Raw genomic sequence first — 44,252 nt, forward strand, 5'->3', positions numbered from 1 at the left:
ATGTACATTCGCAGCATGCGCTCCAGTCCAACTGGCGGACGGCCCCGCCCATCACCCTTCGGATAGTGCGGCAGCAGCGCGGCGACCAATGTCGCCCACGGCGTCACGGCCTCGATCTCGGCGAGAAAGCGGTCGCGTCGTGTCTGCTTCTTCTTCTGGGCGAACTCGGCGTCGGAAAAGGTCGATTGCTTCATCAGGTACATGCCAACATTGGATGCGCTATTGTGCCAGCTGAGCTCGCTGCCGTGGAGTGGCGCCGATTAAATCAGTGCTTCCTTAACAATGGTGAACAGGTATCTTCCATGGAAAAATGTCCCCGGCAATGCATCGGCAGAAAATTGCGTTGCTATTTTCAAGGATCTGGATGACGTCTTAGTGCGCTTGAATGTAGTTGGAAAAGAACTGAATCCGCTGCAGCGTCACCTGATCAACCGTTTTATTACCGCATGTAAGGTGTTCAGTCGCGAGCTCCTTGCTGTAGATGATGATGCGAATGTTAAGCACGCAGCGTTTAACCTATCGGTCGACGATAAGTTTCCTTTTAGAGTTAGTACACCAGAGGCCGGTCGAGCAATGATCGACGATATTTGCAAGAGCACTTTCAGCGACCTCGGGGCTATTGGTGACTCAGTTCAGAAGGAAATCATTGAAGGGGTAGCTGATGTGATAGAAAGTATCCGGGCAGAACAGGAAGACGGCTTGCCGCACTGTGATGGGTTAGACACGATTGCCTCGTCGGTGCGGTACCTGGCACAGCAAGTAGCAGTACTGTTCGAGGCACAGATTCATACGGTGAGGCGACTTCAGCTCGTCAATCAGGCTGAAAACGACGACGCAAGCGACAAGAAGAAAACTACCTGCCGGGTTACTGCGGAAGAATTTATGAAGAGCGTTAAACCTCCCGTCCGCCGACCTACCTTACGAGATCTTTTGGAACCGTACATTCCGCAGCTCATGCATCTCCGTGATTCCGGCTATACCTATGAACAGTGCGCGAAGTTCTTGTATGAGAACGGCGTTGATATTAAATTTGCGAGTATAAGTCCTATACTTTTTGACGCCCGAGCACGACTAACTGAGCGAGGTGAAGCCAGCCGTTTGGACGCTTGATTCAACTGCGTAGACATCCAGTTCAGGCCGATAATCATGCGATTATCGGCCTTTATCAATTCGATCAGCTATAGAACGTATATTCGGTGTCGTCAGGTTGGAGCTTTAGGAGGAGCGTCGTGTACTTCTCTTGAAGAACCAATGCGCAGAGCGATACTGTAAAAAATATTGCAGCAGTCAAGAGATACTCCATCGAAAAATCGTTGAAGAAGATCGCTATCAGTGTGATTGCCGAGAAGAGGGAAAAGACTCGGCACACGATCGATAAGACGGTCTTTGCTAAGGGATGAAGATACAATAACAAGTAGAAGGTGATGCTTTTCATTGGCCGTCTCCTTTTTTGTCATTTGTCTTCGATCGCTTGAGGCGTGAAAAAACGGCTCTGAAGAGCCGCCGAATAAAGCGGCCTACCGTCATGTACGGTTCAAGGAATAGACGGCTGTCTGCGATGGCAATTTTTTTGATATGATCGAGAAATTCTTTCATTTGGTATTTGCCTTGATGTTGTTGACGTGAATCGATGTTTTCAATGCGGGTGCCGCACTTTCGACGGTTCAGCACCTTGTGTCTGCCGTATTACATGCAAGTACTGCATTTAAACGGGCGTGTTCTCATCGCTTAAGGAAACCGCACGGCGGATCCCTGCTAATATCCCGTGGGAATGGATGACTGTTGCTACCTTCTTCACGTCAGCCCAATACTTTAGGTTCAACAGGGTCATTACATGATGCCGCGAATGGAAGCAATACATAATCATCGCCAGCGAAGCCTTAGGGCGAAGTAATTGGTGAGTCAGACGGTTGATGTGCCACCACAGCACGCGACCGTCACCATTGCCAGCTAGGTAGGCGTTTACAGAACGTCGATCGCCTTTTGCCCAGTTAATCGTAAAAATAGTTCGATTGGTGATCTCTTTAGTATTCATTGGAATAGCTCCTTTAGTCTTCGGCATTGAACGGTATGTGTAACCGTCACAAATCAATCTTAAGTCCCAACCGTCTTGGCGCAAGTTGAGTTCTGGTATAAGGGATTTTCGTCGCGTTAAGAATTAACAGGACTTGCTGTCGCTGGCGGAAGGCATAGCTGTAATTGTCATCAGGAAAAAATGGAGAGTTAAGCTGTCGGGTTTTCATAGCGCAATGCACGCATTTCGGGCAATTACGGTAACTGCGGCGCGCACTCAAGGCTTCGAGCGATACCTCCACATATGCTGAGTATCGAACTAGCAAAACCACACGACCTCTGCTGAGGCCGGCTGTCGCACGTGGGAAACGCTTGATGACCGCAGGCCGCGTTAGACAATTTTGAAAAAATGCCAAAGGGGGGCAATACAGAGGGATTGCGATTGGGACTAATGCCACGCCGTTCCAGGGAAATTACCGGTGCTGAAACATCTTATGAATTGCAGGCTAGGCACAGCGTTGCCTTAATGAGACCGAGCCATAACGCCCGCACCCGGCGTATCTGTCCATAGACTGCAAAAGCCGTTGTTGCAGGTCGGCGCTATCACACTCGACTGAAGCCGAACTGGGAGAATGTCGAGCTGTCTTTGCTGCTAATTGAAGATCGGTTTGGGTTAATTTCCAGCTGAAAGAGCAACGGCATGTCACATGGTGATCGCCAGCAGTAGGTACATCAGAAACGCCTCCGCGAATGCTTCCTGCGGTAGAGCATGCCGTGCGATGAAAGCTGAACTCAAGCGCGACAATAGGGCTTGTTCAGACAACAGTCAGGTTGCTTCGCAAAAATATTTCTTGACAAATAGAAATGTATGGTGGTATCGTAGCTTGTCGCTATGCGGCATTGTTTTAAAATTTCTCTGCGGCTCTTCAGACCGCAAACTAAAAGTCTACTTGCGTCCGGAATGGTTCCGACTCACTACGAGTCGCACTATCCATGATTTGGCGCTATCTCCATACCGCTCTCAGTAACCTTCAAGTCATGTTTGGGGTGCTCGCATCTGTTTTTGCGTGCGTCTTCTCGTCCGTCGCGTAGGCGCTTTTCCGTCCGACGCTTCGCTGCACCTTCCCATAAATCTCTTGCCCCGTTCGGATCATGCCGTGTACTGCTCCACGGCCAATTCCGCTTGTGCATGTGCAAGGTTTACCCGAGTACGATTTCGGGTGGAAGGGATGGCCGCCCTTCTAGTTTCACAGAGCTTATGTCACTTTTTAGTTAAGCCTGTACTACTTTGTCGAGAAGGAAAACATGTCTCTTACCCCAAGCGAATTAGCCAAGCTTGCAGTTACTTTCCCTGAGGAACACGCAGATCAGATCAATGCGAAATCGGCGAAATATGGTGAGCCGAAAGAAGATGTTAGCCAAGGAGTAAGCTGCATCATTCTAGAAAAAGGCGCAGAGTTCGATCCAACTAAGGGCACTTTCTGTCAGTTTATTTTTGGGCATTGGGAAAAACAAAAGCGAAGACAAAAAGGAGCTCACACTTTCGCGGTTTCGTTCGACCGTGACGACGTTGTTGGCGAGGAAGCACGCGCACGGATCGAGAATATGACGGTCTCTACATACGGCGGTGACAATGTGCTGTTCGTTTCGGATACTGTTGAAGCCGAAATTCTAGCTCTTGCATGCCTCCTCAGCGGAATGTCGACTGAGGAAATCGCTCAGCTTCTGAAAGTTACCCCACGTCGCGTGCGTCAAATGCTGCAACAGTTACGCGAGCAGCGAACATTTTCAGAACGGTTCAAGCTTCTCCTTAAGAAGGGTCGCTAATTATAGCTTTACCCGATGAGAAATTATGGCTGCGCAGCGAACGTATGTGGTCATAGCCGTAGGTTCCAAGTGGGCCAAAGTTCAGAGGCATGCGAGCGTGATCTGGTTTTTTCGGGAGGTACTGTGCTTGATGCTTTGTGAGAGCTTAAAAGACCTAGGCTTCAATTAGTAATGGTTTGCCAAAAAATTCACGTAATGTAACTTGCGTCTGCACGAGGCGCCGGCGCAATTCCTGCGTTTGGAACCCTCGCTCTAAAACGTCTTTGACTATGTTAAGAATACGGTCGTCCTAAACCTCAATTTGGGGCGACCGCCGACCTTCGGTGAGGTGCTAAATGAATCAGCAACAGCAATATGCCGGCGAGAATGACTGTGAAACGCATTCAAAGTTTCATCTAGACTTCGTCGCGCTTTCGTCTGAGCGGCGAACACATGTGAACACGGCGTGTGCGGCTTTTCACCTTGGACGAAAACCTCAAACGCTGCGAGTTTGGGCGTCGTACGAAACAGGGCCCCTGCGACCGGTTCGGGTCAACGGTCGACTAGCTTGGCCGGTGGCGGACATCCGTCGAGTTCTTCGAATGTAAGCGTCGGTTCGAACAAGATGCTGCGCACCGCTTCTGCAGGAAATGAAGATGTCCGCCACAACCGTTCTAAGCCATCGTAGCCTGCGGTAACCAATAGCCGGTCGCCGGTGATTGCCGTCGCCATCGAAGCTGCAGTGAACATTTACGGAACGTTACGACTGGCAGCTAAGAGGGGGTGCAGGGAAATTGCAACAGTGCATCCTGACGGAATTGCCAAGCTTGGATCTTTTCCTTGTGCTGCTGACGTTATTGCCCGCTTGGTCATGATCCCAATTGCTTCACCTTCTTTGTTGACAACTGGACCTCCGCTGGCGCCTGGGTTCATTCCATTGTCGACGAATATGACCTCGCACGAAATTGTCTTGCCAGAACCTGAGTCTCGAGCATATATGCCGCGAGAGTTGCCGATTACGCCACGCTTAATTAATGGCCCAGTCATATCAGCCAAGTAGCCCCTCGACATAGCTCTATAAAAATCTTCAGCGCCAGACACATCACTTCGCAGCAGCTTATCGACGCCAAACGGGATTTCGAGTTCTTCTGAGTAACCTGCCAAAAACACTTCTTCGCCGAGGCTAGGCGACAGCACCCTAGATTTTAGAAACGGTACGGGGGCCGGCAGTGCGTGCATTGGAACAAGCGCGGCGAAATCCACCCACACTGGTTTGCTGAACGCAGACACGCGAATTTCAAGGCCACAAATTGCAAGCTTGCACTCGTACTCGGATATCCCAGGAAGTTTCGCGATAATTTTTGTATCTCGATCTGCGTACTTTTTTAGGTCCACAGGCCATTGTCCAAGTGCGACATGTGCCGCAGTGAGAATTTGTCCGTCAGCGTTGATGGTAAAGCCTGTACCTTCGCTTACCACTTCGTCGTCTTCAATAACAGTGATCGCACAACAAGCTTTGGCGATATGGCTATACAGCTCTTGGTACATACTTTCCTTGGTAATAATAAATGACTGCTTCGGACCCCGATAGCGGACGTTGAATTGCTCAGCGTACGGTCTTGTTGCCGTCAAGCCAAGCAAGAGCTTTTGTTAGGCGCTCTTAAGCGACTCCAGAGTCTACTCAGCCTTACTTAATGGATAACGTCAGCGACATGACACTACTGCGGCCCTGCTTAATACCGGTAGCCGTGCAACGGCGGCCCCACAACAAAATGTAATCGTTACAAAGGCCCGGGGTAACCCCTCAAAGGCACATCGTCGGGTTCGAACCGGGCCGGGTACGGATCTCCTAAGGAGGATGCCGTTACGGGTTGTCGCAGAAATTCCTGCCAGCCGGGACGCGTCAAACTTACTGCCTTGTCGAAGCTGCCCTGAACGCATCGGTCGATTTTCTCTTCGACAGCGTGCTTGCGTTCAATGAATGAACCGACCTGGTCCTCGTCGAAGCTGTTCTGCAGGTAAGGGTAGTTGATATCGAGCGTTGACACCTCTGTGCCAGGCCCGTGTTCCTTGACCATCTGGTTCACCTTGCCGAACAGCCGGTCGACACGTCCGACCCGCTGTTCGTTGTCACCTGGCGTCCAGGCGATCCCGTAGTGATGGACCTTGCGGCACTGGAGGTGAAGGTTGATACCTTCCTGAAATACGGAGGTTGCCACTAGCGTGTTGGGATAGAAGGGGGTATTGAAACCCAATATTAGGTGCTGCCGGTGACTGGATTCTCCGCTCGCATACCATGCCGGGCTGGACAGTGTAGTGAGCGTCCGCCATCCTTTTTTCCAGTCGTCGACCTTGTGTTTAACGATCTTGGTGCAGAGTTGTTCAAAGCTGTCCAAGGCAGCGGCGAAATACTTCAGCAGCAATGAGTCCGCAATTCGCTCGCGGGCGTAGGCGACGAATTCCTGGTATCGCTGCTGTACGTTCGCATGCTGTTTCCTGACCGGCAGGGTGCGCTGAAACCGCGTGTGCCAACAGTAAAGCTCCACGACAACGGGACTGGCAAACAGGAGCCCAGCTTGGATATAGTTGCCAAAGTTCTCAGCGATCTTCGGTCCGTTGGTCGCCCAGCGACGGAGCGTCGCTCGCTGCTTATCGTTGAGGTGAGGGTAGACCAATGACCACAGCGTTTCGACTTCGACATCGTCGTCGTACCGGCGCATGGCCGCGTCAAGCGGCCGCATCCTTTCGCGCTCTTCTACTTCCAGTAGACCGTGCGCCGATAGGCGATGGATTCGTGCCGCTTTCGTGTAATCGGCACGCAGCTTCTCCCTTTGGCGAATCTCGTAATACTCAGTGTAGCCACCAGCCATGTAGTCGGATGCCGGCTCCATAAACATCGCGTGGATACTTGTCGATCTGCGAAGGGAGAGACTGAAGCGGGAACAATCCGTGGGCGGTGGTGGTACCTGCTTTTCCTTGGCCTTTTTCGTCACGAACAAATCGGCGATCTTGGAACCGAGATATGCGTCATTTGCACCTGCATCTCCAACGTCGCTGTCTCCCTCGCCATCGCTGGTCTCGTCCCCTTCGGGGCTGTCTGGGATGGCTAGATTGTACTTGACCAGTTCGTTAAATCCATCGCGCGACCAGTGTTGAGTACTGCCCCAGCGTAGTACTCGCGGATCGTTCGCATCCAGGTCCCACGCTTCGCAGATTTGCCGGGCTAGCACCCGGTCGTAATGCTCGTTGATCCGCTTAGTCAGCTCCCGCACGGATGGGATGCGCCGCACGAATACCAAATGCTTGTCCTCATGCAGCGGGCGATTCGTATTAGCCGCGAACAAGCCCTGCGGCGCGCATTGTTCCACGATCCCGCCATATTTTGGATGGTCGGGCGCTCGCCCGAAAATTGCGCGATACTCCCGGCTCATGTCATGCAATAGCTTAGTGTCGGGAGCGACAGAGAAGTCTTCCGCCCGGTCATGATCGGATGGTTCGCCATTGCCGCTCGTTTCCGCTTGCGTGTGTTCGTCTGGGCCTGAGGATTCGAATCCCTCAAGAAAACCGTAGAGCACACGACGGCCTTCGCTCAGTACCCCGAGCTCGTGAATGAGCCTGCGCTGGTATAGCGCGAAGAACGCCTCGGCTTCTGGGCGGTGCGCGAAATCGCAGGGCGTGGCGATTTCTCGCCGGTACTGATGCTTTGTGTACCCGGCATCGACGCCGGCCATGATGCGGAAGCGACGTAAGGCGAATTTGCACATCAATTTGTCGGCCGGTGGTCTGTGCTCCGGTGGCCCCAAATCAGTGAAATAGCCCAGGATGTTGGCGACGTCGCCCAGCTGGGTATGACTTGGTGTTGCCGTGAGTACCAGTGTGCGGAGGCCGATCCGGCTCTCGGGCTTACCGAAAAAAGCTTTCGCGGCGGCCGCGCGTTGCGAACCACCTTCTGTGTTACGGAAATAGTGCGCTTCATCGACGATGACAAGGTCAAAGCCTGTACCATCGAGCGCAGCGAGGATCCGCCGGTGGACATCCTCGGCGGCCCTGTTCGCGGCTCGCTGCTTGTCGCTCTCGTTTGCGTCGCCCACGAGTCCGCTGAGCGAATGTATCGTCGTCACATACAGTTGTGCGGGATGCTCCTGTTCCGAACGATTCTCTATGGCGTTGGTCAGGCTTTGCAGTTGGTAATGTACTTCTACTTGCGGTACCGGCTCTCCGTTTTCGCTGCGTTTGACGCGATCGTCAGTCTGACGATAGTGCCGGCTGACGAAGGTCTCGAACTCGATCAGCCAGTGGCTGCAAATATCGCGGTTTGGCGCCATGACGAGTATTCTTGCATCGGGCTTCATACGCCACAGCAGCGTAGCAACGCCAAGCGCTTGGAAGGTCTTGCCCATCCCGACTTCATCCGCAAGCAAGGCCACGCGGTGCGTCGACAACAGGTTCCACAAGTGCGCGACTCCTTCGGCCTGGCGCGAAGGCATGCTCGGCGCCGCATCGGCATCGTAGGTCCATCCAGCATCTTCCTCGTCGAAATTGATGACCTTCGATACCTGGGCCGGCTTTAGCCCTCCCCAATGCTTACTCATAACTGCACTGTTTCCTGACATGGGTTACATATTTTTCGTGCACGCCGCTGGGCGCTGCGGGCAGGTCGATGCACAGAGTGCGCCATCGCGACTTTGGGATTGGCGTGTAGCCTCCCTCACGCTCATTCGCGCCACGGATCAACGAGCGGCGCCGTGCTTGTGCGTGTTCGCACAGCGAGCGCGCCTCGTTCGCGAGGAACCAATTGAACACCTCTCGTCCAGGCTTCCTGACTTCGTCCCGCGTTTTGTCGAGCAGTTCCAGCAGACATCCGGGCCAGGAAAAGACATGGTTGTCCAGCTCTTCCAATTTTTCCAGCTTCGACAGCTTCTCGTGGTACACGTGCATGGCATGGAACAGTCGAAAATAGCTGATGCCGCCAAGGCCGGGCGTGACGCTACCTGACACGGCATCCACCTCGGCTGCCACGGTGGCGGGCACGGCCAAAGGGTCGTTGTCGAGCGGGGCACGAAATGGCAAATCGTGGAGCGAGCGTGGATCGTCGTTCTGCACGAATGCATCGATCAAAGCCTGCAGCGTTTCGAAGGCCTGCGCACGGCGTGATCGTACATTCATTTCCTGCACCAGCGCCGAATAGACTTCCTGGTCACCGCGATACACGATATAGACGCGGTCACGCAGCAGGGCGAGGTCGTCGATCACTAGCACACCGGGCTGCTTGGGATCGCATTGCGCGTTCCATTCGAGACGCACCCGCTCGTCCACGCCAGGCAGCCGCACCGAGTAGCCGTCCTGTGTGCCATCCCCTAGCCATCTGCCGTCGAAACTGTACCCGTGTTCACGCCAGTCGAAGCGCACGTGCAGGTCGAAAGGTGGTAGTGGATCGACCGTGAGACCCTCCTCGTCGAGCATCGTCGGCGAGGCGCAATCGCCGGCGTCGAGGACCAGCTGCTTGCCGCAGGCATCCTGCCAGTTGTGCCTATCCTCGATGATGAATCCGGCCTCGACATTGTTGTCGAGGCTCCAGTTGCCATCTTCGTCGCGAAGGCTGTTGGAGCCGGGACCCGTAAAATTCCAGGATCCGATGGCGAGTTTGCCTGGCAGCTTCCATATTTTGGCGTGACACAGATCAGTTTTCTGATGACGCGGAGCAGGGTTGTCGTAGGCCGTCAGGCGCCCATCCTCCAGCATCCGGGCTAGGTCTTCACTCCATTCAGTGCGCAGATACTTACCATTGACGCGGTCCGGCACCAGATGGATGTCGAGATTTTTGGCACTTGCAGCGGTATGCAGGTTGTCGATGAAGCCAGCAAGGTCGCGCGGCAAGTAAGGGGACCATACCGCCAAATCGGTATCGATCGCATCGCCGAGCAGCTGTTTTGGGAAGGTGTCATTCTGGTAGCTGTGTACGAAGCGCCAGTTTTCGGTCTTCCCCTTGAAGCCTGGGCGCTCCTGCAGCGTGCACGAAATACCGGCTGCATCACACAGTCGCGCGAAGAAATCTCGGATTTTGCGATAGTTCTTGTAGGTGGTGACGTCGTTAAACGTGAATACCTCGAGGTTGCGTCCCCACCCGGACACGGTGAGGTTCGCGCTGCCTGCGCCGATGACCCGCTTGCCGTTGACGTCTTCCAGGTAGACGACCTTCGGATGAAACAAGCTAGTGTCGGAAAAGTAGTCTGCCGTGCGCATCGGCCGTACCCCATGCACGGGGATACAGGTCCGCTTTACACGGTTTGTTTCGATGAAGCGTGGGTCGCAAAACACACGGAAGTCGATGGCATTGGTCGTCAGTTCCTGTTGCAGCTGTTCGTACTCGAGCCGATTGCGCGGCGGGTTTGCCCCTATCGTTGCAGGCAATATATAGGTTTCGACAAACTCAATGTCCGCGTTGAAGCTGGTGAACCAGGCGTGGCGCAGTTTGCCCATCCCGCTCACCTGTTTCTGCAGTTCGGCGAGAAGCTTCATGTCGCGTCTCCTTTCAGGCCGTTCACGAAGCTTCTAAATTGTGGCAGATAGTACCCGTTATACCAGGCGCCCGGCGGCCAGGCCTCCGGGTCGGGGCGCCGCAAGGTACGTGCCTTGACCTTGATCGTACCGTTGTCCTGGACCGACAGCCACGACACTTGGCCGCGCATCTGCATGACCCCTGCGTGGTAATCCGACAGCAGACGAATCTGCTGGTCGAGGCCCTTTGCGTTAGCCACGCACTGCAGCTGCGTCAGGCGCTGCGCAGCCGCGCTGCCTTTTACGGCCGGCAGGCCTGCATGGGTCTTTACACCTTCCGCGAGCTGGCCCAGGCGTGCGTCGTCACGTCCGAATCGATGCCAATGGTCAACAACGTCGGCAACGTTGTGCGTCCGTTCGGCAGCCATCAAGGTGAACAGGAGGGCACAGTCGGAAAGGAAAGGCTCGAGCTGCGATATTTCCCGCAGTTTGGCACGATCTGTGGGCGGCAGTGTCTCTTGCAGCGCCTGCTCCAGCATTTGCTGGGGATCTAGCTGATTGGCTAGCTCTGTTTCGAGCACACTCAGCAAGGCGCCAGCTGCCCCGCTGTTCAGCTCAGTTTGTGTCAGCCAGAAGCTGCGTGCGTAGCCGCCCACCACGGCCGGCGAGGCAAATGCGCCAGCATAGGCTTTCGATAGTGCGCCCGGCATTCCCTCCGAGAAACTCAGCTTGCCGCGGTGGCCCAGGGTGGCCACGCATTCCTTGAGGAAAGGATAGGCCTTGAGCGCGAGCTTGCTGAGCAGCTTGTTCTGGCGGTCAGTGATGAATTGCTCGGCGGCTATCCAGCGCGACTGAAAAGTGGGCTTGTTATAGTTGTAGGCGCTGTCGAAGAACCCGATGTCCATTAGCGGCGACTTGTAGCGGCCGCTCACGCCCAGGCCTAGTTGACGTACCAGAATCTGGCCGTCGGATTCATGTGTGAACTTGAGCGTCGGATCGCCATTGTCCTTTTCCCAGCTGCGGCGCGCCTTCGAGATGCCGAGGATACCGCCAGACGTCAATTCGTTCGCTTTTTCATGGCGGAGTATCGAGTATACGAACAGGTTTTCCAGAAAAATGAGACAGGCCTGCTTGAAATGCAGCGAGTCCTTGCCGTGGTATTTATTCTGCAATGATCTGCTCAGTACGGCCGAATCATCGTTCACCAGTTTCCTGATGAGGAAGTGGTGAAACAGATTCAAGGTGTAGTTTCGCACATCGTTCGAAATCGAATTGATCCGATTGCTGAATACCTGTCGACCAAAGGCGGACCAAATGATCAACGTGCCGATCGGATCGATATATGAATCGCCCGACAGGTCCTCGTCGAACTCTGTGAGATATCGGTCTAAAAATATACTCATAACGCTTGCTTATTCGGCCACTGCTGCATAAGCCTTATCTATCGATGGGCCTTCATGATCAGCCTGGTCATTTCCTTTCTCTAGTAATTGTCGACCTTGTTTGCCGGGATTTGCTTTATCCGTCTTCTACACCAGCTCGCGCGCTTCCGCATCGGTAACGGCTTTTGCTGCGCGTCTTTTCCTGCAGCTGGTGCATTCCTTCGCTTCGATACTGAAAGCGTTTGCGATGTCGGCACTACAGTCATCTAGTGATAAGGCAGCACCGCTGCCTTGTCGGTTTCTAGTCCGCGCCTTTTTGCAGCTGCTGGTATCCAACGCTAGGCAAGCACCGTAATGTAAGTCGGCCAATTTACCGAGTTACTGACTAGGGCACTTCGCATGCGCTCACGCATTGCCTCGATCTGTACCTCCGTTGTAGCGTTGAAATCGAAGTTCAGTTCGTCCCGGTATTGGGTTCGCGCGGTCCAGTAGCCCATCCCCTGGTCCAGAATGATTCGGCTTTGCCTGCCGGATGCCCAATGAATAGTGAGAACCCGTCCGTGCTGTACTTCGTGGTTCATCTGCCTGAGGTCGATCGCCAGCGATACATCTAGACGTTCGGACAACCACGAGCGAATCATGTTGGTGAGCGCTTGCCCTGTGGCCCAGTCGTGCTTGAGCTGCCATCGGGCTTTCGTGTTCGTGGGGTCGGGAGCGACCGTCTGGAGCTCCACCGTCCTAAGTTCTTCGTTGTCGAATACCGACAGCACACTGCTGAGCAGCATCAGTGACCACGGCGATTTAACGTAGCGGTCGGAGTAGCTGAGCGCAACGGCCTTATCCTGCCGCAGCAGCTCGGCCAACGGCGGTGCCTTCGCAGCAAATACATTACGCAGGCGCGCACTAAGTTCATCGACAGGTCCGTTCAGTTCGGAGGTCACTTCTAGGAGGACGGCGCCGCTCGGCATCTCGTTCCAGCCGTTCGTGGCTACCGGAGCGGCCTGAATCCACTCGATCCGTTCCGAAGTTGCCCACACCGTGGACTCATCTGTGGCCAGCCAACGCTCGCCGGGAACAAGAGGGCGCTCATCGTTGGCGAGCAACGTATGTATCTGGTCGGCGGCCATGATTTGCAAGGCGACCGGCAGGCCAGCCTGACTCCAGCTGTGGTCGAGCTGCACCACATGGATACCCATCGCGGCGTAGATCGCAAGGGCGCGGCAGGCAGGTTCAGTCAGCTCAGCCGGGGCATCAATGCCAAGGCTGACGTCAAGCTTGTCCACGACAGCCCAGGTCAGAATACGGTTGCGGAATTCGGGTAAGCTCAGGTCCCATTCGTCCGGGTTGCCGCGCAGCGCGATCCGGATCGCGCTGCCGCCGTAGTTGATCGCCTGGCGAATGAAGCGCTGCGGCTCGATCGAGCAGTAGCGCGCGCCCGGAATGGTGGCGAAGGCTAGCGGCAGCTCAAGGTGGCGGAGCAACTCGTTTTCCAGCAGCCAGGTCTTGGCGCCGTTGCGGTCGAGCTCGTCTGTTTCGGCGCGGCTATCCTGGCCGGAGAGGCAGGAAGAACACACGTTGTCGCAAGTGCAGGTCAGCTTCTTGTCCAGGTCTTTCAGCAACTGCACGATATCGTCGAGGGTTGCCAGCACAAAGCCGGCACCACCGCTGACTTGGTCGAACAGTTGGATCACTGAACGTCCCTTTCGCGTCACCAGATCCTTGTCGAGCCGAATGCTGTAGCCGATCTCGCTGGTGGCAATGCCCAGCTTGCTGGCCATGGTGTCGCGCAAAGCCAGCGCCATCGTGCGCGCGATGACTTGGTGGTGCGGCGAATCACTCAGCCACTGCTGGGTGACCGGGCTGCGCAGGAACAGTTCCAGCACGTCCGTGCGCGTCTGGAACCCAAGGTGAACATGCGCCTGCACACCGGTGCCGGGGCAGATTTTGTCTCGTTTGCTGCCGGTGATTCCGCCTACCGGACGGTGTGGCCGGTCGGCACGCAAGTCGGGTGGGACCCGACCGTCGGCGGTCATCGATTCAGCTCGCCCACAGCTCAGGCAAACCGCGTAGCCTGTCTCATGCTCGCCTGAGGAGTGATGGAAGACCGTTCCTTCATGTCCGAAGCGCAGGTAGCCGCAGCGCGCGTCGGGTAAGGCCAGGACTTCGCCGTCGAGGCTGATGCGTGGACGCGCCACCCGGATAAATTTCTGGTTGTCGATGTCGTTCGTGCTCGGCTCGTAGAAGTCGGTCACGAACCCAAGCGGGCGCAGGACCAATTTCTGTTCGCAGGGCGGTATCGCCGCGCCGCAATTATTGCAGTGAATCGAGGACCCGTTGACGTACGCGTTTTCGACCACGCCGGTGGCGCCGCAATCCGGGCAGCGCCACGCCTTGTCGAACTTTTGCGCCTCGCGCCGTTCGCCATCGGGCCGCCATGGCAACGCGATACCGGCCGAGCGATGCACGCGACCGTCGATGACGAGCTGGGAGCCGGGCGCGTATTCGCGGATCGCCACATCTAGCCCGCGGGTCGGATGCCCTTTCAGCGTGAAGATGTTGTCTTCGCGGTCCTTGGTTTCGCGCCGGCGCTGCTTGTCCATGAAATCCGCGATGTTGTAGGTGTTCAGGTTCACGATGCTGGTCGGGAAGCCGTACCCGGGCAGGAAGGCGCGCGCTGCCAGTTCATGTAGCAGGAAGGCCTCCTCGTGGCGCTCCAGCTCGTACTTCAATGCGCGCTTGTACGGCTCGTCGGTAGCGCCCTCGATCCGGTCGGTCAGCTTGGCATGCTCCGTGATCCAGTAGTCGGCGATCTGGCGCAGCGATGCTACCGCGTCGCCGGCGACCGATTCGAGCGATCGGCCGGCCAGCCCGGTCCCGCGAACGATCGTGCGCAGGCCCGGTTCGATGGAAGCAGGCAGGGCACCCAGCCATGCTGTGAATTGCTGGGCCGGCGCGCTGTCGCCGCCATCGAAGAACCACTTCACCTGCAGCTTGGTGCGGTCGCCATCCGTCCCCCGGTCCTGCTCCTGCAGGAACGCTGACAGCAGGAAGGAATTGACGTGGCGCTGCACAATCCGTTCCGAGCTGAGGGTTACCGACGGCGCCGGAATCGCCGTGATGAACGGCCACTTCGGCGTCTTGAATGCGCGCTGGTTGTGCGGGTCCGCCTTGCAGAGCGTGTAGGCGATCGCACGGGCTTCGCTGCGCCGTCCCGCGCGTCCGGCGCGCTGCAGGTAATTGGCCGGATGGGGCGGGACATTGTTCATGACCACGGCCGAAATGCCGCCGATGTCGACACCCATCTCCATCGTCGTCGAGCAGTTCAGTACGTTGATCTTGCCGGCCTTGAACAGGTCCTCGTACATCTGCAGCTTTTCGGCCGACTGCTGCGCCGAATGTTCCGCGGTGCGATAGTAGAAGCCACCCTCGACAGTGCGGTCGGACACGTCGCTCCACAGGTTCTCGCCACGCAGACGCGCGATATCGCCGTTCGCCGCCACCAGCGCACGGATCTGCGACAGCTTGGCGGCGTCGCTGCCATCGGTCCGCAGGGACGACAGTTTCGGCAGGTCGATCCTGCGGCAGCGGAACGATCCCGGCACCCTCTTGCCGGGCAGGTAAGGCGTGAGGCCGCGAAACGTCGTGTCGAACAGGCGGTTGGTCAGTGGGCAGATCCAGGCCTGCGCCGGCAACGAAAACTCCAGCCGCGCCAGGTTCAGTGCGTAAGTGCCGTTGGTTTCTTGCAAGATTTGGGCTGCAATCAGGTCTTTCCATGCGTATTCCAGCCACAGGTTGATGAGGTTGCGTTGCTCGGTGCTGTCGCTTGCATCGAAGCCTGTCGCGCGCTCGATCAGCTTGACGAGGCGCCCGCCGCCCGCACCCCGCCATTGCGGCCAGCGTTTGTGCCGGCTGCTGTCGGCCATGTCCACCGTCGGCGGGGCCAGCGTCTTGGCGCTGAACCGGCTTCCCATCCAAAACTGCATCGTCGGATCCAGTTGGATGAAAGTATTCTCGCGTACGAAAAAGTCGAGTGCAACCTTCATGAAGTCATTCCAGTCGCGCGCCGTCAGGCTCTCCCCAAACTCGCCGGCCTCGCCAGTCCACGCTGCGCGCGTCTCGAGCCAGTGCGGCGGCGCGTTAGTTTTCTGTTCCAGTCCTTGGTAACCGACCTTCACCAAGCCGAGCGTTTCGGTGCTGTTCTGGTTTTTCGGCCGGCGTGCGTACTCCCGTGCCAGAAGCAGCCGCGCGATCGTGTACTCGCCGCCGCCGGCTGTGAACAGGGCAGGGTTGGCGTAACGGTTGTAGTTGAGGATGGATTCCTTGATTTCCGACTGGGCCGAGAGCCGTTCGACGAGAGTTTGCCACGGCATCGCCGTAACCGCGGCCACGACGGCTGCTCCGCTGCGCATCTCCTCTGCCTGTTTCCGCAGCCCGGCCGCCGTTGACGCCATGCCCATTGCCTCGAGGTTGCGGGCCGACGCAATCAGTTCCTCGTAGGACGCGGTCGGCACATCCTTGGGACTCGCGTCATGCGCGGCCTGCTCGTTGCGCAGGATTTCGAAGACCAGTCCGCGCAACTTCGAGCGCTCCGCCTCCTGCTGCATGCGCACCGCCATCCGCGCCGTGCCCTGGCGGCTGTCGGTGAAGGTGATCAGCCTGCGGCCACGAGCCGGCAGTTCCTCGGCCGAGCGCCCTTTCAGGTCGTCCTTGTCGGGCTCCGGGCAGTACTCCAGCACGGTGGGCACGACGTTCGCGACATAGAATGGCGCGCCGAGATATGACTTGCGCATGTACACAGGCTGCTGCTGGCTGCTGCAGCAGGCACACTGACTGTCCTGCTCGTCAGCAATGAGTACCGTCGCGTGGCGCGCCGCCGTCAGGCCGCCGAGATCGGCACTGTCGAGGTCCAGCCCGACACTGACATAGGCATCGCATTGGGTATCGCCCATCGGCCGCACCAGCTTGCGCACGGCGCCGCGCCGCGAGCCGTGCGCCGCTTCGTCACCCGAGGCGGCGTCGTCGCCACCCGCTTCGTAATTGAGGGCAAATTCGTCGCCTGCGAACGGGCTGCATTGAATGAGTTTGCCGCCGGCGTCTTCGGCGAGCAGGTGGGGGGTACGGCACTCGTCGCAGAACGCGAGCTCGTAGACCGGGGCGCCGCAAGTGCAGCGCGCGCGCCGTCCGACATAGATGTTGCCGAAGTCCCAGCCTGCGAGCGATTCCGGTTTTGCGGTGCAGGCCGGGTCTACGCACGACCAGAGTCCGTGCAGCATGCGCTGGAACAGGTGGATGCGCAGCTTCAGGAATGGCGGCTCGTCCGCAGCGCGCGCCGTCCCCGTCATCAGGTCGAGCCAGGCGAGCACCTCGCGCTGACGGGCGGCGCGGCCGCCGGGCGGCAGCGCCTCTTCTACCTTGGACACAAGCTCGTTCAAGTCCACAGGCTTGTTACTGCTGACGATGTGGTGGCGCAACTGCCGGGCAATCGCGTTGTTGCGGAGGGCATCGAAGCGTGTGGCCGATACCGTTTCGCCGGCATCAATGGAGCGCGGGTCGATGGCCTGCTCTAGGCGCGGTGCGGCGGCCGGGGCTAGATCAGGCACCATACGGTTGCCGGTGATGACCACCACGTTTTCCGGCCGGATGCCCGCCAGGCTGGCAAGGTAGGCTTGCAGCCGCTCGCTCGCGTTGTCGTCCGCGATGGTTGCCGACGTGGCGACGAAGCGGATGTCTTCCGGCCGCTTGCCGAAGGCGTGCACGACGCGGCGCAGCAACAACGACAGCTCAGCCGCTTGCGAACCGACGTAGGTATGGGCCTCGTCCAGGACGATCCAGCGCAGTGACTGAGCCTTGCGGGAGATATCTAGGATCGGATTGTCGACTTGGCGCACCAGCATGTACTCGAGCATGGTAGCGTTGGTCAGCAGGATTGGTGGCGGTTCACGGCGCAGGACTTCGCGCGACAGCACCTGGTTTGCGCCATATTTCTTGGGTTCATCGCGCCGCAGGTGACGCACCTCGCTTTCTTTTTCCTTCGTCTTGCCGTTATAGAGGCAAAAGCGCAGCTTTTCGCCAAACTCTTCCGTCCAAGCGTTCAGGCGCTCCTGTTGGGAATTGATCAGGGCGTTGAGCGGGTAGAGGAACAGCGCGCGCACGCCGACGAGGGGCTGGTCAAGCTCGGTCTGCTCGCGGGCCAGGTCTTCCAGGATCGGGACCATGAAGCACTCGGTTTTGCCGGAGCCGGTGCCGGTAGTGATAACCGCCGAGGTTGGTTTTTTGTCCAATAAATGGCGCCAGGCCTTCAACTGGTGGGTGTACGGGTGGGCGCTCCGCTTGAAGCTGTAGGCTGGCGCTTGCGCCAGGTTGGCCACCATCGTCTCGGATAACAGTGGCGGCAGATCGCCGAAGGTCTCGGCAGCCTGCTCCCAGCCGAAGGTATGTTCGAACACCGGCGGCGCGAGGAAGCACCCGTCGGCGCCCAGTTCGTCGTTCATCTGCGCCTGCAGGTGGGCGCGCACGGCGGCGTCACGGATTCCGAGCACGCTCAGGCTGGCTTCGCGGTTGCGGTCGAGGCTCTGCTTAATCAGGTCACTAAAGTAGTTCATGTTTTTCTTTCGTAGGGCATTAGCCACGCGACAACAAATAGCTGACGAACAGTGCATACACGGGGTCGTACCACAGCGCCCTGTCGAAATCGGCAAGACGTTTCAGCGCGAACTTCTGCGCACCGCTGTCCTGTACCAGCTCGTCAAGGGTGGCTTTGCCGGCGGTCACGTGCGCCATGAAGATCGGCAGGTAGCAGACCGCATCGGAGAAGCTGGCGGTGGACAAGTGTGTGACGACGCTTGGCAACAGTTTCTGGCGCTGCCTCACCCAGGCGGCCAGATCCTCGCCCAATTGCATCGGCCAATCCCTGTTCGCGCAATGAGTTTGGCGCAAGGTCTGATACCAGCCGGGCAGGACAAAGTCGACCGGGGCCGGTGGCAGGCGCCGTGGGTTTCCTGAGTCGAGATAGGCGGTGAACTCGTCAAACTTCGGCGCAAGCGACCCGAATACTGCGCGCCGGTGCTCCAGTGCCAGGGCAACATAGTTTTCCGCCAGCCCGGCGCGCGCGAGCCAGGTGCGGAATCGTTCGTGGATACCGAGCCACAGGGGCAACGGAACGCATTCCCAGATGACAGCAAGCTCATCCCGGATCCGTTCGCAAAACGCACGATCCAGTTCTAGCCGGAACACGGCGGCCGCCAGGGCTTCATGGTTATTCGCCAGCGCAATCCAAGCGTGGAACGTTGACAATGGCAGGTGCGCGACATGTTCGCGAAGGTCGGCCAGATATTGCCAGTTCGAATGGCTGAAGTCGCGCGCCATTGCCGCGATCTGCGCGTCCATGACGTGTGGGGCGCGTGCCGGGTGGTAAAGCCGCGCTGCCTCATGCAGAGACTGCACTGGCTCGGCGGCCGGTTCCGCGTCGGCAGGCGCAGGCTCGAACACGCGGGGGCGGAACAGCACCGGGGACGTGCTGTCAGGGAAGAGCAGCCATGGACCGTCCTTCTGCATTTCGTCAGGTACCTCGAAGTGACCGGTACCGACGCCTTCGCTAAGGCGTTCCGATAGCATCACTTTGGGCTGGCTCGGCGCCGCCAGGAGCATCGCCGACATCTTAGCGGAGGCCAGCTCGCGTTGCGAGCCCTCTGGCACGACCACGAAGCTGCCATCCTCGGCCCTAGCCAGTCCGGCATCATAGCGGCAAATGTCCAGCACTAACAGGCGCTGCTTGCCCATCAGGGTCAGTCTGACATAAGCATCCTGGTCGCTGACGACAGCGAGCATCTCGGCAATGTCGTGCTGATAGTTGAACAAATTCAAGGTCAGCGGCGCTTCGCCGGCCTGCAAGCGATGGCAACGCCAGGGACGCTGCTGTAGACATGAGCTGAAGAGTTCGAGCTGGAGTTCAAACAATTGTCCGCCTTCCCGGCCCGAAAAAAGCACCACGCTTGCGCCCAACAGGTCGTCAAGCACAAGCGTGCCTGGGTCACCCGTATGACCGGCAGCGTCGATGAAGGTGGCTCCCTGGTAGGGATAGGGCAGTCGCAATTCGATTCCGCCCGCGTGGGCCGGGTGTTGCAACTCGAGCAGCAGGGTCTTTGGGGGCTGGCTGGCATCCGCTTCGAGGCTAAGTGTAATCGTGTCTGTCCCCCGCAACGCGCTTGCCTTCACTGCTGCATTCAACACTCTCGGTACGATCGGCCCGGGATTGAGCAGCACGACGCGCGCGCTCACGCCGGGACGCAGCGTAATTTCGAACTCGCCCGGAACCACGCCGAAGCGGCGGCGCAACAGGGTTTCGCCAGCCGGGCCCTTGACGCTGTAACGCACCGGCCCGAACCGCTCGTGCATCGGCACGGACGGTAGTGGGCGGCTATCGATGAATTCGCGTAGCTCTGCTCGGGCGATGGGGTAGTCGTGTGGCACCTCTAGGCGCGGCCAGCCGGCATACACGAGGCCGGGGACGGATTCATACGGCAGGCATCGGCCCTTCAAGGTCAGTTGAGGGCTGGCGGCCGCATCGCAATTAAGTCGAATGTCGAACACGTCGGTACCGCTTACGCAGCGCAAGCCGGTCCGGCTTTCGATCCAGTACGCGCCATCGGCCTCGTCTGCGATATGCCGCCCCGCCTCCCCGGGGGCGGTAGTGCCGTTCGGGACCCGCACGCGTACTTCCTGCGCCGCAAGGGAACACGATGCGGTGGCGACTAGTTGCCAGCCATCGTCCACCGGCGCGAAGACGAGAGGCAGCTCGTCGAACTCGACCACATCGCCCTCAAAAGTGAAACTGTGGACTGGCACACCTGCTTCCAGCAGGCAGAGGTTGAGCGGCGAAGCCGGATCGCGGCGCTCGACACTGAATCGCGTGCGTGGGAACCGAACGGCCCAGCCGCTCCCCTTGGGCTGCGCATAGACTGCCCCAGCCCTCGCCAATAGCCGCCCGCCTTCGAAAAAGGCCAGTTCGAGCCGGGTGTTGCGCAACGGTTCCCCACTGGGGTAGAACTCGGCGATTTCTGGCACAACCAGTTCGGTCGATAAGCCCCAATGTGGCGGGTCGCCACGCAGATAATGGGTGCAGCTAAATGCGAACGCCCGGGCGACTTCCTCCGCTCGCTCCTGGCGGCGCTGTTCGGCGTCCCTTAGCCAGTCGTTCAACAGGCGTCGGCCATTTGCCTCGTCGAGCGGGATCGGAAAATGCGAGCGCCAGCCTCGGTTTTTCTGGTCTAGAAATGACGAGGGATCGGTCTGGCCGTGCAGCGGAAAGTTTTCTGCCAAATACATCAGCTGCTGTACGATGCCGGCCAGGAGCTGGCGAGTTTCCAGATTCTGAAACACTTGCGGCAGGGCGTGCTCCGCGCCGCCCATCAGGTCGATAACGCTGCGCCGCTCGGCCGCAGCACGGTAGTAGTTGCGCAGGCCGGCTTGGATTGCTTTTCCAAAACCATGCGTCTCGTTTTGAAGCAGTAACCAGGGCAAACCCCCTTCTGCGAAGAGCGAGCCTAGCAGGTCGCGTCCATGTCCGCGGTGGCGGATCGGGCGTTCCCAAAAGCCCTCGAGGCCGAGTTCCGTGAGTTCGGCGTGCTGGGGAGCGTTAAATTCGACATGTGGTCCGATGCGCCTTTCGAAGGTCGCCCATGTCCAGCTGAAGGCGCGGGCATCGTATTCCCGACGGTAGCATTCGGCAACGAACAGGCAAAACACCGCCGCCCAAGACACTTTTCTACCCAAGGTCAGGGAATCGCGTCTGCACTCATTCAGGCAAATCAGCATTTGCTCATATTCTGACTGCGTGACTCGGTAGGCATGCAACGGCCGGCCGTCCGGCCTGGTGAGCCCACGGCTTGCTAAGAACCGAGCCAGCCAGGTTTTGATACTTGTGACTTCAGAACGTTGCATTTTTGTATTTCTGTCGTTTTTGAAATGACATTGGCCGTATCAAGTGCGTTTTTGCGCATCCCGATATAAATGACATCTGGTAACTATACAGCTATTACTCTGCTAATTGAATGAAGGAAATGGTCTGTTAGGGTGCAGGCAGCAACGCTATCCGGCGAACCAACAATTCGCGTGCCGCGAGGAGCTTGCAGGCATTTGTTTTTGGCGAAACGCGACCTGGTTGCTTCAACCCTAGGAAGCAGTGGATTCGCTCGATGTTGGCAGGCGACGGGTGAGGGAGGCTTGGCAGGATCCGTTCGCGCGCAAGCACCCCTTGCTCGGCGAGGAAATCGAGTGCTGCTGCCACTTTCGCGCCGAGCGGAAGAAATACCGCTTGGTCAAGGCAAGCGATTTCCGCCACAAAGTGGTCGTAAATGTGCTGCCGCAGGATCGGATTGCGCAGCATCGAAGGTGTGCCGTTATAATTCTTTCCTTTGCGAAACACTGCGTGACGCAACACGGAGGTCGTGTGCACAAGTTCATGCGAGCCCGCAAACAGCTCTGCGGCACTTGTAATGCGCAGCCAGCGTTGGATGCCCACGTCATCCAGCAATGCCACTAAATGCCGTCGCAAATCGCCACTGAACGCGCCAGTCTGTTTGGATGCGACAAGGGCCTGCTCAGCCGCCGCGCCCGATGCGAGCTGCGAGCGCGCGGCAGCCAGGCCGTTGATCAATTGCGTCTCGCCGGGAGTTATGCCAACCAGCACTAGCTTTGCCGACCTGTTGATGTGATCAAAAGGGGTGTACCACGCCTCCAAGTCGCCTTTTTTAAAAATGCATAGGCGTAGCGGCAACTGGTTGCGGGAAGACAGGCCGGCAGGCAACGTAGCAATGTCGGCAGCGAATTTCGAAAACAAGGTTCCGGAGCCAAGGTGCGGCAATGTAGCTGCCCGCACGGTGTGGGCTCGGCTAACGTCATTCGGCCACGTACGTGGGTATTCAGTGTTTGGCGCTGATGGCAAAAAATGCATAAGTCGTCCTTACGGTAGTTAGATAAGCTTTGTTAGAGCAACTTATGTGCCAACCTGCTTTTGTGAAGGACTCCAATTCAAATCCTTGAAATCCCTGGGATGGTCGAGCAATTTCCAGGAGCGACAGCGAATGGGTGATAAATATTTTTATGTTCACATAAAAATATTTGTGGGAGTGGCATCGGCGTCAGTCGTTGGCGCGACAGCCACTCAAGCTGCTAGCTTTGCTCGTTCCAAGCTCGGTCGTGTTGCGTAATGGCCGAAGCTATACGTAATTCGGATGTACCGTTTACGCAATAATTACCTGAAGTAGCTAAAAAGCACTGGGCGTTTTGTTTGCGCAAGCGTAAGATTGCTTAGAATAAAGCAATCATACACATATGAAAAAGTGGCTTATCTCATGGGTGGGGGAAACCGACCACCGCGCGGCCGAAGGACAGTTAGCACGGGGTGTTGGTCCCATTGCCGCAGCGCTCCAAAGTGAACATTTCGACGCTGTCCGCTTGCTGACGAACTACCCCCACGAACGCAGCAGTCAGTACTGTGCGTGGCTACGGAACTTGACCTCGCATCCGAATATCGAACTCACCGATATCACGCTTGCTAGTCCCATCGATCACGCAGCCATTTACCGCGAAGTCACCGCACAGTTAGCCCACGTCCAAGAACAGCACGGCCCCGTCCACCGAACCTTTCACCTGTCCCCCGGCACACCAGCCATGGCCACCATCTGGGTGCTGTTGGCAAAGAGCCGCTTCCCTGCGCGCCTGATCCAAACGCATACCGACGGCAGAGTGTTAGATGCAAACGTCGACTTCGACCTCGCCAGCGACTTTCTCCCCGAATATTTACAGCGCAGCGATGCGCGGGTAAACCGCGTTGTCGATCTACCGTATAGCGTCCCCAAAGAATTCGCCGGCATCGTCCATGAAAGCAAGGTGATGCAGACGCAGATCGCGCGGGCAAAGCGGATCGCCGTCCACAATTTACCTGTCTTGATCCTCGGTGAAACCGGTACCGGCAAAGAGTTGTTTGCTGAGGCAATCCACGAAGCCAGTGGCCGCAAAGGCAAATTCATCCCGGTCAACTGCGGTGCGGTGTCCAGTGAGCTGATCAATTCCGAACTGTTCGGCCACAAAGCCGGCGCTTTTACGGGCGCGAACAAAGACCGCAGAGGCCATTTCCGTGAAGCCGAGGGCGGCACCCTGTTCCTCGACGAGATCGGCGACCTGCCGCTCGACGCCCAAGTCGGCCTGTTACGCGCGCTCCAACAAAAGCAAATCGTTCCACTCGGCCAATCGACACCGCTGCCGGTCGACGTGCGCATCATCGCCGCGACCCACCGCGACCTACAAGCCGATGTCATCGACGGGACATTCCGCGAAGATCTGTTCCACCGCCTGGCTGTCGGCATCTTGCAGCTGCCACCACTACGTGAACGTGAGGGCGACGTGCAACTGCTCGCCGCCTACCTGATGGACCTGATCAACCGCGATAGTGCCTTGGCCCCCGAATGGCAGGAAAAATTTCTTTCTCCACACGCAAAAAAATTTCTGCAGTACTACCGCTGGCCCGGCAATATCCGCGAGCTGTATCACACCTTGACGCGCGCGGCGGTGTGGGGGCATCAAGCCGAGCTCTCGGTCGAAGACATCAAAGACAACCTCCTGGGACTCGGTAGCAGTCGCCCTGATCCGTCGCTCACACCGATTGCGCAAGGCATTGATTTGGATGCGTTTTTGCTCAACATCGAACGCCATTACCTACAAGAGGCTATGGAAACGGCGGGCGGGAAAAAGAAGAAAGCGGCGGCCCTGCTGGGGATCAGAAACTACCAAACGCTGGCGCATCGCCTAAAAAAACACGGGTTTACGGTGGAGGACGCTGACTGATGGGGCGGCTGGCACGCTTTTCGCAATACCTGTGTTACCTGCGCCCGCAACACAGCAGGAGCTGGTGCTCGATGCAGGCTCACCGTACTGGACGCAGATCTGAGCACGCTGACCACACCGATCGAGCACCTGACGAAACCTAACCCAAGGATCGCGCAATGGGCTTTGCCAAATATAACGAAGACATCGTCAGTCGTTACGTCAACGACACCAGAGATCGTGCGTCGCCAAGTGCGCCCAAAGAAATTCAACCTAATGCTGGCACCAAAGGAAAAAAACCAATGAGCGGACTCAAACAGTTCCAAATGAATACGGCACGCCCCCTACCCGTGGTCGTCTTGGCCGATGTGAGCGGCAGCATGGGCTCGGACGGAAAGATCGAGGCGCTCAATGCCGCGCTTAAGGAAATGGTCCAGTCGTTCGCCGAACAAAGCCGCCTGCGCGCCGAGATTCAGGTGACCCTGATTACCTTTGGCGAAGTCGCCCAGGAGCACCTACCCCTCACGCCCGCGAATCAAGTCGGCACTCTCACGCCGCTACGAGCCACGGGCCGGACCCCGATGGGGCAAGCGTTCGAACTTGCCACGGCCTTATTGGAAGACCGCGAGCGCATTCCATCGCGCGCCTATCGCCCGGTGTTGGTGCTGGTGTCGGACGGCCATCCGACCGACGATTGGCAAGAACCATTCGCACGCTTACAAAGCGCCGAGCGCGCCCAAAAGGCGGTGCGCTACGCGATGGCGATCGGCGCCGATGCCGACCAAGCGATGCTGGCGGGTTTCGCCAACGACCCCGAAGCGCCCCTCTTTAAAGCCCACAATGTGCGCGATATCCAGCGCTTCTTCCGCGCCGTCACCATGAGCGTCGCCGTCAAAACCCAAAGCCCGGTCCCGGACCAAGCGACCCCGTTCGTCATTCCAGACGCACCGGACGACGACCCACTGGACATCGAATTTTGATGCGTTTTGCCGTCGCCAGAAGCAGCGTGCGTGGCCCCGCCCACGTTGACCAGCAGCTGCCTAACCAAGATGCCGTGCTATTGCGCGGGCAGCGTGGCGGGTGGGTGGCTGCGGTCTGCGATGGACTGGGCTCCGCTAAGCAAAGCGATATCGGTTCAAAGACCGCCGCGCTGGCAGTCCGCCAGGTATTAAAAGGTGTCGACAAGGCTGATGCCAGCCTGATCAATGCGAACATCCACGCCCGCTGGCGTGACCAGACCGCCACTTATCGGGCCAGGGATGTTGCCACTACGTGCCTGTGGCTATCGGTCCAACCCGACGGCAACGCGGCCTTCGGACAACTGGGTGACGGACTGATCCTGTTTCGCCAAGGCGGACGCTTTTACCAGCTGACGCCACCACGTCAAGGCTACGGCAACCAAACCCAGGCTTTATATGACACGCATGCCCCCGCCCAGTGGCAGCAAGCGACTTGCACCCTCTCGCAGCCCGGGGACGGCGTCGTGCTAATGACGGACGGGATCTCCGACGACCTCGTGCCGGACGCGCTCGATGGCTTTTATCAAGCCATGTTCAACAATGTGCGAGCGCGAAGCCGGCGCAATGCCCAGCGCTGGCTAGATCGCGAGCTCGAGCAATGGTCGACCCCGATGCACGGGGACGACAAATCACTGGTCGCAATTTTTAAAACAAGCTAGATGAACAATGCCGATACCAACTTACGCCAGGTGACCGACAATTTGGGCCACACCTATCTCCTGACGAGTAAGCTCGGCCAAGGAGGGCAGGGCAGCGTCTGGCGCACCGACCAAGCGCAAGTGCTGATCAAACAGCTCACTGCGCAAGGGAGCGAACAGCATCAGCGTGCGATCGAACACCTGTCGTGGTTGATGCGCCAAGAGCTCGACAGCCTGCACATTGCTAAACCTCTGGCCCTACTGAAGGCGCCCGACGCCGGCTACGTGATGGAGTTGATGGAGGGCCTCACCGCGCTCACCGGATTGCTCGAGCAAGTCGCCGACGAAGGCGTCGAAGGTTTTTTACATAGCGGCGGGCTGGCCCGCCGCCTGGCCCTACTCAAGCAACTGGCGACCACGCTGGCGCTGTTGCACGCGCGCGGCATGATGTTCGGTGACATCTCTCCGGACAATATCTACGTCTCTTCGAAGGTCGAGCACGCCGAACTGTGGCTAATCGACTGCGATAACATCAGTTTCGAAGCGAGCCCCTGTCGCGCACTCTACACGCCCGACTACGGCGCCCCTGAACTGGTCGCGGGGCGCGCCGATTTTTCGACCCGCACCGATGTCTGGAGCTTTGCCGTTCTCGCCTTCCAACTCTTGACCGGGAACCACCCCTTTAAAGGCGATCTCGTCAACGATGGCGAGCCTGACCTCGAAGAGCAAGCGCTGGCCGGCGCACTACCTTGGATCGGCCATGCGCACGACACCCGCAACGCCAGTTCGCACGGGATGCCGCTCTCCATGAGCGCAACCGGCAAGCTGGCGCTGCTGTTCTCGCGCTGCTTCGAAGCCGGCTTGACCGATCCTCTCGCCCGTCCTTCGATGGCAGAGTGGCTCGAAGCTTTAGTGGAGGCCTCGGAGCGCTCGATTCACTGCACCGCCTGCACCAGCACTTACCTGCTGAACCCCACCAAAACCTGTCCGTTTTGTGACCACGTACTCGAGCCGGAGCACGTGCTGTTCAGCGAGTACCAATTTATCCCGCCCGAGCAACTGCCTGACTGGCATCCACGCAGCACCGCCGATAGTTGGCACAGGACCGGGCGCGTCGTGCTACTGCAAGCGGAGCAAGCGTTGACACTGCGACGCAGCATCCCCTCGATGTGGGCCAGCGAATCGTTGGCGCCACTGGCCCAGGTCACGCTGGCCGACGACAAGCTGACCTTCACGCCGCTGGACGTGCCGCTGACCTTGCAGCGCGCCGCTCAGGTCGTACACCTCGCTAAGCCGATCTCGCTCGAACGACAAGGGGGGCCCGACTATATCCTGCATGTCGGTAAGCTCGATGCGCCGCACATGGCTTGGCGTTTCCAATGGTGACGCGATGAACTTGCATGACTCTCCGCTGCTGGCGAGCGACATCGTCACCCTCGAGTGCCCGGAAGGCCAAGAGGGACTAGAGCCAAACCAAGAGGCTGGATTTTTCCTGGAGGGCGATCAATGGTTTATGCGCCAGAACACGGTCGTCAAACCGGTTCGACCTGGCAAAGATAAACACTTATTTGAGGGGCTCGCCAGGCGCAGGGAGACGCTTTGGCTGTTGACCCGCGCCACTGCCAAACAAGTTTTCATGGGCTTCCTGGCCCCGAGTGACCGACTGGACGCCGCCATCAAGATCGGTGTCGATGCATTCGTCGCAGAATTTTTATATGAAAAGCGAGAAATTGCGGAAGCGACCGTAGCCCAGGCCTGCGCGTGGCTCACCAACGAATTCCTGATCGAGACCACGCCGCGTAAACTGATCGTTGCGCGCTTTACCACCGGCGCGACGGCCGACTTCCAGGTGCTTGGCCGACTATGGCGTGCGGATGTGCAACCAGTCGACGGCAAGGGTTACCTGATCCGGCGCTTAGCGCCGCGCCCGGCGCAAGCCTCGCGCCTGACCTTACTGGAGGGGTACAGCGAATTCGTTGATGCCAGCGCAGCAGCCCAGCTCGAAGACCCGCAGCAAAAAGCAATGCTCGAGGCCGCCTTACAGAACAACACCGCCTACCTCGAGTTGTGGAAGCTGTATAACGACTTGTCTTGGAAGCGTGCACAGGAAGAGGCCAGCCGCCTAGGTGTGCTGTCCTACCAAGCCTGCGAAGGCCGGGAGTACAAGGGCGGGAACGCATGGCGCCTGATCCCGAAGAACTGCGAAAGCCTGCAAACATTTAAGGAACGCTGGGCGCAGTTGGAAATCGCCGATGCCACCCAGGTCGAAGTCACCGAAAGCGCGCCGGATTGGACCGTCGACTTGCCCGATGCGACAGCGCAAGCGCGTGCAGTGCGCGGGCGCCTCGTGTTCGAAGCCGATAGCGTTCTGGTGGTCCCCGACGAACGACGCAAGGGCGACGCCCCTCCGCATTCCGGCTATGTGTATTACTCGCTGGCGGGCGATCGCACGGTCGGCAAGCGTCGCGAAGAGGCCAAGCGCGCGATCGATAGCGGCAGGCGCCTGCCCCAGTTGCGGTATCTGCTGGAAGGCGTTTCCGTGCCCGTCGAGCGGCACCGAAAACTCGATGACGTCACCCCCTATGCGCAAGAAACCTTCAAAGGTGGCAAACCTACCGATCGCCAGCGCGATGCGCTGCGTGTCGCACTCAATACGCCAGACGTCGCCCTAATCATCGGGCCACCTGGTACTGGCAAGACCCAAGTCATCGCGGCCCTGCAGCGACGACTCGCCGAAGAAGGTGAAGGCCGCAGCCTGCGCGGCCAAGTCTTGATCAGCAGTTACCAGCATGACGCCGTCGATAACGCACTCAGCCGCAGCAACGTGTTCGGTTTGCCGCCAGTGCGCGTCGGTGGCCGCCAGGGTAGCGGCAAACTGAGCGTGCAGTTTGCGCATTGGGGTCAAGAGCGTGCGAACTACCTTGACGAGCGCGTCGACGAACTGGAGCGCAGCGAGCCCTTACTCAAGCAAATGAAACTGCTGCGTCATGAACTCCAATTGCTGCGTATCGCCAAGCTGGACGCGAGTGGGCGGGTGCAAGCCCTCACTAGGGTCGCCGCTTTGTTGGAGCAGGCAGCCGACAGCGGTGCCCGGATTCCATCTGAGCTCGAGTCAAGGTGGACCGAATACCTGGACACCCAACAGTCACGCGAAGTCGCCAGCGGCGATGCGAGCGACCGGCGCGCCGTCTTGCTGCGCGTGCGGGCGTTACGTGTCGACCCGATTGGCTTCGCCGATGATGGCGATTCGCAAGCGCATGCCTTGGCTCGTGCACTGTATCGAGAAAAGGTAGCGCTCAGCGAACCGCAACAGCAAGCCCTCGAGCGTGCGGCGGACGCCGACACACCGGAACCGGCCCTACTCGCCGAATTACGGCAACTGCGAGATCACCTGCTGGACCGACTGCTACCCGACTACCGCCCACCGTCGATACGCAGCCGCCTCGATGATGAGGGCAGGGCGCTGCTCACCGAACTCGAGAATGCGCTCGAAAAAAAGATCAGCGCCAGCCGCAAAGGCATTGCGGGCGTCCTCACGCAGTTGAGCAATGCGTTGCGTTTCGACCCGTGGCAGGCGCAAAGTACGACCGAGGAATATGCGATGGTGGTCGGCGCGACCTGCCAGCAAGCAGCCGGCAACCAGATGAGTAGCCTCAAACAGGTGGCTGGACTCGAACACGCCTCGATCTCGTTTGACACCGTGGTGATCGACGAAGCAGCGCGCGCCAACCCCCTCGACTTGTTCGTCCCGATGGCGATGGCGGAGCGCCGCATCATCTTAGTCGGCGACGATCGCCAACTGCCCCACTTGCTCGAGCCCGACATCGAGCAAGAAGTCGCGCGTCAGAACGAGTTGGGCGACGTCGAACGCAAGGCCTTCGAAACGAGCCTGTTTGAGCGCCTGCGGGTGCAACTTCAGCGCCTAGAAAAAGAAGATTCGGTCCAGCGCGTAGTCATGCTCGACACGCAATTCCGCATGCATCCGGTGCTAGGCGACTTCATTAGTAAGCACTTTTACGAAAAGGTCGGCATGGAAGCCGTGAAGCCCGGCCGCGAAGCTGAGGTGTTCCGTCATACCTTAGAAGGCTATGAAAACAAAGTGTGCGCCTGGCTAAACGTCCCGGCTGATGCCGGCAACGAGCGCCGCGTCGGCACGAGCCGGATTCGTGCCGAAGAGGCCAGCCTGGTTGCGCAAGAGGTGGCGCGCTTGCTTGAGCAAGCCGACCAAGTGTCGATCGGCGTCATCACTTTCTATAGCGCCCAAGCACTCGAAATCATGCGTGAACTCGAGAAGTTGCGCATCATGGGCGCGACCCAGCACGGCTATGAGCCTGCCGAAGCCTACCGCATGACGCTAGACGGCGAAGAGCGCTTGCGAGTCGGGACCGTCGACGCATTTCAGGGCAAAGAGTTTGACGTAGTCTTGCTCTCGAACGTACGGACCAGCCGCAAAAGGTTCGACAACCAGGCGCTCGACCCCGAACAGCGCGAGGCCCAACGCAACGCGAGATATGGCTTCCTGCGCTTGCCGAACCGGATGAACGTGGCCATGAGCCGCCAGCGCAAGCTACTCATCGTCGCCGGTGACTTAGCGCTTGCCGAAGGACCGGAAGCAGAAGAAGCCGTCCCAGCGCTGGCGGCGTTCGCGACACTGTGCAGGGGGGAACATGGCTGCATTCGCTAAACGCCACCTGTTACTGCGCAAAAAACCGGCGCAGCATGGGGTCGCCCTGTTGTGGCCCGTGCACGCCTACCGCGTTCAATATGCAGAGGCGCAGGGCAAGACCTTGAACCTGTTCCAGCGCGCAGTGCTGGGCCTGGCACGCGCCGGTTGCCGCGAGCCGCTTGAGATGTCGACCTTACTGGGCTTGCACCAGCAAATGGTGCTGTTAATCCTGGCGCAGTGTAATAGCCACGCTTGGATCGATAGCCAAGGTAGACCTACCGAAAACGGCCTAGCCCTACTCGACGAAGAAGAGGACCGCAGCGTGGACCTGAAAGCGGGGGTGCTGTTTCGCGATGCGCTCAGCGGCGCCTTCTGGCCACGCATCGTCAGCATGGACGGGTTAAGCGAAATCGAGTCGGCCGCGCAGGCTGGCGAACTTCCGATGTTCCGGCTGAACCGTGCAGAAGGCGGAGAAATCAGGCCCCATGTGTTCGCCGCACACCAAGATCTGCCAGCGCCATTTGATACGCGCGACATCCAACAAGCTTATCGCGCTTATCGACTGGACTATTTCAACGCCCGCCAACTGTATGGACGCGCTGAGGTCGGCGCCGAAGTACGCGCGCAAGGGATCGAACTCATGCACGAACAGGCCGAGCCCATGTACGTGCTAACTTGGGTCACACCGGACCAGACAGGCGAGCGGTCGTGGCGTGTATGTGACCCGCTCGCCTTACGCCAGCAAGTGCCCTGGCTGGACGACACCTTCGACAGCCTACTCAGCCAGCCAAGACAACAACGGCTGGCCAGGCGTCTGGCAACCATGATAGGCAAGCCGCAGGCAGAGCAGCAGAACGTCAAGGAATGGATGCAGCAACTCGAGCAAGAACTCGACCTCGAACTGCTGACCGAGCATCCTTGGGCCGGCAGAGAAAAACTGATTGGGCGTTACTTCCGCGTCCTCAGTTGGCGCACGCGGGTGATGGAACAAGCGTTTGGACGGCACGAGCTCGAGAGTGCGCTGACGGACGCGCAAAAGCTGTGCGAGGCGGTGTGCCAGTGGATCGTGCGGCGCTACCCGGGCAAGACCGATCTCATTCCCAACGTCGGGTACCGGGACCGGGCGCTGAATGAGCGCCTGCTCGAAGCAACCGAACTACCGGCTCTGACGCCGGAGCTGATACGCAGGTTGGCGAGCCAGGATACCAAGAAGGTACGCGACGTGTTACGAGGCAGAAGTGAGTCGCTGAAGGCCATGTTGTTTGCGGCGCTCGTCACCACAATGGACGAGCCTGAGCACCCGTTCCGGCACCTAGCACCCGAGGCTTTAGCGTTTGACCGCCTCATCAAACTTGCTGATTTGCGCAATGAAGCAACCCATGCGAGCGGCAAGGAATTTCACATGACAGAAGTCGTCCAGGCAGCCAAGTTCGCCTTGCAATGGACGTCGCAACTGAAAGAATGGATGTAATGGCTAAGAAGAAACCACACCCAGCGATGCAGAAGGCCGGTCCCCCACAGCCCGCGCAAACGACAAACACGGCAAAGATGCCTCCGTTCATGGCAGCGCTCTTCAAGGGCGCCAAAGTCACGGAACAACCGGTGCCAGAAATCTTGGAAGACGTTGACGGGAGCTTCCTGGACGAGTTGGCGGCCGCGTTGGCGCCCGAGAAGGCCACCAAATTTACGGCTTGGCTTGAGCGCTTCTCGACCTTTTGTAAGGCGTTAGATAAGAAGAGCGAAACGCTGACGCAGGATCGTGCGGCGTGGCTCCTCGAAATCGAAGCCGACAAACAAGCGCTAGAGCGGCAGCGCAGCGAGCACGACCAGCAGCGTGAGCTGGCGACGGCCAAGCTGGAACAGGAGCGTGACCAGTTGCGCTTGCAACGCGAACACACCACCACCGAACAGCAAGCATTCCAAGAGCGTGAAGCGACCTTGATGCCGCGTCTAGAAGCGTTGACCAAGAAGCAGGCGGCCCTGCAAGAGCTGGAGTTGTCGCTGGAAGCACGCGAATTGGAGGCCCGCAACGGTTTCGTCGGCATCCGACAGCAAATGCTCGATGGCTTGAAAACGGAAATCCGCGCGTTAGAGGCGTCGCGCGAAGAATTGCTCAAGGCGATTGATCTGCACAAAGGGAGCTTGAACGGGGCGCAGCAAGCCCGGGAGGCCGAACTTGAGCAGCGCGACCTGACTTTGCAAGAAGAGACCGCCAAACTCGAACGGGCCAAGCAACGCCTGCAGCGTCAATCGAACGTACTGGAGCAGGAGCGGCGTCAGATCAGAGACGAAATGGATCACGCCCTCAAGGACGAGCGTGAACAGCATCGTAAGGAATTAGAACGGTTTGAAGCCCGTGAGGCGCGTTTGAACCAGAACCTGGACGCATTGCGCGGCGAGGCCGACGGCTTACGGGCGCTGCGCGCCGCATTTGGCGAGCGCGACCCGCAGACGCTGCTCGATGAATTTCACGCGTTGCAGCGCCAAAATGAGGCACTGCGCAGCAACGGTGTGGCAGCGGAAGCGGAACATCTGGCACTGGAAAACCAGGGTATGCGCGAACAACTGTCGATTTTGCAGGGCAGAATCCGCGAGCTGACCCAAGAACATGAGCAAGCAAAAGCCGAACTCAGTCGCAAGCGCATGGGCGCCCTCGAACTCGAGACACTGTCGATGGAAAAGCGTGGTCTCGAAAAGCACAAGCAGTTGCTTGGCGCCGCGCTGGTCGACCTGGAAGCCCGCGTCGACAGCCTGACCGCGGCCAGCAAAACACAGTCGCCGTTCCCGCAACTGACGGTGATGGATGAGCATCCAGACTACCGTACCAAGGCTGCCCTTGAACCGGTGCCGGAAGACCTGACAGCGTTTGCCACCGAGTTACAGCAGCGGATCGCCGTCGTCGAACGCGGCACCAAGTTGTACTACCGGGTGGACGACATCCGCGCCCTGCTTGGTGGTCTGGCGATGAGCCAGCTCCACGTGTTTCAGGGGATTAGCGGTACCGGTAAAACCAGTTTGGCCAAGGCGTTTGCCAAGGCCATGGGTGGCTTTTGCACCGATATCGCCGTGCAGGCTGGATGGCGCGACCGCGACGATCTACTCGGGCACTACAACGCCTTCGAGAAGCGCTTTTATGAGAAGGACTGCCTGCAAGCCTTATATAAAGCGCAGACCGACGCCTACGAAGATCGCTGCAACGTGATTCTGCTGGACGAAATGAATCTGTCGCGGCCCGAACAATATTTTGCCGAGTTTCTTTCCGCACTCGAGAAGAACAACCCGAGTGAGCGGCTGATCACGCTTAGCGAACACGCTGTGGCGCAGGCGCCCAGCCTCTTGAAAGAGCAGCGCAAGATCCTGGTGCCAAAAAACGTGTGGTTCATCGGTACGGCAAACCACGACGAAACCACCAGCGAACTGGCCGATAAAACCTATGATCGCGCCCACGTGATGACCCTCCCGCGTCAAGAAGAAAAGTTCAAGACCGCGCGCATGGATGCCGTTCACTATTCCTACAGCTCGCTCCAAGACCGTTTTGATGCAGCGGAAAAACATCACGCGAAGGAGGTCGCCGAGCTGCTGGATCAACTAAAGCGGGACGCGCTAACGCCGCTCCTCGAGGAACAGTTCCAACTTGGTTGGGGCAACCGCTTCGAACGTCAAGCCAAGCGTTTTATCCCCGTTATGATGGCGTGTGGCGCCAGTAAGCAAGATGCACTCGACCATCTGCTGTCGACCCGGGTCATGCGCGCCGGTAAGGTCACCAAGCGCTATGACATTACGCTCGACACGCTCAACGCACTCGAGAGCGCGTTCGACAACTTCTGCACGGCGATTGGCGGCGACGCGCCCAAGTCCAGGAAACTGATCGACGAAGACCGCCGTCACAAGGAACAGATGGTATGAAGCTGTATGACCGGATCAGTGGTACGCCGTTAAATCGCCTTCCCGACCTGATCCATCCAGGGCGCTATGTATTGGAGCAGGCAGTCTCCTTCAACGGCCATACGCAACTGGCTAGCGGCGATCTGCTGAGCGATGATGGTAGCGAGCGTTGCGTACTAGACCAAGAGACAGCCCGTTTTTGCGGGTTCGATGCTGCATTGGGCGATGACACGGTTTTTCTCAGCCGCGTCCTCGACAGCATTGCGCGCACCGGCGGGCATGGTCAAGCCTTACCGTCGCCCTTGCTGCCGACCGCACTCATCAATGAAGAGAGCCATGCGAACGATTTGGAGCGGATGCTTGGCGACGTTTTGACGGCCGGGCACCTGCATACGATCTCGAAGCGTCCTCGCATCGACCTGCGCTATGACGAGACGGTGACCGACGTGTCACGGGCGCGACGCCTTACCAACAAGACGTATACCCACCTCGCCTCGCGCTCTGAATGTTGGCAAAGGCAGACGCTGCAAGGGATCCAACCGAAGCGCGTCCTCGCCAGGTTCAGTGAAGACGAATACGCGATCTACGAAAACGTCGTGTATGCCCGGTTACTGGATAAGCTCGAACATTATCTGACCGGACGGCTGCGCCGTCTCGACCGGCTCTGTCAGCGCCTAGAGCGATCCTTAGCGTTCTCGTCGAGTACGGATCTGAACCATCTTTTGTTCCAAGACATTTGCCTGTTGTGGGGAGAAACCTACCAGCCCGAAGCAACGGCTCAGCAACTCAAGACCACCAAGGACACGCGCAAGGCGATTGCGACGCAACTTAAGAGCCTGCAAGGCTTGCGACAAAGCGGCCTGTATCGACAGATCGCGCGTGAACGCCAGATTGGGCAGATTCTGCACCGGACCAATATCTTGATGCATGACCAGCACTATCGGCACGTGAGCGTACTGTGGGATGCGCTGCGCCAAACCATCCAGGCAACTTACCTGTCTCCAGCAGAGCGCTTACAAAGCAGCCAACAGCGCGAGGCCGACTACAGTGCCTATGTCGGACTCGTACTGCGCCACGCCCTACGTCGCTACGGCCTGGCGCACGACGATGAGGTGAGCTGGGCTGGTCATGTCCTCAGCGTGCGTCGTGACCGTTTGAATTGGGAGTTGCGCGTCGATGGCGAGCGCAAACTCGCTTTGGTGCCCTGGGCGTATCCAGATGCACTGTCCGCTGACATCCAGGTACCCGCAGGTTGCCGGCTGTGCTGGCCCGGCATCGAGTTGAACGACACATTGGACCACGCCGTCACTGGCCCAGCGCTGCGCCTGTCGCCGATGGATGTCTACGTGGTCGAGCACATGGGGCATCTGGTCGACCGCGTGCTTACCGAAGCGCTGTTGGACGACTATGCGGTCCCGATCAAGCCGCTACCCAAGATCGTCGCTGAGGAGGGGAAGAAAGTACGCGGGATCGTCGTGCAGGCATCGACCTTGCAGGTGTTATCGCCATTGGCGCCCGACGACGCCCTCACCATGCAAAGCCTGTTCGATCAGCACACGCGGCCAGAACTGGCGCAGGCCTTCAAGTGGCAGGCGCAACACGTGCAAGCGCTGCGTGAGTGCCCAGTATGCGGTGACACCGCTGCGCTCACGCCGCAAGAGAACGGCAGCTTTAGCTGCCACTGCCGGCGTGCCGGTTGCGGCACCAAACGCTTTTGGCGCCGGACCAACGAAGGGCATTGGATATATCAGCAGCTGCTTGGCGACGACCTGAACTTTCGAGTCAACGGCCGGCGCAGCATGGAATTCTCCATGCCGCGTCGAACCTGAACAACAAACGAGACGCTACAGAAGCCAGCCGAGCAGGGCGCCGCCGACCGCACCGATGGCGGCGCCGATCGCCTCGCCGCGTTTGCCGAAGACTTTACCAATCTTCGCGCCGACTGCAGCGCCAGTGGTCACGCCTTTGAGAATGCGGTCCCAAACCGTTTTCTTGACACGTTCTTGCTGCTCGGGGTCGAGATCGATGCGTGGTTTCGCACGTCCCGGCTCGGTTGTAGTAGCGCCAGCCGCAGGCTTGTCCGCCGCGGTGTCGCTAGCCGCAGGGTCGGCCGCCGCAGGGGCCTCGGCCCCCGTTTGCTGTGCGGACGGATCAATGCCGACGTCTTTCCTCATCGAATGCAGAAACGGCACGGTGGCGTCGTGTCGCAGTCGCGTCAACACCTGGGTAAATAGCTCACTCAGCCACGGTTTGCCGTTCGGTAGCTTTTCAGAGGTGTTCGATACTGCCAGGGCGGGAATGTAAGCTGCATGCAGCGGCGCATACGCCGCTATGGTCTCCCGCAGCAGGCCCGTACGCTCTTTGAAGTCGGCCTCGAACTCCTTCGCCTCGACCTTATCGGCCCGGGTGAAGACGAGCAAGGCGTTTTCCCATACCGACGCGCCCAAAGCCTCGGTGAGCATCTGAATCCCCCGACGTTCATCACTCGACACGCGCGTCGCATCGAGTTCGGTGATGAACAGCAGGCAATCGGCTTGCGCACTGGCTTCGCGGATCGCGGCGAGATAACGTTGATCGTTACCGACCTCAGGTAGATCGTCGCACAGCCCAGGCGTGTCGACGATATCGTAGTGAAGACCGCCGTGTTCATGTGGATAGCGCGCGACGCTTATCGTCGTCGGTCTGAACTTGCCAACCGGAGCGACCTGCGTGCCGAGCAGCGAATTGATGGTACTAGATTTGCCGACGCCAGTGCGCCCAGCCAGCAAGATAGTGATGCTCGTTTTCGCATCGAGCATGGCGTCGATGTGTTGTTGCGCGAGAACGAGGTTGTTTTGTTGGGTCATGGTGAGCCTTTAGTAAGGGTTGAACGGGAAATGAACGTCGGAATGCAAAAAAATGTCAGTAATGCGAGTGCTTGCGTTTGCGCGGGCGGATACTGCGGAGGTCTTGGTTGCGGTAGGTCGTGATGACCTGTCCTCCCGTGGACAACAGGACGTGGACGCCTTGTGCTCTACTGAGGTCGATCCCCCTGTCTTTGTACCGATCGACCTCTTTGCGTCCAACCACCATGAAGGTCGCCCCACGTGCATGGATTTTTCTGCCATACGTGGTCACCAGATCGATGGTCGGGAGCGAAATACTGCGCTGCTGAGAGCGCAGCGACGCATGGTGCGTCAATTGAAGGCTGGAAGAACGGTCAGTAATGGGCATCGTATATCTCCAAGGACATACAATGTATTAGCGATAACTGTGCCAGCCACGCATTCGAAAGAAATAGCTTTATTTTCAATAACTTAATAGCAGCAATACGGCGGTGTAATCACTGTTCGACGGAGAAGGAATTTTCCATTTCAAGAAATATTTTTGTTAGCTTCCTTTAAAAGGAAGGCGAGGCGGCGAGTGTCAAAGTAACGCACTAATGGCACTCAAAATTAGTCGGCCACCAGTCTTTGCAGGGGTAATGGCGCTAAAACCAGTCGCTGCCCTTGCACGGCCGTTCCCGCGATTCACCGGCGACGTCGCTTTGATGGAGCGACTACCGGCTGACGACGAGAGTCATTGGCTCCGGTGGGCACAGGTCACGCGCAACGAAGGTACACTGACCTGCGCTTACCGCCTGCCCCCCGGTTGCACGGCAATGGCGGAATGGCAAGACGGCCAGGACTGGTACCCGTTTCCGTCTGCCGCGAAACAAGGGAAACGATGGATCGCAACCCAATCGCTGGGACGGCCTGCAGTCCGAGAAAGTCAGGCTAGTTTACCCGGACGCGGATGGCGAACAGTTCGCGCTCCCGATCACCGACATCCGGCCCGAAAGGCCACTGCCAGCTGGCCTTGGGGATGATGTGGTGCACCTAGGGGAGGACATCGAACTGGAGCAATATGGCGGCCCACCTGTTCCCTCCGGCCCACCCCGCTCTCGCGGCAAAAAGGGTGAGAAGCGCGCAGCCAGCAGTGCCGATTAAGGCCTGTCCTGGCTGCTGGCGGCCCGTCGCTGGCGGCAGGTCGTCGATACATGGCGCGAGGAGATCGAATTCCAACTGCCAAGGTCCATCTGCCTCTAGGATTGCGTCTCGCTGCTGCGCTCGAGCGCCGCGCCGGGGATGAAGATCCACAAATTCTATAAGGACGTGACCTATGAAACGCTCAAGAATAAGGACTTCGCCGAGCGTGTGATGAAAGTCATTCCGCAATCTGTTCTGGAGGGTTCTCTGCTGCGTGAGGAAGTCGCTGCAAAAGCAGGGGCGGCAACGCTATAAGTGGTAACGCAAGCGTTGCGCAGTCGGGGAACGTGAGACCTCGCCGAGTTGACTGAGCCCGTGAAGTTGGTGTCCAACTTCACGGGTTTTTTTCTTCCATCAGGCCGCCAGGCCGTGGCCGGCCTCGCTTGCGGGACCAGCAGGGGCGCCTGTCGGCGTGGCCAGCACGGCCGGCGGCCATGCCTGCGACGTGATTCCGGCAAGTGCCGCCGCCATGCGTGCGACCAGTTGCGCGTCGGCCCCGGGCGGCAGGGCAGGGGCCGGCGCCTTGCGCTTCCAACTGGCGGGTTTGAATGCGGTCCGCCATGACGGCGCGGCTTCTTCCACCAGCGTATCGCGCATCTGCGGCCGGGCCATGCAGGCCATGAAGCTGACAACGACCACGTGCTCCGGCCAGGTCGTGCCGAAAGTGACGCACAGCCAGTCCACGACGGCCCGGTCGATGCCGGATGCCAGCATGTCGCCATAGGTCGTGTCCCACAAGGTGCGCGGCGTGGAGGCCAGCATCCCATGCAGTGCCAGCGGCGCTAGGCAGCCGCTGGCGCCGGCGCTGCCGCCGCCCTCTGCGCCCCACCACCATTCGGCCACCCGCTGCACGAGCGACTTCCCCCGGTAATGGCTGGGCATGCTGCAACGCAGGTCGTCACCGGCCTTACGCAGGAATGCGGGGATGTCGTAATCCTCGACGCCGTTGGCTTGCATTGCGCGGACCTGGTCCGATACCGACTCGCGCCGCCAGACGGCCACTTGTTTTGGAATGCCACTGCCGACGACCGACCCGGCGCCGCCCCAGCCCGCTGGCAGCATGTGCGCGACGCGTTGCAGCTCCGGCATGGCCTGCGCCTTGTCGCCGGCCCCGCGCTCGAGTGTCAGCAGGAAGTTGGTGTGCGCCGTCATCAGCCCGTAGTCGCAGGCAAACTGCGTGCGCTGCGCGGCGCCGAGCGGCGCGCCCTCCTCGTGCAGCCTGGCGTGGATGGCCATGCGGGCCAGGGCGCCGTCGTCGGGTGTCGCTGTCACGGCGGCCACGCCGATCTCGTGCTCGGCCCCTTCGCCGTCGCATCCGTACAGGCGCAGTTCGTCGCCGGTGGCTTCGCCTTCCACCAGTGCGTAAACGTGAACCGTGTCGCCGCTGAACACGGCGTCGGGCAGCGACGCCCAGCGCGCACTGTGCCCGCTGGTCCAGGCCAGGCGTAGATCGCCCAGGCGGGGCGAGCGAAGGCGCGCGAACATGCGCCGGATCGCCGGCTCCACGCCTTCGCCCGGCGCCACGAAATCGACCGCGCCGCCGGTGGCGCGCGCCAGCCGGCGCAAGTGGCCTTCCGAGGCGGCGCTGCCGATCGCGACGATGAACAGCCGGTGCCGGGCGCCGCGCGCCGCCTCGATCACGCTGTCGATTGCGTGGATGTGGCCATCGGTTACCAGCAGCACGTCGCTGGGCGCGGCACCGTCGAGGGCAAACGTGGAGGCGAGCGCCGCCTCCATCTCCGTCCCCCCGAGGTTTGCCTCCAGGTCGCCGATCCAGCGCGCCGCGCTCAGGCGCGTGACCTCGGTCGTCTTCCAGAGATGGTGGTTGCGGTGCTCGACGGTATCGCCGAAACGCGATAGCGAGAAGCGGTCGCCCTGGTCGAAGCCGGCGACCACGGCCTGCAGCGCCTTGCGCGACGCGGCAATGCTGTCGCCCGCCATCGAACCCGAACAATCAACGAGGATCTTGACGCGGATCGGCCGCGCGGCCGTGTCCGCGAAGCGCGGCCGGAACCCGGCGAGTACCGCCGCCTGGCCGGGCGCGACCGGGTCGGGCGCGGCAATCGCCATGGAGGAGCCGGCCAGTCCGGCCAGCGTGAGCACGAAATGGCGGTCGAGCGCGGCGTCCCCGGGCAGGGCGACGCTGATGCCGGTGCTGGCGGCGCGGGTGGCGATCTTATGACTTGGAGATGCCACCGTCGCCGCGGCGAATTCAGGGCCGAACTGCAGCGCCAGTGAGAACGGATACTGGACGAACAGGTCGTGCGTCGGCGCCTGGTGCGAGGCCAGGCCGGCGTCGCGCACCGGATCGCCATAACGCGGCGCGATAACGGTCGGGATGCACATGCGCAGGGCATCGCCCTCGAAGCGCAGCGCCTGGGCATAGCGCAGGGTGATTTCGCCGGTTTCGCCGGGACCGAGGTTACCGAAGTTCAGGCAATAGGAGCCGTCGTTCGCCCGCTCCAGCATGATGGCAGTGTCGCCCTCGGCAAGCGTGTCCTCGTAGCGTCCGCTTGCTTCTTGTTTTTCCACGACCTTGCCGGTGAGCTGGCGTTCGCCCAGGCGCACCGTCAGCGACAGCAGCACGGCGTCGGCGGGAAGCGGGAAGGTATAGACGAGCTCGATGTGCCTGGTGCCGGGATTGCGGAAGGTCTGCACGCTCGACACGTCGAGCAGCATGCCGGCTACTTGTCCGTCCACCCGCACGCCATCGAAGATGGCCTGGCCACCGTTGCGTGATTCGAGTCGTGCGCGAATGTTGTCGGTCATGCGGGTCCCCCTTCGTTTGGATGGCTCGTTTGTGCGATTTGCCCGTACAGCGCCAGGGCACCGGCCAGGAATTGCCTTAACTGCTCGGGCGACAGCCCGGCGCGCCCCGGCTCGACGACGACTTCGATGCCGTCGGCAACGAACAGGTGGCTGCAGACTTCGATCGACCCCGGAGTACGCGGGCGCGGCGGCAGCGGCGCCTCGGCGCCGTGAAGCAGTTCGCGGATGCGCTCGAGCGACAGCCCTGCCGCGGTCCATTTCTTGATCAGAAGGAGCTGCTCGAGATGGCGCGCGCCATAGCGCGCAGCGCGCGTTTCGCCTTGCGGGCGATCGACCAAACTGATCTGCACGTAGTAGCGGACCGTGCGCGGCGGCAGGTCGGCGAGGGCGCACAACTCGGTCAGGGTATGGACAGGATCGATATCTGGAATATTCATACAGTTAATTAAATCAGTAGTTGTGTATGAATGCAAGCATTCGGTGCTGTATGCCGTCGTGGGCTGTCATCAACTATTTCATAGAAATCGAGCTAGATCGCGCGGGAGACGTTAAGACGGCGGGCGTCAGATGCCTTCGTCAGCGCCATCAAATCGCGCTAGATATAGCGGGTGCTTGGAAGGCTGCGAACGTCGAAAAGGCGTGCGCTCAGGCATCAATGACCAGGGGGGGACGGAAACTGTTTTCGTCTTCAGGAAAATATCGTGGGAGTACGTGTCGCGTAAACTCGTACATGGACGCCCCCGGTTTGCCAAGCCCTCAATTCATGATGACGCCGAGGTAAAGATTGCACCCGTACATTCGGACTTTGTGTGCGGCTGCTTGCCGCTGTCCCTGATGGGATGTGCTGGTCAGCGCCTCAATCGACTTTGCGCACTTGGTGTGCCTCAAGCTTAACGGGCTTTGCTAACCACGGTCTCACCTGTTTGCCATCACTTCTTGATTGCCTGTGCAATCGGTGGAATCAACTGCCTGATGCTACTGTCTTGACTGTCTGCTTCAATTTGCTGAGCCGATCCGATTACGCGGCAACGTAATCGGATCGGAATTCCCGCTCGCGCGCCAACAACGCCCACACGATCCGGGCGTTCTTGTTGGCCAGCGCCACGGCCGCCACATTCTTGTTGCGCCGGCCAATCAGCCGATGCAACCATGCTTGCGCATCGCGCTTGCGCTCGGCACAGCGAATCACCGCCCGCGCCCCATGGATGAGTAAGGTACGCAAATACGTGTCGCCACGTTTGCTGATGCCCTGCAAATTCGTCTTGCCTCCGCTCGAATGCTGTTTCGGCACCAGCCCCAACCACGCCGCCAGCTGCCTCCCATTCGCAAAATTCTTCGCGTCGCCGATCGAGGCCACCAGCGCGCTGGCCGTGATCGGACCAATGCCGGGTATCTTCTCCAACTTGCGCGATAGTGCATTGCTACGGTGCCACGTCTGAATCTGGACTTCCAATTCGCCAACCTGCCGATCCAGTTCCTTCAGATGCCCCAGCAAGCGCTGCACCAGTTCCCGAAACGCCCCTGGCAATTCCTCGTTCGCTTCGTCCAGCAGCACCGGTACGCGCTGGTACAGGTACGCGATCCCTTGTGGCAGGATCAGTCCGAATTCACTCAACAAGCCGCGTATCTGGTTGGCTTGCGCCGTTCTCGCTTTCACCAATCCTTGTCGCACCCGGTGCAGCGCCAACACCGCCTGCTGTTCCACATTCTTGATCGGCACAAACCGCATGGTCGGCCGGGTCACCGCTTCGCAAATCGCCTCTGCATCGGCCGCATCGTGCTTGTTGGTCTTGACATACGGCTTGACGAACTGCGGCGCCATCAGCTTGACCGTATGGCCGAATCCTTGCAGCTTCCTTGCCCAGTAATGCGCGCTGCTGCACGCTTCCATCCCAATCAGGCACGACGGCAAATTGGCAAAGAACGCCGCCATCTGGTCGCGCTTGAGCTGCTTCTTGAGTATGGCCTCGCCGTGCGCATCCACGCCGTGGAGCTGGAATACATTCTTTGCCAGATCGATGCCAATTGTCGTAATCTTCATGGCGACGCCTCCCTCGCTTCAAGTGGTTGTTCGACACTTCCACTTTGGCACATTCGATGCCGTTACGGGTGGGGGCGTCCATCCCATTGACTTTGGTAATGCACGGCTTGCTGGCGTCGCGTTCACGAATGAATGCGAGCGCTTGTTTAAAAGCATGTTCATGCGGCAGACTTGCATTGACTTCGTGAGCACGGCCAGATCATGTGTGATCGAGCTGGCATTGGCGCTGCCACCATTCTGGCGCTTGCGCAGCGAGCACGTTGGTAACACTCGACTGATCGTGGCGTACTCGACTGCAGCCCTCACGTCGTTGTGGATCAAAACAGACTGCTCCCTGGCCGCTCGAATCTCAGGTGCGCAAGTGCACGACTCGCAGCTATTCGCACCGCTTGTCGAAGCGATTTCAGCTATTAAAGACCTTTTAGGTCGAGCTTGTCCCCCGGTGTCAGAATAGTTGTCGCGTCACCTGATGAAGTAAAACGATATCGGGGACGGGCAAGAGAGATCGTGTGAAGCAGTATTCAGCAGAACGGAAAGAAGCGCTGTTGCGGCAGATGATGCCGCCGCAGAACAGGCCGGTGTCGGAGCTGGCCCGCGAGAGCGGGATCACGGAGCAGACCCTTTATACTTGGCGCCGTCAACTTCGTAATCAAGGAACAGCGGTGCCAGGTAGTGGGAAAAATGCCGAGGAATGGACCTCGGAAGA

At 59.1% G+C, this 44,252-nt stretch carries 26 protein-coding genes and 2 pseudogenes; 12 read left to right on the plus strand and 16 right to left on the minus strand.

The window, feature by feature from the left end; all coding sequences use genetic code 11:
- The coding region (locus H162_RS31650) for a transposase (protein WP_503826193.1) at nt 1-194 on the minus strand (194 nt) is incomplete at its 3' end.
- 88 nt (nt 195-282) lie between these two features.
- On the opposite strand from H162_RS31650, the gene H162_RS34395 reads away from it, so the two are divergent.
- The gene (locus H162_RS34395) at nt 283-1,110 is read left to right on the plus strand and encodes a hypothetical protein (RefSeq protein WP_156885756.1); all 828 of its coding nucleotides are present in this window, start codon (nt 283-285) and stop codon (nt 1,108-1,110) included.
- Between the two features lie 321 nt (nt 1,111-1,431).
- Here H162_RS34395 and H162_RS34400 read toward each other — a convergent pair whose 3' ends face one another.
- Both H162_RS34400 and H162_RS34405 read right to left on the minus strand, forming a co-directional pair.
- Nucleotides 1,432-1,671 carry a hypothetical protein gene (locus H162_RS34400; RefSeq protein ID WP_156885757.1) on the minus strand — a complete coding sequence of 80 codons (240 nt, stop codon included), beginning with the start codon at nt 1,669-1,671 and terminating at the stop codon, nt 1,432-1,434.
- A gap of 34 nt (nt 1,672-1,705) precedes the next feature.
- Entirely contained in the window at nt 1,706-2,035 is a 330-nt protein-coding gene (locus H162_RS34405) for a hypothetical protein (protein ID WP_156885758.1), read from the minus strand.
- A gap of 1,283 nt (nt 2,036-3,318) precedes the next feature.
- On the opposite strand from H162_RS34405, the gene H162_RS34410 reads away from it, so the two are divergent.
- The gene (locus tag H162_RS34410; RefSeq protein WP_156885759.1) at nt 3,319-3,840 is read left to right on the plus strand and encodes a sigma-70 RNA polymerase sigma factor region 4 domain-containing protein; all 522 of its coding nucleotides are present in this window, start codon (nt 3,319-3,321) and stop codon (nt 3,838-3,840) included.
- Between the two features lie 729 nt (nt 3,841-4,569).
- Here the strand turns inward: H162_RS34410 and H162_RS33490 are convergent.
- The 7 genes from H162_RS33490 to H162_RS0122805 all read right to left on the minus strand — a co-directional run bounded on the left by H162_RS33490 (nt 4,570) and on the right by H162_RS0122805 (nt 22,536).
- Nucleotides 4,570-5,367 carry a trypsin-like peptidase domain-containing protein gene (locus tag H162_RS33490; protein ID WP_084677099.1) on the minus strand — a complete coding sequence of 266 codons (798 nt, stop codon included), beginning with the start codon at nt 5,365-5,367 and terminating at the stop codon, nt 4,570-4,572.
- A 233-nt stretch (nt 5,368-5,600) separates the two neighbouring features.
- On the minus strand, nt 5,601-8,411 hold the full coding sequence (locus H162_RS0122780) for a DEAD/DEAH box helicase (RefSeq protein ID WP_020655804.1): 2,811 nt from the start codon (nt 8,409-8,411) through the stop codon (nt 5,601-5,603).
- Nucleotides 8,404-10,338 (minus strand): phospholipase D family protein, encoded by a 1,935-nt coding sequence (locus tag H162_RS31655; protein WP_020655805.1) that lies wholly within the window; start codon nt 10,336-10,338, stop codon nt 8,404-8,406. The genes H162_RS0122780 and H162_RS31655 overlap by 8 nt, the downstream gene beginning before the upstream one ends.
- A complete protein-coding gene (locus H162_RS0122790; protein ID WP_020655806.1) occupies nt 10,335-11,720 on the minus strand; it encodes a hypothetical protein in 1,386 nt (461 codons plus the stop codon). The genes H162_RS31655 and H162_RS0122790 overlap by 4 nt, the downstream gene beginning before the upstream one ends.
- Nucleotides 11,721-12,037: 317 nt before the next feature.
- Entirely contained in the window at nt 12,038-18,301 is a 6,264-nt protein-coding gene (locus H162_RS0122795; RefSeq protein ID WP_020655807.1) for a DEAD/DEAH box helicase, read from the minus strand.
- Between the two features lie 19 nt (nt 18,302-18,320).
- Nucleotides 18,321-21,638, minus strand: a complete 3,318-nt coding sequence (locus H162_RS0122800; RefSeq protein ID WP_026354967.1) for an STY4851/ECs_5259 family protein — start codon at nt 21,636-21,638, stop codon at nt 18,321-18,323.
- 127 nt (nt 21,639-21,765) lie between these two features.
- Nucleotides 21,766-22,536 (minus strand): hypothetical protein, encoded by a 771-nt coding sequence (locus H162_RS0122805; protein WP_020655809.1) that lies wholly within the window; start codon nt 22,534-22,536, stop codon nt 21,766-21,768.
- A 494-nt stretch (nt 22,537-23,030) separates the two neighbouring features.
- Between H162_RS0122805 and H162_RS0122810 the strand changes: the two genes are divergently transcribed.
- From H162_RS0122810 to H162_RS0122845, 8 genes are all read left to right on the plus strand, one after another.
- The gene (locus tag H162_RS0122810; protein ID WP_020655810.1) at nt 23,031-24,542 is read left to right on the plus strand and encodes a sigma-54-dependent Fis family transcriptional regulator; all 1,512 of its coding nucleotides are present in this window, start codon (nt 23,031-23,033) and stop codon (nt 24,540-24,542) included.
- 158 nt (nt 24,543-24,700) lie between these two features.
- On the plus strand, nt 24,701-25,501 hold the full coding sequence (locus H162_RS0122815) for a vWA domain-containing protein (protein WP_229452207.1): 801 nt from the start codon (nt 24,701-24,703) through the stop codon (nt 25,499-25,501).
- Entirely contained in the window at nt 25,501-26,199 is a 699-nt protein-coding gene (locus tag H162_RS0122820; protein ID WP_020655812.1) for a PP2C family serine/threonine-protein phosphatase, read from the plus strand. Before H162_RS0122815 ends, H162_RS0122820 begins: the two co-directional genes overlap by 1 nt.
- On the plus strand, nt 26,200-27,564 hold the full coding sequence (locus H162_RS0122825; RefSeq protein ID WP_020655813.1) for a protein kinase domain-containing protein: 1,365 nt from the start codon (nt 26,200-26,202) through the stop codon (nt 27,562-27,564).
- A gap of 4 nt (nt 27,565-27,568) precedes the next feature.
- Nucleotides 27,569-30,862 carry a DEAD/DEAH box helicase gene (locus H162_RS0122830; protein ID WP_020655814.1) on the plus strand — a complete coding sequence of 1,098 codons (3,294 nt, stop codon included), beginning with the start codon at nt 27,569-27,571 and terminating at the stop codon, nt 30,860-30,862.
- Complete coding sequence (locus H162_RS0122835; protein ID WP_020655815.1) at nt 30,846-32,315, plus strand: hypothetical protein; 1,470 nt, start codon at nt 30,846-30,848, stop codon at nt 32,313-32,315. The genes H162_RS0122830 and H162_RS0122835 overlap by 17 nt, the downstream gene beginning before the upstream one ends.
- Complete coding sequence (locus H162_RS31660) at nt 32,315-34,750, plus strand: AAA family ATPase (protein ID WP_020655816.1); 2,436 nt, start codon at nt 32,315-32,317, stop codon at nt 34,748-34,750. Before H162_RS0122835 ends, H162_RS31660 begins: the two co-directional genes overlap by 1 nt.
- A complete protein-coding gene (locus H162_RS0122845; RefSeq protein WP_020655817.1) occupies nt 34,747-36,558 on the plus strand; it encodes a hypothetical protein in 1,812 nt (603 codons plus the stop codon). The genes H162_RS31660 and H162_RS0122845 overlap by 4 nt, the downstream gene beginning before the upstream one ends.
- Nucleotides 36,559-36,573: 15 nt before the next feature.
- Here H162_RS0122845 and H162_RS0122850 read toward each other — a convergent pair whose 3' ends face one another.
- Nucleotides 36,574-37,575, minus strand: a complete 1,002-nt coding sequence (locus H162_RS0122850; RefSeq protein ID WP_020655818.1) for a GTPase — start codon at nt 37,573-37,575, stop codon at nt 36,574-36,576.
- A gap of 55 nt (nt 37,576-37,630) precedes the next feature.
- Nucleotides 37,631-37,942 (minus strand): hypothetical protein, encoded by a 312-nt coding sequence (locus H162_RS0122855; RefSeq protein WP_020655819.1) that lies wholly within the window; start codon nt 37,940-37,942, stop codon nt 37,631-37,633.
- Between the two features lie 893 nt (nt 37,943-38,835).
- On the opposite strand from H162_RS0122855, the gene H162_RS34415 reads away from it, so the two are divergent.
- Complete coding sequence (locus tag H162_RS34415; protein WP_020655820.1) at nt 38,836-38,991, plus strand: hypothetical protein; 156 nt, start codon at nt 38,836-38,838, stop codon at nt 38,989-38,991.
- Nucleotides 38,992-39,633: 642 nt separating this feature from the next.
- Here H162_RS34415 and H162_RS35775 read toward each other — a convergent pair.
- From H162_RS35775 to H162_RS0122875, 4 genes and pseudogenes are all read right to left on the minus strand, one after another.
- Nucleotides 39,634-39,777: pseudogene (locus tag H162_RS35775) on the minus strand (cell division protein FtsZ); the annotation flags it as partial.
- A 498-nt stretch (nt 39,778-40,275) separates the two neighbouring features.
- A pseudogene (locus H162_RS35365) lies at nt 40,276-41,505 on the minus strand (VIT domain-containing protein); the annotation flags it as partial.
- The gene (locus tag H162_RS0122870) at nt 41,502-41,942 is read right to left on the minus strand and encodes a helix-turn-helix domain-containing protein (protein ID WP_020655821.1); all 441 of its coding nucleotides are present in this window, start codon (nt 41,940-41,942) and stop codon (nt 41,502-41,504) included. The pseudogene H162_RS35365 and the gene H162_RS0122870, both read right to left, overlap by 4 nt.
- Before the next feature lie 581 nt (nt 41,943-42,523).
- A complete protein-coding gene (locus H162_RS0122875) occupies nt 42,524-43,546 on the minus strand; it encodes an IS110 family RNA-guided transposase (RefSeq protein WP_020655822.1) in 1,023 nt (340 codons plus the stop codon).
- A gap of 509 nt (nt 43,547-44,055) precedes the next feature.
- On the opposite strand from H162_RS0122875, the gene H162_RS33495 reads away from it, so the two are divergent.
- Nucleotides 44,056-44,252: transposase (locus H162_RS33495; protein ID WP_156885762.1), on the plus strand; the 197-nt coding region annotated here is incomplete at its 3' end.

It is taken from the genome of Massilia niastensis DSM 21313, assembly GCF_000382345.1.
GTDB classification, from domain to species: Bacteria; Pseudomonadota; Gammaproteobacteria; order Burkholderiales; family Burkholderiaceae_D; genus Telluria; species Telluria niastensis.

Bases quoted from the DNA above. Each gene is read 5' to 3' on its own strand.
- H162_RS34405 (WP_156885758.1), bottom strand. From the start codon at position 2,035: ATGAATACTAAAGAGATCACCAATCGAACTATTTTTACGATTAACTGG.
- H162_RS0122875 (WP_020655822.1), bottom strand. From the start codon at position 43,546: ATGAAGATTACGACAATTGGCATCGATCTGGCAAAGAATGTATTCCAG.
- H162_RS0122835 (WP_020655815.1), top strand. From the start codon at position 30,846: ATGGCTGCATTCGCTAAACGCCACCTGTTACTGCGCAAAAAACCGGCG.
- H162_RS0122780 (WP_020655804.1), bottom strand. From the start codon at position 8,411: ATGAGTAAGCATTGGGGAGGGCTAAAGCCGGCCCAGGTATCGAAGGTC.
- H162_RS33490 (WP_084677099.1), bottom strand. From the start codon at position 5,367: ATGTACCAAGAGCTGTATAGCCATATCGCCAAAGCTTGTTGTGCGATC.
- H162_RS34410 (WP_156885759.1), top strand. From the start codon at position 3,319: ATGTCTCTTACCCCAAGCGAATTAGCCAAGCTTGCAGTTACTTTCCCT.
- H162_RS31660 (WP_020655816.1), top strand. From the start codon at position 32,315: ATGGCTAAGAAGAAACCACACCCAGCGATGCAGAAGGCCGGTCCCCCA.
- H162_RS0122820 (WP_020655812.1), top strand. From the start codon at position 25,501: ATGCGTTTTGCCGTCGCCAGAAGCAGCGTGCGTGGCCCCGCCCACGTT.
- H162_RS0122795 (WP_020655807.1), bottom strand. From the start codon at position 18,301: ATGAACTACTTTAGTGACCTGATTAAGCAGAGCCTCGACCGCAACCGC.
- H162_RS0122870 (WP_020655821.1), bottom strand. From the start codon at position 41,942: ATGAATATTCCAGATATCGATCCTGTCCATACCCTGACCGAGTTGTGC.
- H162_RS0122810 (WP_020655810.1), top strand. From the start codon at position 23,031: ATGAAAAAGTGGCTTATCTCATGGGTGGGGGAAACCGACCACCGCGCG.
- H162_RS0122825 (WP_020655813.1), top strand. From the start codon at position 26,200: ATGAACAATGCCGATACCAACTTACGCCAGGTGACCGACAATTTGGGC.
- H162_RS34415 (WP_020655820.1), top strand. From the start codon at position 38,836: ATGAAGATCCACAAATTCTATAAGGACGTGACCTATGAAACGCTCAAG.
- H162_RS0122815 (WP_229452207.1), top strand. From the start codon at position 24,701: ATGGGCTTTGCCAAATATAACGAAGACATCGTCAGTCGTTACGTCAAC.
- H162_RS34395 (WP_156885756.1), top strand. From the start codon at position 283: ATGGTGAACAGGTATCTTCCATGGAAAAATGTCCCCGGCAATGCATCG.
- H162_RS0122850 (WP_020655818.1), bottom strand. From the start codon at position 37,575: ATGACCCAACAAAACAACCTCGTTCTCGCGCAACAACACATCGACGCC.
- H162_RS0122855 (WP_020655819.1), bottom strand. From the start codon at position 37,942: ATGCCCATTACTGACCGTTCTTCCAGCCTTCAATTGACGCACCATGCG.
- H162_RS0122800 (WP_026354967.1), bottom strand. From the start codon at position 21,638: ATGCAACGTTCTGAAGTCACAAGTATCAAAACCTGGCTGGCTCGGTTC.
- H162_RS0122790 (WP_020655806.1), bottom strand. From the start codon at position 11,720: ATGAGTATATTTTTAGACCGATATCTCACAGAGTTCGACGAGGACCTG.
- H162_RS31655 (WP_020655805.1), bottom strand. From the start codon at position 10,338: ATGAAGCTTCTCGCCGAACTGCAGAAACAGGTGAGCGGGATGGGCAAA.
- H162_RS0122830 (WP_020655814.1), top strand. From the start codon at position 27,569: ATGAACTTGCATGACTCTCCGCTGCTGGCGAGCGACATCGTCACCCTC.
- H162_RS0122845 (WP_020655817.1), top strand. From the start codon at position 34,747: ATGAAGCTGTATGACCGGATCAGTGGTACGCCGTTAAATCGCCTTCCC.